At 72.4% G+C, this 57,671-nt stretch carries 43 protein-coding genes; 24 read left to right on the top strand and 19 right to left on the bottom strand.

The window, feature by feature from the left end:
• Positions 1 to 441: 441 nt before the first annotated feature.
• Entirely contained in the window at positions 442 to 933 is a 492-nt protein-coding gene (locus ACFC96_RS26500) for an Rv3235 family protein (protein WP_376256798.1), read from the bottom strand.
• Between the two features lie 289 nt (positions 934 to 1,222).
• On the opposite strand from ACFC96_RS26500, the gene ACFC96_RS26505 reads away from it, so the two are divergent.
• Positions 1,223 to 1,738 (top strand): DUF6912 family protein, encoded by a 516-nt coding sequence (locus ACFC96_RS26505; RefSeq protein ID WP_376256796.1) that lies wholly within the window; start codon positions 1,223 to 1,225, stop codon positions 1,736 to 1,738.
• A gap of 46 nt (positions 1,739 to 1,784) precedes the next feature.
• On the top strand, positions 1,785 to 2,459 hold the full coding sequence (locus ACFC96_RS26510) for an HAD family hydrolase (protein ID WP_376256794.1): 675 nt from the start codon (positions 1,785 to 1,787) through the stop codon (positions 2,457 to 2,459).
• 446 nt (positions 2,460 to 2,905) lie between these two features.
• On the opposite strand, the gene ACFC96_RS26515 is transcribed toward ACFC96_RS26510, so the two are convergent.
• Complete coding sequence (locus ACFC96_RS26515; RefSeq protein ID WP_376256793.1) at positions 2,906 to 3,472, bottom strand: DJ-1/PfpI family protein; 567 nt, start codon at positions 3,470 to 3,472, stop codon at positions 2,906 to 2,908.
• 479 nt (positions 3,473 to 3,951) lie between these two features.
• Here ACFC96_RS26515 and ACFC96_RS26520 point away from each other — a divergent pair, with 479 nt between their 5' ends.
• The 5 genes from ACFC96_RS26520 to ACFC96_RS26540 all read left to right on the top strand — a co-directional run bounded on the left by ACFC96_RS26520 (position 3,952) and on the right by ACFC96_RS26540 (position 13,013).
• Positions 3,952 to 8,886: an NAD-glutamate dehydrogenase gene (locus ACFC96_RS26520; RefSeq protein WP_376614448.1), complete on the top strand. Its 4,935-nt coding sequence runs from the start codon at positions 3,952 to 3,954 to the stop codon at positions 8,884 to 8,886.
• Between the two features lie 267 nt (positions 8,887 to 9,153).
• Positions 9,154 to 10,257, top strand: coding sequence for a sugar phosphate nucleotidyltransferase (locus ACFC96_RS26525; protein WP_376256789.1), 1,104 nt, complete (start codon positions 9,154 to 9,156; stop codon positions 10,255 to 10,257).
• Between the two features lie 86 nt (positions 10,258 to 10,343).
• A complete protein-coding gene (locus tag ACFC96_RS26530; RefSeq protein ID WP_376256864.1) occupies positions 10,344 to 11,048 on the top strand; it encodes a polyprenol monophosphomannose synthase in 705 nt (234 codons plus the stop codon).
• Positions 11,045 to 11,515, top strand: a complete 471-nt coding sequence (locus ACFC96_RS26535; RefSeq protein ID WP_376256787.1) for a GtrA family protein — start codon at positions 11,045 to 11,047, stop codon at positions 11,513 to 11,515. The genes ACFC96_RS26530 and ACFC96_RS26535 overlap by 4 nt, the downstream gene beginning before the upstream one ends.
• On the top strand, positions 11,499 to 13,013 hold the full coding sequence (locus ACFC96_RS26540) for a hypothetical protein (RefSeq protein ID WP_376614450.1): 1,515 nt from the start codon (positions 11,499 to 11,501) through the stop codon (positions 13,011 to 13,013). Before ACFC96_RS26535 ends, ACFC96_RS26540 begins: the two co-directional genes overlap by 17 nt.
• Here the strand turns inward: ACFC96_RS26540 and ACFC96_RS26545 are convergent.
• The 4 genes from ACFC96_RS26545 to ACFC96_RS26560 form a co-directional block, all read right to left on the bottom strand.
• Entirely contained in the window at positions 13,010 to 14,701 is a 1,692-nt protein-coding gene (locus ACFC96_RS26545) for a glycosyltransferase family 2 protein (RefSeq protein ID WP_376614451.1), read from the bottom strand. The two genes, ACFC96_RS26540 and ACFC96_RS26545, sit on opposite strands and share 4 nt — an antisense overlap.
• Positions 14,698 to 16,908 (bottom strand): CDP-glycerol glycerophosphotransferase family protein, encoded by a 2,211-nt coding sequence (locus tag ACFC96_RS26550; RefSeq protein WP_376614453.1) that lies wholly within the window; start codon positions 16,906 to 16,908, stop codon positions 14,698 to 14,700. The genes ACFC96_RS26545 and ACFC96_RS26550 overlap by 4 nt, the downstream gene beginning before the upstream one ends.
• An 81-nt stretch (positions 16,909 to 16,989) precedes the next feature.
• Positions 16,990 to 17,823: an ABC transporter ATP-binding protein gene (locus tag ACFC96_RS26555; protein ID WP_376614455.1), complete on the bottom strand. Its 834-nt coding sequence runs from the start codon at positions 17,821 to 17,823 to the stop codon at positions 16,990 to 16,992.
• Positions 17,816 to 18,733 (bottom strand): ABC transporter permease, encoded by a 918-nt coding sequence (locus tag ACFC96_RS26560; protein ID WP_376256778.1) that lies wholly within the window; start codon positions 18,731 to 18,733, stop codon positions 17,816 to 17,818. Before ACFC96_RS26560 ends, ACFC96_RS26555 begins: the two co-directional genes overlap by 8 nt.
• A 122-nt stretch (positions 18,734 to 18,855) precedes the next feature.
• Between ACFC96_RS26560 and ACFC96_RS26565 the strand changes: the two genes are divergently transcribed.
• The gene (locus tag ACFC96_RS26565; protein ID WP_376256776.1) at positions 18,856 to 19,476 is read left to right on the top strand and encodes a TetR/AcrR family transcriptional regulator; all 621 of its coding nucleotides are present in this window, start codon (positions 18,856 to 18,858) and stop codon (positions 19,474 to 19,476) included.
• Positions 19,477 to 19,540: 64 nt separating this feature from the next.
• A complete protein-coding gene (locus tag ACFC96_RS26570) occupies positions 19,541 to 19,723 on the top strand; it encodes an ATP-binding protein (RefSeq protein WP_376614457.1) in 183 nt (60 codons plus the stop codon).
• An 875-nt stretch (positions 19,724 to 20,598) separates the two neighbouring features.
• Here ACFC96_RS26570 and ACFC96_RS26575 read toward each other — a convergent pair.
• The 3 genes from ACFC96_RS26575 to ACFC96_RS26585 all read right to left on the bottom strand — a co-directional run bounded on the left by ACFC96_RS26575 (position 20,599) and on the right by ACFC96_RS26585 (position 22,348).
• On the bottom strand, positions 20,599 to 21,402 hold the full coding sequence (locus ACFC96_RS26575) for a maleylpyruvate isomerase N-terminal domain-containing protein (RefSeq protein WP_376614459.1): 804 nt from the start codon (positions 21,400 to 21,402) through the stop codon (positions 20,599 to 20,601).
• A 551-nt stretch (positions 21,403 to 21,953) separates the two neighbouring features.
• Positions 21,954 to 22,187, bottom strand: a complete 234-nt coding sequence (locus tag ACFC96_RS26580; protein WP_376614460.1) for a hypothetical protein — start codon at positions 22,185 to 22,187, stop codon at positions 21,954 to 21,956.
• The gene (locus tag ACFC96_RS26585) at positions 22,184 to 22,348 is read right to left on the bottom strand and encodes a hypothetical protein (RefSeq protein ID WP_376228301.1); all 165 of its coding nucleotides are present in this window, start codon (positions 22,346 to 22,348) and stop codon (positions 22,184 to 22,186) included. Before ACFC96_RS26585 ends, ACFC96_RS26580 begins: the two co-directional genes overlap by 4 nt.
• 178 nt (positions 22,349 to 22,526) lie before the next feature.
• Between ACFC96_RS26585 and ACFC96_RS26590 the strand changes: the two genes are divergently transcribed.
• Both ACFC96_RS26590 and ACFC96_RS26595 read left to right on the top strand, forming a co-directional pair.
• The gene (locus tag ACFC96_RS26590; protein WP_376227401.1) at positions 22,527 to 23,681 is read left to right on the top strand and encodes a sensor histidine kinase; all 1,155 of its coding nucleotides are present in this window, start codon (positions 22,527 to 22,529) and stop codon (positions 23,679 to 23,681) included.
• Positions 23,669 to 24,313: a response regulator gene (locus ACFC96_RS26595; RefSeq protein ID WP_376227400.1), complete on the top strand. Its 645-nt coding sequence runs from the start codon at positions 23,669 to 23,671 to the stop codon at positions 24,311 to 24,313. Before ACFC96_RS26590 ends, ACFC96_RS26595 begins: the two co-directional genes overlap by 13 nt.
• A 75-nt stretch (positions 24,314 to 24,388) precedes the next feature.
• Here the strand turns inward: ACFC96_RS26595 and galE are convergent, their stop codons facing one another.
• The 4 genes from galE to ACFC96_RS26615 form a co-directional block, all read right to left on the bottom strand.
• Entirely contained in the window at positions 24,389 to 25,369 is a 981-nt protein-coding gene (gene galE / locus ACFC96_RS26600) for a UDP-glucose 4-epimerase GalE (protein WP_376614461.1), read from the bottom strand.
• A 58-nt stretch (positions 25,370 to 25,427) separates the two neighbouring features.
• Entirely contained in the window at positions 25,428 to 27,050 is a 1,623-nt protein-coding gene (locus ACFC96_RS26605; RefSeq protein ID WP_376256766.1) for a glycosyltransferase family 2 protein, read from the bottom strand.
• Between the two features lie 48 nt (positions 27,051 to 27,098).
• Positions 27,099 to 28,337, bottom strand: coding sequence for a glycosyltransferase 87 family protein (locus ACFC96_RS26610; protein ID WP_376614463.1), 1,239 nt, complete (start codon positions 28,335 to 28,337; stop codon positions 27,099 to 27,101).
• A gap of 122 nt (positions 28,338 to 28,459) precedes the next feature.
• The gene (locus ACFC96_RS26615; protein WP_376256762.1) at positions 28,460 to 28,933 is read right to left on the bottom strand and encodes a MarR family winged helix-turn-helix transcriptional regulator; all 474 of its coding nucleotides are present in this window, start codon (positions 28,931 to 28,933) and stop codon (positions 28,460 to 28,462) included.
• A 138-nt stretch (positions 28,934 to 29,071) separates the two neighbouring features.
• Between ACFC96_RS26615 and ACFC96_RS26620 the strand changes: the two genes are divergently transcribed.
• From ACFC96_RS26620 to ACFC96_RS26660, 9 genes are all read left to right on the top strand, one after another.
• Entirely contained in the window at positions 29,072 to 29,485 is a 414-nt protein-coding gene (locus ACFC96_RS26620) for an organic hydroperoxide resistance protein (protein ID WP_116512677.1), read from the top strand.
• Positions 29,486 to 29,677: 192 nt separating this feature from the next.
• A complete protein-coding gene (locus ACFC96_RS26625; protein ID WP_376256760.1) occupies positions 29,678 to 31,279 on the top strand; it encodes a hypothetical protein in 1,602 nt (533 codons plus the stop codon).
• Positions 31,276 to 31,728, top strand: coding sequence for a hypothetical protein (locus ACFC96_RS26630; protein ID WP_376614465.1), 453 nt, complete (start codon positions 31,276 to 31,278; stop codon positions 31,726 to 31,728). The genes ACFC96_RS26625 and ACFC96_RS26630 overlap by 4 nt, the downstream gene beginning before the upstream one ends.
• Entirely contained in the window at positions 31,725 to 32,864 is a 1,140-nt protein-coding gene (locus ACFC96_RS26635) for an acyltransferase family protein (RefSeq protein WP_376614467.1), read from the top strand. Before ACFC96_RS26630 ends, ACFC96_RS26635 begins: the two co-directional genes overlap by 4 nt.
• Before the next feature lie 65 nt (positions 32,865 to 32,929).
• Positions 32,930 to 33,673 (top strand): methyltransferase domain-containing protein, encoded by a 744-nt coding sequence (locus ACFC96_RS26640; RefSeq protein ID WP_376256754.1) that lies wholly within the window; start codon positions 32,930 to 32,932, stop codon positions 33,671 to 33,673.
• A gap of 33 nt (positions 33,674 to 33,706) precedes the next feature.
• Positions 33,707 to 34,543, top strand: a complete 837-nt coding sequence (locus ACFC96_RS26645) for a TylF/MycF/NovP-related O-methyltransferase (RefSeq protein ID WP_376614469.1) — start codon at positions 33,707 to 33,709, stop codon at positions 34,541 to 34,543.
• Positions 34,544 to 34,754: 211 nt separating this feature from the next.
• The gene (locus ACFC96_RS26650) at positions 34,755 to 38,264 is read left to right on the top strand and encodes a CDP-glycerol glycerophosphotransferase family protein (RefSeq protein ID WP_376256750.1); all 3,510 of its coding nucleotides are present in this window, start codon (positions 34,755 to 34,757) and stop codon (positions 38,262 to 38,264) included.
• Positions 38,261 to 41,023: a CDP-glycerol glycerophosphotransferase family protein gene (locus tag ACFC96_RS26655; RefSeq protein ID WP_376614471.1), complete on the top strand. Its 2,763-nt coding sequence runs from the start codon at positions 38,261 to 38,263 to the stop codon at positions 41,021 to 41,023. The genes ACFC96_RS26650 and ACFC96_RS26655 overlap by 4 nt, the downstream gene beginning before the upstream one ends.
• A complete protein-coding gene (locus ACFC96_RS26660) occupies positions 41,020 to 42,183 on the top strand; it encodes a glycosyltransferase (RefSeq protein WP_376614473.1) in 1,164 nt (387 codons plus the stop codon). The genes ACFC96_RS26655 and ACFC96_RS26660 overlap by 4 nt, the downstream gene beginning before the upstream one ends.
• 21 nt (positions 42,184 to 42,204) lie before the next feature.
• On the opposite strand, the gene ACFC96_RS26665 is transcribed toward ACFC96_RS26660, so the two are convergent.
• The 5 genes from ACFC96_RS26665 to ACFC96_RS26685 all read right to left on the bottom strand — a co-directional run bounded on the left by ACFC96_RS26665 (position 42,205) and on the right by ACFC96_RS26685 (position 51,772).
• A complete protein-coding gene (locus tag ACFC96_RS26665; protein WP_376614475.1) occupies positions 42,205 to 44,418 on the bottom strand; it encodes a CDP-glycerol glycerophosphotransferase family protein in 2,214 nt (737 codons plus the stop codon).
• Positions 44,419 to 44,566: 148 nt separating this feature from the next.
• A complete protein-coding gene (locus tag ACFC96_RS26670) occupies positions 44,567 to 45,448 on the bottom strand; it encodes a carbohydrate ABC transporter permease (protein WP_376256742.1) in 882 nt (293 codons plus the stop codon).
• Complete coding sequence (locus tag ACFC96_RS26675; RefSeq protein ID WP_376614477.1) at positions 45,445 to 46,803, bottom strand: carbohydrate ABC transporter permease; 1,359 nt, start codon at positions 46,801 to 46,803, stop codon at positions 45,445 to 45,447. Before ACFC96_RS26675 ends, ACFC96_RS26670 begins: the two co-directional genes overlap by 4 nt.
• Before the next feature lie 9 nt (positions 46,804 to 46,812).
• The gene (locus ACFC96_RS26680; RefSeq protein ID WP_376256738.1) at positions 46,813 to 48,216 is read right to left on the bottom strand and encodes an ABC transporter substrate-binding protein; all 1,404 of its coding nucleotides are present in this window, start codon (positions 48,214 to 48,216) and stop codon (positions 46,813 to 46,815) included.
• Positions 48,217 to 48,427: 211 nt separating this feature from the next.
• Positions 48,428 to 51,772: an FHA domain-containing protein gene (locus ACFC96_RS26685; protein ID WP_376614479.1), complete on the bottom strand. Its 3,345-nt coding sequence runs from the start codon at positions 51,770 to 51,772 to the stop codon at positions 48,428 to 48,430.
• A gap of 404 nt (positions 51,773 to 52,176) precedes the next feature.
• Here ACFC96_RS26685 and ACFC96_RS26690 point away from each other — a divergent pair, with 404 nt between their 5' ends.
• The 4 genes from ACFC96_RS26690 to ACFC96_RS26705 all read left to right on the top strand — a co-directional run bounded on the left by ACFC96_RS26690 (position 52,177) and on the right by ACFC96_RS26705 (position 57,330).
• The gene (locus ACFC96_RS26690) at positions 52,177 to 53,829 is read left to right on the top strand and encodes a protein kinase (protein WP_376614481.1); all 1,653 of its coding nucleotides are present in this window, start codon (positions 52,177 to 52,179) and stop codon (positions 53,827 to 53,829) included.
• Positions 53,830 to 53,966: 137 nt separating this feature from the next.
• Positions 53,967 to 55,199: a serine/threonine-protein kinase gene (locus tag ACFC96_RS26695; protein WP_376614483.1), complete on the top strand. Its 1,233-nt coding sequence runs from the start codon at positions 53,967 to 53,969 to the stop codon at positions 55,197 to 55,199.
• A 77-nt stretch (positions 55,200 to 55,276) separates the two neighbouring features.
• On the top strand, positions 55,277 to 56,380 hold the full coding sequence (prfB, locus tag ACFC96_RS26700; protein ID WP_376256732.1) for a peptide chain release factor 2: 1,104 nt from the start codon (positions 55,277 to 55,279) through the stop codon (positions 56,378 to 56,380).
• 290 nt (positions 56,381 to 56,670) lie between these two features.
• Positions 56,671 to 57,330: a hypothetical protein gene (locus ACFC96_RS26705; protein WP_376614484.1), complete on the top strand. Its 660-nt coding sequence runs from the start codon at positions 56,671 to 56,673 to the stop codon at positions 57,328 to 57,330.
• A 74-nt stretch (positions 57,331 to 57,404) separates the two neighbouring features.
• On the opposite strand, the gene ACFC96_RS26710 is transcribed toward ACFC96_RS26705, so the two are convergent.
• Positions 57,405 to 57,596, bottom strand: coding sequence for a hypothetical protein (locus ACFC96_RS26710; RefSeq protein WP_266563623.1), 192 nt, complete (start codon positions 57,594 to 57,596; stop codon positions 57,405 to 57,407).
• Positions 57,597 to 57,671: the final 75 nt, after the last annotated feature.

Genomic DNA, 57,671 nt, shown 5'->3' on the forward strand with positions numbered 1-57,671 from the left:
GGGGTGGGCCGCGGCGGCGGTTGTTTCGCCGAGGTGGTCAAGGCCGGCGAGGGGGTGAAAATCGCCGACTTCGTGAACGGGCCGCTCCGCGGGCGCGCCCGAAGCGTCCGCGCTGCCGAGCCGCCACTCCGAGCCGCCCGTCACCCGCTACCGCGAGCCGCCCGCCATCCGTTACCGCGAGCCGGTGCAGGGCGTCGAAGCCGCGACGGTGCCCTGCCGGGCGGGGCGGCGGCCACCGCCCCGCGGAAGGCCGGCTCGGGCGCGTGGTCAGGGCGCCGCGGACACGACGGTGCCGGCCGTCACCTCGAATGAGGCAGCGGTGGCCCTGGCGCGGGCCGGGACCCGGGTGACGTACACGTCGTACGAGGGCGTCGACCACGCCTCGCCGCCGGTGACCGCGCTGGCGAGGTCGACGTCTGGCTCGACGCGCAGTCGGCGCGCTCACGCCCCGGTACCGCGGGTCGGGCGCCCGACCATCTCGACGGCCGTGCAGAGCCAGCGATGGTCGTCGCCCCGATGCAGGCGGAAGGCGAGGGCGTGCAGCCGGGGGCCGGCGCTGATCCGGGCGAAGACTTCGTAGACGCCGGGTTCGGGCTGGTAGTGGCCGATGCCGCGGACGACGGGCTGCCGTCCCCGGTCGTCGAGGGGCCGGTTCTCGGCGAGCCGGATCAGGGCGTCGTAGAGGGAGCCGGCGAAGTGGCGGGACGCCCAGTGGACGGGGCGCTGGCCGCTGAGCACCAGCAGGAGGCGCTCGGTGAACAGCTCGGCGGGGTGGGGCGGCAGCTGGGGCGGGACGCGCACGGGCCGCGCGCCGGGCCTCCTCGCGTCCTGCCTGCCGGGCGGGCGGCCGCCCGGGGGCCGGGTGGTTCCGGGGCGGCGGCGCGGCTGGTCCATGACCTTGCGCAGCGGCTCATGGGCGGTGGGCTCATGCATGTCTGGATCCCCGTTCGGCGTCCGACCGGTGGATACCGATCGGTAACTTCGCTTGGGGATCTTGTACGCGGACGGCGATGCCGCTCACAAGGCCCGAGGCGCCCGGCGAGGGCGGCCGGAAGGATCACCTATCCGGGTGATCGGACGGCGGACGAGCCATGGGGGGACAGGGCTCGGGAGGGTGACGGAGGGCTCCGACGTGGACGTGTGGACGGGTGGTGACCGGCACTCCGAAGGGGGACTCCCGCACGTATCCTGAAGGCCCTCTCGTCGACGAAAGTGGCCCGCCATGCGCGTGTACGTCCCCCTGTCCCTGCCCCGTCTCGCGGAGGCGCACAAGGCGGGCGAACTGGGACCCGGACCGCTCACCGCGTACGCCGTGACGCCCGCGCTGCGCGAGTGGTACGTCTCCGACGACATGGAGGAGCTGGAGTACGCCGCCCTCAACCGCGCGGCGGCGGCGTCGCTGCGGCTGATCGCCGGGCAGCCGGACGCGCCCCGTAAGCGGGTCGTGGTCGCGCTCGACGTGCCGGACGGCGCCGCGGTGGCCGACCCGGACCGCGGGCTCGACCCGGGAGCGCTCGGCGAGGTGCGGATCGCGAACGCGGTCCCCCTGGCCAAGGCCGCGGCCGTGCATGTGGACTCCGCCGACGCCGGGAAGGACGTGACGGCGGCGGCCGCGGCGCTCGGGGCGGCGGACCAGGGCGACGACGACGCGCAGTTCGTCGTCGACGGCGCCGAAGACCACGAGCTCCTCTGGTTCGCCACGCAGGAGATCCCGAACCTGCTCGGCCTGAGTGGCTGACCTGCGCGAACGTACGATTGTCGGTCTCTGCGGATAAGTTCTTGGCATGGGGAAGCACGCAGTCGGAGCACACATCGTCTGGGACTGGAACGGGACGCTGTTCCACGACAATGACGCGGTCATCAGCGCGACCAACGCCGCCTTCGAGGAGATCGGTCTCGAGCCGATCACCCTGGAGCGGTACAGAGAGCTGTACTGCGTGCCGATCCCCCGCTTCTACCAGCGGCTGATGGGCCGGCTGCCCACGGAGGCCGAGTGGGAGCGCATGGACGCCGCCTTCCAGCGGCACTACACGCTTCACCGCACGACCTGTGGGCTCGCCGACGGCGCGGAGCTCCTCCTCGCCGACTGGCGCTCCGCGGGCCGCAGCCAGTCGATCCTCAGCATGTACGGGCATGACGAACTCGTCCCGCTGGTGAGGGAGTTCGGGATCGAGTCGCATTTCCTGCGGATCGACGGGCGCACCGGCCCCTCCGGCGGCAGCAAGGCCGAGCACATGGTCCGCCACCTCGGCGCGCTGGCCGTTTCGGGGGTGGCGCCGGGGCGCACGGTCGTCATCGGGGACGCCGCCGACGACGCGGTGGCGGCGCTGCACGCGGGCGCCAGTGCCGTGCTCTACACCGGCGGATCGCACAGCCGGGCCAGCCTCGAAGGCGTGGGGGCGCCGGTCGTGGACACTCTCGCCGAGGCCGTGGGGGTGGCGCAGCGCCTGGCCGAGTGAGCGCATCCGCTCACGCTCCTCGGTCGGCCGCGTGCGCGGTGACGGTCGTCGGCGGGCCGGAACGCGGGGATTCGGCAGAGCGACCCCGCGCTGATCCGGCGCCCCTCGCCGCCGTTCTCGAACCGCACGGCGGACGCGCACGTGGAGCACATCCCGGCCAAGTCGGGCGTCACGTGCGCACGCCCGGCCGGGGGTGCCGTTTCGCGGGTGGTCGCCCGCGGCAGGGGCGCCGCGGGCGGCAATCCGGTCGGCTCCTCGGGCTGGCGGGGGGACTCCGTCGTGTCGCCCAGGAGCGTCATGCGTGGCGGCCGCCCGTAGACAGGGCAGCCGCCCACCATCCCCTCAGGCCTCAGGCCTCAGGCGACACACGTCAGGGGTCAGGTGTCGCGCGTCAGGGGTCAGGGGTCAGGCGACAGGCGTCGCGCGTCAGGCGTCGGGTTCAGGCCTCAGGTCACCGGTGCCTTGGCGCGCAGCACCGTGAGGAACTCCCGCATCCACGCGGAGTGGTCCGGCCAGGCGCGGGACGACACCAGCGTCCCGTCGACCACCACTTCCGCGTCGCGGAAAGCCGCGCCGGCCGCCTGCATGTCGGGCTCCAGCGCCGGATAGGCCGTGACGTTGCGCCCGCGCAGCCCGTCGACCGCCGCCGTGAGCAGTGGTCCGTGACAGATCTGGGCCACGGGCTTGTCGGCGTCGAAGAAAGACTTCAGAATCTTGCGCAGCTCCGGGTCGTTGCGCAGATACTCGGGGGCGCGGCCGCCCGGGATCACGACAGCGACGTACTGTTCCGGCTCGACCTCGGCGAACGCGAGATCGGCGGGCCAGGTGTAGCCGGGCTTCTCCGTGTACGTGTCGAACCCCGGCTCGAAGTCATGGACGACGAACCGCAGCTTCTTGCGCTCCGGGGCGGCGATGTGGACGTCGTAGCCCTCCTCGCGCAGGCGCTGGTAGGGGTACAGGACTTCCAGTGACTCGGCGGCGTCGCCGGTCAACAGGAGGATCTTGGGTGCCATGGCTGTGCGCTCCCCTCGGAGCCTTCGGGCCGGGGTGTCTTCCCCTCAACGTGGACCCGGCGGGACCGTTAGGCAACCCCTCGTTGCATCCATCCGTGTCGCTGTCCCTGTGCAGAGTGTCAAAGTTCGACCGCTGTATTTGTACACATACGGCTCATGACGACTCCCGGGGGAGGGGCGATAGCCTTGACCCGTGATCAGCGCGATATCTCGCGGGGGCATCGTCGCCCCCTGCCCGCGCCGGGAGCACACGGAGATCGACATCCGTGCCCGGTGCTCCGCTGACCATTCCCTTCGGGACGGAACATGGATGCCGTCCCGGCTCCGGGCAGGAAATACGCCAAAAATGGCGGATAAACGCCCGCTCATCTCTCATCCCGGCATACCGTCGACATCGACCGGAGACCCCGCGTCGTGGCGTTGTGCCGCATCAATTTCTTCAACGTCACGCAACGGCGCGCGACAGGAGCCAGAGGACAATGCAGACCAAGCTGGACGAAGCCAAGGCCGAGCTGCTCGCACGGGCCGCCCGGGTAGCTGAGAACAGCCCGGCAGGGGGGCATCTCCCGGCCGGGACGAATGGCGAGGGGGCTCCGGACCAGGAGTCCGTGCTCGCGTTCCTCCAGCGCTACTACCTGCACACCGCCCCCGAGGACCTGGCCGACCGTGACCCGGTCGACGTCTTCGGAGCAGCCGTCTCCCACTACCGGCTCGCGGAGGTCCGCCCGCAGGGCACCGCGAACGTCAGAGTCCACACGCCGACGGTCGAGGAGAACGGCTGGACCTGCAGCCACTCCGTCGTCGAGGTCGTCACCGACGACATGCCGTTCCTGGTCGACTCGGTCACCAACGAGCTCTCCCGCCAGGGCCGCGGCATCCACGTCGTGATCCACCCGCAGGTCACCGTGCGGCGCGACCTGACCGGCAAGCTCCAGGAGGTCCTGCCCGCGGGCAGCGCCGCCGACAGCCACGACACGCTCACCGAGTCGTGGATCCACGTGGAGATCGACCGGGAGACCGACCGCGCCGACCTGAAGCAGATCACCTCCGACCTGCTGCGTGTCCTGTCCGACGTCCGTGAGGCCGTCGAGGACTGGGAGAAGATGCGGGACTCGGCGCTGCGTATCGCCGACGACCTGCCCAGCGAGCCCACCGCCGACGACCTGCGCGCCCAGGACGTCGAGGAGGCCCGCGAGCTGCTGCGCTGGCTGTCCGCCGACCACTTCACGTTCCTCGGCTACCGCGAGTACGAGCTGCGCGAGGACGACTCGCTGTCCGCCGTGCCCGGCACCGGCCTCGGCATCCTGCGCTCCGACCCGCAGCACGGCGGTGACGACCACCACCCGGTGAGCCCGTCCTTCAGCCGACTGCCCGCCGACGCGCGCGCCAAGGCCCGTGAGCACAAGATCCTCGTGCTGACCAAGGCCAACAGCCGCGCCACCGTGCACCGCCCCTCGTACCTCGACTACGTCGGCGTGAAGAAGTTCGACGCCGAGGGCAACGTCATCGGCGAGCGCCGCTTCCTCGGCCTCTTCTCGAGCGCCGCGTACACGGAGAGCGTCCGGCGCGTGCCGGTCGTGCGCCGCAAGGTCCAGGAAGTGCTGCGGGGCGCCGGGTTCTCGCCGAACAGCCACGACGGCCGCGACCTGCTCCAGATCCTGGAGACGTACCCGCGCGACGAGCTGTTCCAGACCCCGGCCGACGAGCTGCGCGCCATCGTCACCAGCGTCCTCTACCTCCAGGAACGCCGCCGGCTGCGGCTCTACCTGCGCCAGGACGAGTACGGCCGCTACTACTCGGCCCTCGTCTACCTGCCGCGCGACCGCTACACCACCGGTGTCCGGCTGCGGATCATCGACATCCTCAAGGAAGAGCTCAACGGCACCAGCGTCGACTTCACGGCCTGGAACACCGAGTCGATCCTGTCCCGGCTGCACTTCGTCATCCGCGTCGAGCCGGGCACCGAGCTGCCCGTGCTGACCGAGGCCGACACCGAGCGCATCGAGGCGCGGCTCGTCGACGCCGCCCGCTCGTGGGCCGACGGCTTCGGCGAGGCGCTGAACGCGGAGTGCGGCGAGGAGCGCGCGGCCGAGCTGGCCCGCCGCTACTCCGGCGCCTTCCCCGAGGGCTACAAGGCCGACCACTCGCCGCGCGCGGCGGTCGCCGACCTCGTCCACCTGGAGGCCCTCAAGCGCGGCGAGAAGGACTTCGCGCTCTCGCTGTACGAGCCCGTGGGCGCCGCCCCCGGCGAGCGCCGCTTCAAGATCTACCGCACCGGAGCCCCGGTCTCCCTCTCGTCCGTCCTGCCGGTCCTCAACCGGCTCGGCGTCGAGGTCATCGACGAGCGCCCGTACGAGCTGCGCTGCTCGGACCGGACGACCGCGTGGATCTACGACTTCGGTCTGCGCATGCCGAAGTCGCCCAACGGCAACGGCGGCGACTACCTCGGTGACGACGGCCGCGAGCGCTTCCAGGAGGCCTTCACGGCGACCTGGACCGGTGCCGCCGAGAACGACGGCTTCAACTCCCTCGTCCTGAGCGCCGGGCTGACCTGGCGGCAGGCGATGGTGCTGCGCGCGTACGCCAAGTACCTGCGCCAGGCCGGTGCGACGTTCAGCCAGGACTACATGGAGGACACCCTCCGTAACAACGTCCACACCACGCGCCTTCTCGTGAGCCTCTTCGAGGCGCGCATGTCGCCGGAGCGCCAGCGGGCCGGGACCGAGCTGATCGACGGGCTCCTGGAGGAGCTCGACGGGGCCCTCGACCAGGTCGCGAGCCTGGACGAGGACCGGATCCTGCGGTCCTTCCTGACCGTCATCAAGGCGACGCTGCGGACGAACTTCTTCCAGAAGTCCGACGACGGCACGCCGCACGCGTACGTCTCCATGAAGTTCGACCCGCAGGCCATCCCCGACCTGCCCGCGCCGCGCCCCGCCTTCGAGATCTGGGTGTACTCGCCGCGGGTCGAGGGTGTGCACCTGCGCTTCGGCAAGGTCGCGCGCGGTGGTCTGCGCTGGTCCGACCGGCGTGAGGACTTCCGTACCGAGGTCCTCGGCCTGGTCAAGGCGCAGATGGTGAAGAACACCGTCATCGTGCCGGTCGGCGCCAAGGGCGGCTTCGTCGCGAAGAACCTGCCGGACCCGAGCGTCGACCGTGACGCCTGGCTGGCCGAGGGTGTCGCGTCGTACAAGACCTTCATCTCGGCGCTGCTCGACATCACCGACAACCTGGTGGCCGGCGAGGTCGTGCCCCCGGCGGACGTCGTGCGCCACGACGAGGACGACACGTACCTCGTGGTCGCGGCCGACAAGGGCACGGCGACGTTCTCCGACATCGCCAACGCGGTCGCCGAGTCGTACAACTTCTGGCTCGGTGACGCCTTCGCCTCCGGCGGCTCGGCGGGCTACGACCACAAGGGCATGGGCATCACCGCCCGCGGCGCCTGGGAGTCCGTGAAGCGGCACTTCCGGGAGCTGGGCACCGACACGCAGACCGAGGACTTCACGGTCGTCGGCGTCGGCGACATGTCCGGTGACGTGTTCGGCAACGGCATGCTGCTCTCCGAGCACATCCGCCTGGTCGCCGCGTTCGACCACCGGCACATCTTCATCGACCCGCGGCCCGACGCGGCCACCTCGTACGCCGAGCGCCGCCGCCTGTTCGACCTGCCGCGCTCCTCGTGGGCCGACTACAACAAGGAGCTGATCTCCGCGGGCGGCGGCATCTTCCCGCGCTCCGCCAAGGCGATCCAGCTCAACGCGCACATCCGCGAGGCACTCGGCATCGAGTCGGGCGCCGCGAAGATGACGCCGGCCGACCTGATGAAGACGATCCTGCACGCGCCGGTCGACCTGCTGTGGAACGGCGGCATCGGCACGTACGTGAAGTCGTCCGCCGAGTCGAACGCGGACGTCGGCGACAAGGCCAACGACGCGATCCGCGTGGACGGCCAGGACGTGCGGGCCAAGGTGATCGGCGAGGGCGGCAACCTCGGCGCGACCCAGCTGGGCCGTATCGAGTTCGCGCGCAAGGGCGGCAAGGTCAACACCGACGCCATCGACAACAGCGCGGGCGTGGACACCTCCGACCACGAGGTGAACATCAAGATCCTGCTCAACGCGCTCGTCACCGACGGGGACATGACCGTCAAGCAGCGCAACAAGCTGCTCGCCGAGATGACCGACGAGGTCGGCGCCCTGGTGCTGCGCAACAACTACGCGCAGAACACGGCCCTCGCCAACGCGGTCGCGCAGGCGCCCGACCTGCTCCACGCCCACCAGCGCTTCATGCGCCGCCTGGTCCGTGACGGGAACCTCGACCGGGCCCTGGAGTTCCTGCCGGCCGACCGGCAGGTCAAGGAACTGCTGAACTCCGGGCGCGGTCTGAGCCAGCCCGAGCTGGCCGTCCTCCTCGCGTACACGAAGATCACGGCCGCGCACGAGCTGATCCAGACGTCGCTGCCGGACGACCTGTACCTGCGCAGGCTCCTGCACGCCTACTTCCCGCAGGCGCTGCGCGAGCGGTTCTCCGACGCGGTCGACGGGCACGCGCTGCGCCGCGAGATCATCACCACGGTGCTGGTCAACGACACGGTGAACACGGGCGGTTCGACGTTCCTGCACCGGCTGCGCGAGGAGACCGGGGCGTCCCTGGAGGAGATCGTGCGGGCGCAGCTCGCCGCGCGCGAGATCTTCGGCCTCGGTGAGGTCTGGGACGCGGTCGAGGCGCTCGACAATGTCGTCGCCGCGGATGTCCAGACCCGGATCAGGCTGCACTCGCGCCGCCTGGTCGAGCGCGGCACGCGCTGGCTGCTCAACAACCGGCCGCAGCCGCTCCAGCTCGCCGAGACGATCGACTTCTTCCGTGAGGGCGTCGCCCAGGTCTGGTCGGCCATGCCGAAGATGCTGCGCGGCGCGGACGCCGAGTGGTACCAGTCGATCCTGGACGAGCTGAGTGCCGCGGGCGTGCCGGAGGAGCTGGCCGAGCGGGTCGCCGGGTTCTCCTCGGCCTTCCCGACGCTCGACATCGTGGCGATCGCCGACCGCACTGGCAAGGACCCCCTGGCCGTCGCCGAGGTGTACTACGACCTCGCGGACCGGCTGTCCATCACGCAGCTGATGGACCGGATCATCGAGCTGCCGCGGTCCGACCGCTGGCAGTCGATGGCCCGCGCCTCGATCCGTGAGGACCTGTACGCGGCGCACGCCGCCCTCACGGCCGATGTGCTGACCGTCGGGAACGGCGTGTCGACTCCGGAGCAGCGCTTCGACGCGTGGCAGGAGAAGAACGCGCCGATCCTGGGCCGCGCGCGGACGACCCTGGAGGAGATCCAGAGTTCGGACGCCTTCGACCTGGCGAACCTGTCGGTCGCGATGCGCACGATGAGGACGCTGCTGCGCACGCACTCGTAGGGTCCGCATCAGCGAACGGGGGCGCCCCGCACCGGAACTCCGGTGCGGGGCGCCCCCGTTTCACCTCCCGGACTCTTTCCGTTCTCTTCCCTTTCTCCGGCCCGCCTCTTGACCGGGTCTGGCCTGATGGACCGCGCACCCAATCGGTTGCTCCTGAAGGCGCGTCGGCCCCAAGGGGTTTGTCCTAGGCCGCTAAATCGGGCATAACGTCTAAAGTGGACCCGATTGTCGGATCGCCGGCGCGAGCGGAGAGGTCGGGAAGGGTCCATGACGGAAGCGATTGTGCTGGTCGGCGGGCTGGGCACCCGGCTGCGGCCGCTCACGGTCAACACGCCCAAGCCCATAGTGCCCGCGGCCGGAGTCCCCTTCCTGGCCCACCAGATCGCGCGGCTCGCTGCCGCGGGCGTCGACCACGTCGTCCTCGCCACCTGCTATCTCGCCGAAGTCTTCGAGCCGTACTTCGGCGACGGATCGGCGCACGGCGTCCACCTCGAATACTCCGTCGAGTACGAGCCGCTGGGCACCGGCGGCGCGATCCGGCACGCGGCCCGCCGCCTGATCTGCGCACCCGAGGACCCCGTCCTCGTCTGCAACGGCGACATCCTCACCGGCCTCGACACCCGCGCCCTCGTCGACCGGCACCGCGAACGCGAAGCCGATGTCACCCTCCACCTCTCCCGCGTCGACGACCCCAGAGACTTCGGGCTCGTCACCACCGACGACGACGGCTGCGTACTCGCCTTCACCGAGAAGCCGCAGACGCCCGAGGAGATCGTCACGGACCAGATCAACGCGGGCTCCTACGTGTTCCGCAGGTCCGTCATCGACAGCATCCCCGCAGGGCGGGCCGTCTCCGTCGAGCACGAGACGTTCCCCGGCCTGCTCGCCTCGGGCGCCTATCTGCACGGCATGGTCGACGACTCGTACTGGCTCGACCTCGGTCGGCCCGAAACCTTTGTGCAGGCCTCCGCCGACCTCGTGCGCGGGGTCGTCCACTCACCCGCCGTGCCCGGAGTGCGCGGCGAGTCCCTCGTACTGCCCGGCGCCAAGGTCGCCGCCGACGCCTGGCTCGCCGACGGAACCGTCGTCGGGGCGGGCGCCCGGGTAGGTTCAGGGGCCGTCGTCCATGGTTCCGTGCTGCACGACGGCGCGACCGTGGGCGCCGGTGCCTACGTAAGGAAGAGCCTGGTCGGCGCGGGTGCGCGGATCGGGCGGCGCTCCGTCCTGCACGGCAGCGTCATCGGTGACGGCGCCCGCGTCGGCGCCCACAACGACCTGCGGAACGGAACCCGGGTGTGGTGCGAGGCCGTACTGCCCGACCGGGCCGTCCGCTTCGCCTCCCTCGCCGGAGAAGGGCTGACCGAACAGTGAACACGAACTCTCCCGACACCGGGGCCACAGCGACCGCCGCGAAACCGCTGCCCGACGACTGGGCCCGCACCCCCCTCACCGTCGTCATGCCGACGTACAACGAGGCGGGCAACCTGCCCGGCATGGCCGACGCCCTCATGGCGCTCCCGCTCCCGGGCCTGCGCCTCCTCGTCGTCGACGACTCCAGCCCCGACGGCACCGGCGACATCGCCGAGCGGTACGCCGAACGGCACGGTCGCGACCGGATGAGCGTCCTGCACCGAGCCGGGAAGGAGGGCCTCGGCCGGGCCTACGCGGCCGGCATGGCACAGGCCGTCGCCGACGGAGCGCGCTACGTCCTCCAGATGGACGCCGACGGCAGTCACCCCGTCGACAAGGTCCCCGCGCTCCTCGGCACCGCCCTCTCCACCGGCGCCGCCGTCACCATCGGCAGCCGCTACGTCCAGGGCGGCACGCTCTCCGACGCGTGGGGCGCGCACCGCAGGCTCCTGTCCCGCTGGGCCAACGCCTACGCGGGCACCATCCTCGGCACCCGCGTCCGCGACATCACCGGCGGCTTCAACCTGTGGCGCGAGGACGCCCTGCGCGCCATCGACCTGGCGTCCGTGGACAGCGCGGGCTACAGCTTCCAGGTCGAGATGAAGTTCCGCGCCGTGCGCCGTGGCTTCGGCGTCATGGAGGTCCCCATCCACTTCGAGGACCGCACGGTCGGCGAGTCCAAGATGAACCTGATGGTGCAGCTCGAATCGGTCGGCATGCCGTGGAAGCTGCGGGCGAGGGCGCGCCGATGACGGTCCCGACCGCGGTGCGCGAGGCGCCGCCCGTCGTCGTACCCGTCCGGGCCCGCGTGCGGCGCCTGTCCGTGGAGGTCGCCAAGTTCGGCGTCGTCGGCGGCAGCGGCGTCGGCGTCAACTTCCTCGTCTTCAACCTCCTTCTGCACGGCATCGGCCGGGCCCCGATGACGGCGACGGTCCTGGCCAGCTGCGTCGCCATGGGCACCAACTACCTGGGCTTCCGCTTCTTCGCCTACCGGGACCGCGCCTCGCGCACCCGTCGCCAGATCGCGCTGTTCTTCGGCTTCAGCGCGCTCGGTGTCCTCATGGAGAGCGTCCTGTTCTACGCCGGGTACCACGGCGCCTCGATGACCGGGCCCATCGCGTCGAACGTCGCCAAGGCGCTGTCCATCGTCCTGGCCTCGGCGTTCCGCTTCCTCGTCTACCGGACGTGGGTCTTCCAGCACGATGCGCGCCGCGAGTGACGCGGCCCGCAGGGCCGCCGCCCCGCTGGTCCTCCTGCTGCTCCTCGCCCTGCTCGTGGCAGTCGCCGTCCGGCTCCCCTGGGCGGGTGACCTCGGCATCCACGCGGCCACCGTCGAGCGCCTGCGCCACGACCTCCTCGACCCCGGCAACCCGCTGGTCGAGGAGAACACGCCGAGCCCGTACTACTCGCCCTGGACGGTGTTCCTCGGCGCCCTCGCCGACGTCACCGGCCTCGGCACCTTCACCGTCCTGCGCATCGCCGCACTGATCTCGCTGACGCTGCTCGTGACCGGCGTACGGCGGTTCACCGGCACCTTCGCCGACGCGCCCACGGACCGCACCAGGCGCACGGCGGTCACCGTGCTCGTCCTCCTGTGCCTGCTCCTCCTGTGGGGCACGAGCCCGTTCAACTGGAGCGGGTTCCTCGGCCTCAACTCCCTCGCCCTGACCGTCTCCTACCCCAGCACGTTCGCGCTCGGGGTGTCCTTCCACCTCTGGGCGCTGCTGCGCGGGGCGCTCGCACGCGGCGCGGGCCTGCTCGTGTTCCTCGGCCTCGGGCTGCTCTGGTCCGTGATCCTGCTGAGCCATCAGTTCTCGGGCGTCGTCGCGTCGTTCGGCGCGCTGGCGATGGTGGCCGGGGCGCGGCCCTGGCCGGTGCGCGCGGTGTGGGCGCGGCTCGCGGCCGGGCTCGCCGTCGGCGCGGTCGTGCTCGCCGCGTGGCCGTACTACTCGTTCTTCTCGCTCTTCCACGCGCGGGGCCTGGAGGAGATCCACCAGGCCCTGTACGGGAACCTGCTCGGCCGGTACTGGCTCCTGCTGCCCGGCGTCTTCGCCCTCGCCCTGCGCCGGCGCAGGGACCCCCGCGATCCGCTGGTGGTCTTCTTCGTGCTCGGGGCGCTGATGTTCGTGGCGGGCGGGGTGAGCGGCCACTACTCGTGGGGCCGGGTCCTGCCGGCGGCCGTGATCCCCGCGCAGGTCGCGGCGGGCCTCGAGGTGTTCGGGGCGGGGCGCAGGGCGGTACGTACGGCGTTCGCCGCGGTGCTCGGCGCGGCGCTCCTCGCGGGCGCGTGGACCCAGTCGGGCACCCTCGGCTATGTCCTGCCCCGCGACGTCCTGCCCCCGCCGATCGCCGACCGCTACCACCCGCCGTGGCGCGGCTACCAGTGGGTGACGCCCTGGACGAGATACGGGGACGTGGTCCTCGCCTCGATGTTCCCGGCGCGGCAGATCCCCGCGTACGGGCCCTACACCGTCGCCCCCGGCTACCCGGACTTCTTCCTGCCGGACGAGAGGGCCCGCACGCGCGCCGTGGACACCTACTTCGCACCCGGCGCCACGCGGGCCGAACGCCTCGACGTCCTGCGCCGCTACGAGGTGCGGTGGATCGTGAGCCACCGCGACGAGGCCGGCCTCGCCGCCACCGACCCGGCGCTGCACAAGGTCACGACGGGCCCGGGAGGCCAGACCCTCTACGAGGTCGTCGGCGACCCCGGCTAACGCAGCGCGCTCTTCACCAGGCGTACCGCGTTGCGTACGCGCCCGTCCGACGCCGTGGCCAGCCTGCGCGCCACCGGGTGCGTCACCCGGGCCGTGAGCCCCGCGGGCCGCCAGCGGATCTGGAGGCGGCCCGCGCCCCGCCCCTCCGGCTCCAGCGTCACCTGGTGCGTGGCCGCCCCCGAGTGGTAGCCGACGCGGGCGGTGAGCGTGGGGAAGTCCAGCGGCGCGAGCAGGACCGCCGTGTTGCGCAGGCTTCGTTCCTGGAGCTGGAGCATCGGATGCCGTACGCCGTCGAAGCCGTGCACCGGGAGCGGGGCCGCCGCCAGATCGAGGCGCACCCGCCCCTCGAAGACGCCGGGCCGCACCGGGTCGAGCCGCAGTCGTGTCGTCATGCGGTGCCGCCCCGGCGCCACGACCAGAGCGGCGACGTGCGGGCCGACGGCGAGGCGCAGACCGGGGTCGTACGTGCGCACCGACAGGTCGACGGTGGCGCCGGGGCCCCGCTCGATCCGCGTGATCTCGTGCCGGAACTGGGCGCCGGGGAACGGGCGCGAGTACAACTCCTGGTCGGTCAGGTCGAGTTCGCCGCGAGCCTGTTCCGACGACGGGACCACTGACCCCCAGTACACGGCGCCTGACGCGTCCGTGGCCGTCTCGCGCGGGGCCACCACGTGGCCGAGCCCGCGCGCGGCGAGCCGGGCGTCGGCCAGGCGCCCGTCGCGCACCAGCTGGAGGACGACCCGCTCCGGGCGCGGCAGCCGGGCGTACGCGCCCGGGGACAGCGTCGCCAGATACGGGTTCACGATCTCGGCGAAGCCGGCCAGCCACGCGTCGTCCCGCGAGGGCAGGTCACCCGCGTACATGCGGAAGTCGTGCTTGAGGAACTTGTAGTCCTTGTCCTCGCGCACGCCGGCGTGGCCGCCCGCCGCGAGGAACTCGTCGATGAGCTCCTGCACGTGGACGCGGTCGCGGACGTTGCTCAGTTTGTGCCGCTGGTTGGAGATCGACGCGTCGTCCGCGGCGACGAACGGCGCGATGTACCAGCGGTAGACCGGCTCGGGGATGACGGTGAAGGACTTCGCGAGGCAGTACGCCTGCGCCGAGAACAGCTGGTCCTCGTAGTGGATGCCCTCGGGGAAACGCAGCGCGTTGCGATCGAGGAACTCCCGCTTGTACATCTTGCTCGTCGACAAGTGCTCGAAGAACAGGCCGGGTTCGGCGTCGATCCCGTCGACGGTGCGGCGCTCCGCGACCAGGTGCGGCATCCACGTCGACGTGCGGCCCGTGTCGACGCGGACCCGCTCGACCGCGCCCATCGCGAAGTCGATCTCCCGCTCGCGGTGCGCCGCGAGCAGCAGTTCCACCGAGTCCCGGGGGAGTTCGTCGTCGCTGTCGAGGAACATCAGATACGGGGCGCGGGCGATGTCGAGCGCGCGGTTGCGGGGCGCGCTGCACCCTCCGCTGTTCTCCGGCAGGCGCAGGTGGCGCACCCGCGGGTCCGAGGCGGCGAGACGGCGCGCCACCTCGGGGGTGGCGTCCGTCGAGTGGTCGTCGCTGATGACGACCTCGATGTTGCCGTGCGTCTGGTCCAGGACCGAGGCGACGGCGCGCGGCAGCCGCCCGGCGTCGTTGTAGACGATGACGGTGACCGTGACGTCGGGGGTGATCGTCTTCGTGGGCGTGGTCATCGCTGGGCCGCCTCCTCGGGCGTGGGCGCGGGGATGCGCTCGTCGACGGGGATCACCGGGGGCAGCGACGCGTCGCTCTCGCCGAGGAAGACCCGGCGCACGACCCGCTCGGCGGCGTGGCCGTCGTCGAACTCGCAGAACCGGCGCCGGAACGCGGCCCGCGCCTTCACCGACGCCTCGTCGCGCCACGCGCCCGCCGCGAGGATCTCCGTCAGCTCGTCCTGTGTACGGGCGACGTGCCCGGGCGCCTCGGCGATCAGGTCGAAGTAGACCCCGCGGGTCTTCGCGTACATCTCCCAGTCGTCCGCGTAGATCACGATCGGGCGGTCCAGATTGGCGTAGTCGAACATGATCGACGAGTAGTCCGTGACCAGGACGTCCGCGGCGAGGCAGAGGTCCTCGACCGGGTCGTACGTGGACACGTCGATGACCCGGCCGCTGCGGCGCAGCTCCGCGAGCGGTGAGGCCGCCCCGCCGTAGAAGTAGTGGCCGCGCACGAGGAGGACCGTGTCCTCGCCCAGGCGGTCGGCGAGCGTGGCCAGGTCGAGGCGCGGGGTCCAGGAGGCCTCGTAGTCGCGGTGGGTGGGCGCGTACAGGACGGCCCGCCGGCCCGGCGCGATGCCGAGGCGGTCGCGGACAGCCCGGATGTCGGCGGCCGTCGCGCGGTAGAAGACGTCGTTGCGGGGATAGCCGTACTCCAGCGGGACGTAGTGCGCGGGATAGGCGCGCTCCCACATCCGGGTGGAGTGGCTGTTCGACGTGACGCTGTAGTCCCACTTGTCGACGCGGGCCAGGAGCTGGCGGAAGTTGAGGCCCTTGGACGCGGTCGGGTAGTCGATCTGGTCGAGGCCCATGCGTTTGAGGGGTGTGCCGTGGTGCGTCATGACGTGGACGGCTTCGGGGCGCTTGACCACGCCGTTGGGGAAGTTGACGTTGTTGACGAAGTACGCGGCGCGCGCCATCACCTCCCAGTAGCGGCGGGAGCCGGGCACGACGTGGTCGGTGCCGGGCGGCAGGAGCGGCGCGTGGGCCGCCGAGACGACCCACACCTGGTGGATGCGCGGGGCGAGTTCGGTGACCTTCGCGGCGATCGCGGCCGGATTGCAGGACATCCCCCGGTCCCAGTACGCGGAGAACACCGCCAGGTCCGGGTCCACGGGCCGGCGCAGTTCCCGCCGGTAGCGGTGGCCGCGGACCTTCGCGCCGACCCGCCGCTTGTGCTTCCTGACCGCGGACTTCAGGCCGCGCCGCTTGTGGTTGACGCTCTGGAAGGCGCGGTAGCGGGAGTACGCGTCCTCTTCGAGCAGCCGGCGCCGGATGCCTTCGAGCCCCGGGGGCCTGCGGTAGCCCTCCGGCCGCCACGCGACGGCCGCGCGGGAGGCCCGGCGGAAGAACTCGCGGCCCACCGGATCGGGCATCCCGGCGCGGGCCACGATCCGCATGCACTCGGTCGCCATCACGTCGTACAGCACCGCGCGGGGGCCGGTCGGCGTGCCGCGGCCGGCCATCAGCCGCTGGAGGTCCTCGTACTCGCCGACGGGCGCGTAGTACTCCTGCGGGGTGGGCGGCGGCAGGCTCGCGGCGCGCAGCCTGCGCTCGTCGAGCACCACCTGCTGCAGCGCGGTGACGCGGTCGGCGAGGACGAGGGCGGCGCGTGCCGCGAAGCGCTCCTCGGTGGCGGCCAGTTGGTCGCGGTGGTCCCGCCAGAACGCGGCGCGCACGGCGCGGTTGCCGAGCAGCGGGGTGACCCGCAGGAGGTCGGGGCAGTCCGCGAGGGCCAGCTCGCGGTCCCCCGCCCTGGCCAGCAGACGGGTGTCGGGGCCCGGGATGCCGGAGGCGTGCCAGGTCGAGCGGACCTGGTCGGCGAGTACGACATCGACGCGCTCGGCGCCGTCCGGCAGGCCCGCGACCCGGTCCCGCAGCGCCCGCAGGGCGCCGGGGGGCACCCGGTCCTTGGCGTGCACGAACAGCAGCCACGCGCCCGAGGCCCGCTCGCCGCCGGCCGCGCGGGCCTCCTCGTCGGAGAGGGCGCCGGGCAGGGCCAGAACGGTGACGCGGCCCGGCACGTCGGCGGTCGGTGCAGGATCGTCCACGGCGGCGACGACGAGCTCCGCCCCCTCGGGCAGCTGGCCGGTCACGCTGTCCAGACAGTCGGCGAGATGTCCCTGCACGTCCCGGCCGTACACGATGACGCTGAGTTCCTGCACGGTCGCCGTCCCTTCTTCTCCTGGCGCACCATAGTGTCACCAATCGGATAAAAGGGATAAGGGAGTGCGTCCGAATCGGCCTCAGGCGGAAACGGCGACCTTGGCCTTCTTGGGTTCCGTCCTGCCGCCCGGATTGGTGAACGCCTCGTACGCCTCGAGGACCTCGTCCGTCGGCCCGTCCATGCGCAGCTCGCCGCGCTCCAGCCACAGGACCCGGTCGCAGGTGTCGCGGATCGACTTGTTGTTGTGACTGACGAGGAAGACCGAACCGGCCTCCTTGCGCAGCTCGCGGATCCGGGACTCCGAGCGCTTCTGGAAGGACCGGTCGCCGGTGGCCAGGGCCTCGTCGATCAGCAGCACGTCATGGTCCTTGGCGGCGGCGATGGAGAACCGGAGCCGGGCGGCCATGCCCGAGGAGTACGTCCGCATGGGCAGCGTGATGAAGTCGCCCTTCTCGTTGATGCCGGAGAAGCCGACGATGTCTTCGTAACGCTCGCGGACCTCCTCGCGGCTCATGCCCATGGCGAGGCCGCCGAGGTGGACGTTGCGCTCGCCCGTGAGGTCGTTCATCAGCGCCGCGTTCACGCCGAGCAGCGACGGCTGGCCATGCGTGAAGATCCGGCCGTTCTCCGTCGGCAGCAGCCCCGCGATCGCCTTGAGCAGCGTCGACTTGCCCGACCCGTTCGTGCCGATCAGGCCGATCGCCTCGCCCTTGTACGCGGTGAACGAGACCTTCTTCACCGCGTGCACCGTGCGCACGCCGGCCCGGGCCTCGGCCTTCCTCCGGCCGCCGATGATGCGGTTGAGCGCGGCGGTCGCGGTGCCGCGGCCCGCCCCGGTGCCGTTCACGCGGTAGACGATGTCGACGTCGTCGACGATGACGGTGGGGATCCGCTCCCCGGAGGTGTCAGCCACGGCCGTAGGTCTCCTCTGCCTTCCAGAAGTAGATGAACCCGCCGACGCCCGCGAGCAGCGCCCACCCGGCCGCGATCGCCCACACGTGGGGCGGCAGCTGGCTGTGGTGGAAGCTGTCGATCAGGGCGAAACGCATCAGGTCGATGTAGACGGCGGCCGGGTTCGCGGACAGCAGCAGGTGCACGACGTGCGGCAGGTGCTGGTTCTTGAGCACCTTGTCGATGCTCCACATCACGCCGGACGTGTACATCCACGTGCGCAGCAGGAACGGCATCAGCTGCGCGATGTCCGGTGTCCGCGCGCCCATCCTCGCCATGACGAGGGCCACGCCGGTGTTGAAGACGAACTGGAGCAGCAGAACCGGCAGGACCAGGAGCCAGGAGAGGGCCGGCGGAACGCCGAAGCAGAGCAGGATCACCACCAGTGCGCACATCGAGAACAGCAGCTGCTGGAGCTGCTGGAGCGCGAACGACACCGGCAGTGCGGCGCGCGGGAAGTGCAGCGCCCGTACGAGCCCGAGGTTGCCGGAGATCGCACGGGTGCCCGCCATGATCGAGCTCTGCGTGAACGTCCACACGAACACGCCGGTGACCAGGAACGGCACATAGTCCGGCACGTTGTGCTTGGTGTTCATCAGCACGCCGAAGATGAAGTAGTAGACCGCCGCGTTCAGGAGCGGGGTCGCCACCTGCCACACCTGGCCCAGCTTCGCCTGGCTGTACTGCGCCGTGAGCTTGGCCGTCGCGAACGCGGTGATGAAGTGGCGCCGCTGCCAGAGCTGGCCCACGTACGCCACGAGGGTCGGCCGCGCGCCGCTGACCGACAGGCCGTACCGCGCGGCCAGCTCCGCGGGATCTTCCACCGGCGCGGTGGCCGCCGGCGGGGGAGGTGTGTCGAGTGCCTGACTCACATCCGCTGCTTTCGCTCAAGGGGTCGGAGACGTCGGAACGGGTCCGTATCGTCGTGACGCGAGCGTAGGGCGTCATTACGTCGGAACGCAACCGTTTCGTCGTGCCGCCTTATGCTGTACGGATGACCAACGCCGACTCCGCCAAGCCGACGCCACGTCGAAGAGCCCCCGCAGGCGCGGCAGTGCTCCGCGAGGATGTGACGGAAGCCATTCGCTCCGCCGTCTTCGAAGAACTCGCCGCCGTGGGCTACGCCCGTATGTCCATCGAGGGGATCGCGCGCCGCGCGGGCGTCGGCAAGACCGCCGTCTACCGCCGCTGGCGCTCCAAGCTGCACCTGGTCCTGGACCTGGTCTCCGCCATAGCGGTACAGGGCCTGCCGGCCCCGGACACGGGTTCCCTGGAAGGCGACCTGCGCCTCCTCTACGAGGTCACGTCCCGCGCGCTGAAGCACCCCGTCGCGGGCCAGATCATCCCCGACCTCCAGGCCGAGGCGGCCCGCAACCCGGAGATCGCGGAGGCCATGCAGAAGGCGCTGCGCGAAGGGCAGCACGGCGTGGCGAACGGCATCGTGCGCAGCGCCGCCGCACGCGGAGAGGTCAGGGCGGACCTCGACGAGGACCTCGCCCTCGACCTGATCTCGGGCCCGCTGTACTGGCGCGCCGTCGTGGTGCGGACGCCGTTGCCCAAGGGGTACCTGGGGAGACTGGCGTCGGCTACGGCGGCGGGGTTGAAGGCGTTGTGACTGGCTCTAGCGCTGGGCTGCGTAAGCGATGAACGCGGCCCAGGTGGTCCTGGCGACTCGCGAGGTGATCCGAATCGAGGTCACGGATGCGCGCGGGGAGCGCGTCCCGGAGGTGCGTCACCCCGGCGACGAGGAGGAGGCGGGGCGGGGCCTGCAACTGGTGGAGGCGCTGGCGGCGCGCTGGGGCGTGACGCCCGGCCCCGCGCCGAGGAAGACGACGTGGGCGGAGTTGCCCGTGCCCCGGTGAACTGATCAAAAGCGGATTGCGTGGCTGGTGTGGGTGGGTGGTTGCGGGAGCCTCCATCAGTTTCCCGTTCGTCCGCGGCCTGGTGGGGGCTGGCTTTCCCCGATCGAGGTGCGTACGGGGTCCGGATTCGCAGCTGTTGTTCGAGGAACTGCGGGTGGGGCGGGGGCGGAGGCCGTGGACAGGGAGCGCCCGCTCGGGCTGCGGGAAGGGAAAGCGGCAGCAAGGGGGAGGGAGGGAGGGAGGGGGAGGGGAGGGGAGGGGAGGGGAGGGGAAGAGTCGAGGGGCCAGGGCAGGAGGTGGGCATGGGGTGGCTGCTCGTGGCGCTGCTTGGCGGGGGAGCCGGCTGACCGCGACGCCGCCTTGGCTCTTGAGTTGGCTGACCGCGACGCGGCCTTGGCTGATGAGTTGGCCGGCACTGACGGGTCTTGGTTCGGTGGGGTCGTTCTGGCGCGGATCTGCCAATGGGTCCCGGTGTCGGCGGGCTTCGGCCTGGTGAGGCCCGTCCTGACTGGAGGCGGCGTCGCGCTAGCCGGGGGATTGGCAGATCGAGGCCACTCGGCCGGGTCCTGGCTGCCGCAGCTGCCGTATTTACCCGCAATCACCCGTCTCGCCCTCCTGGTCAAGGCTGGCGAGATCAGTCAGGGGGCGGGGTGGGCGAGGCGAGTAGCAGTCATTCTCGGCCCCGCCCCGCCCGCGCTTCCCGTCCCGCGCCCTCTCGGGTCGCCGGCGCGCCAGGAGCCGTGGATCACGGGTGGCCTGGTCTGGCTTCTCAAGCAGCCGTCCGTGCCGAGGAGTTGGCCTGCAGGGCGGGGCGTCCATGGGTCCCCGGACGGAGGACGTGGTCAGCTGACTGCGGTGGGCGCTTCGTCGGTGTCCTACTCATCCGGGTCCCAGGCGCTGAGCTGCTCGAAGGCACGTCGGTCGCCGTCGATCTTCAGGGAGTCGACCGGAATGCGGTCGTACATGATGAGGACCAGCTCGCTGGCCGTGCCCCGAGCGGAGAAGAAGGCGGCGGCCGCGTCCGGGTCGTGGCCGGCGGCGGTGGCCGGCATGGCGCCGGGCCCGGGGAGACGGGCGCTCCGTGCGCCGTCGGCGGAGAGCGAGAGGCGCCAGGAGCGTCCTTCGGAGGCGTGGAAGTCGATGGCAGCGGGCTTGTGCGGCCAGGCACTTGTCGTTGCGACGCAGGTGGACAGGAACTCGTCGACACCGTCGAGCGCCACCTCGTCCGGCAGCGGCTGCGGGGCACCTACCGTGATCTGGGCGTCGTACGTGTGCACCGCCATCTGCTGGAGCTGGTGCCGGGCTACGGCACCGGTGGTGTGCGGCGACTGCAACGTCTCCCACCACGCCCAGCAACCGCGATCCGGGCCTGCCTTCCGCAAGGCGTCCAGCAGTTGCTCCGTGGACTGTGCCAACCAGGCCAGCAGGGCCTCGCGCTCCCGAGGCGCAGCCGGGGCGCCCTCCGCTGCGGACTTGGCCGGAGCAGGCCCTGCGGCGACGGTCGCGGCCCAGTCGCGGCGCCCCTCGCCGATGTGCTGCGCCAGATCGAACAGCGTCCACTCGGGGCAGGTCGGCACCTGTACGTCGAGGCTGGGCGCGGAGGCGACCGCGGCGCGGAAGGCAGTCGACCGTTCGTCGATCAGTCGCAGCAGGACGGGGAACTCGAGTGTCATCGTCACCCCGAATCTCTATCACCGCGTTCCGACAATCGGACAGCGATTTTCACAGCCTCTGCGCCGGCCGCCCGAAGCGCCGGACCGGCCGGCCGGCGGATGTATAGCTCGGCCCTGCCGTGGAGAGCGAGCCCGTGGCTCAAATCTGCCAGAGTCCGCCCTCAACAGCCTTACGCAGCAAGGCAGATACGGCCCCGCCTCCGCTCGACCCCTCCCGCACTAGGTGGATAGGCAGATCTGAGTCATTTGATCATTCGGCCATGCGTCATTCGGCCATGCGCCCTGCGCCAGGCGTTACGCACCACGACGACGACGCGACGGACGCCGCCCACCCAACCCTCGTCCCCCGAGCCCCGACCACCCGAGCCCTCCGGCAGCCGCCGCCCCCCACCTCCAGCAGCCGCCCCACCACCCCTCCCCCTCCCAACCTCCCGCTGCTGCCATGTCTTTGTCCTTGTCTTCGTCTTTGCCTCTGACCTTGGCAGTGGCTTGTCCGCAGTGGCCTGTCAGGGAGGTTGATCAATTCGTGCCCGCTCACTGACCGGTATCGGGGAAAGTCAGCCCCCGCCGGTCCGCAGGCGAACGGGAAACTGATGGAGGCTTCCGCAACCACCCACCCCCATCAGCCACGCAATCCGTTCTTGAGCCTGCAGGCGAAAGAGCAGGCGAGCGAGGAAGGGGCCGAAGAAGGGGCCGAAGAAGGGGCCGAAGTAGCGGCCGAGGAGGTGGCCGAAGAAGCGGCCGAAGTAGCGGCCGAAGAAGCCGCCGAAGAAGGGTGCAGAGGCCCTCACGCGTCGCGGCGGCGCAGGAGGAACAGGGTCACGCCGGTGGCCAGTGCGGCGAGGCCGGTTCCGATGCTGATCAGGACCTGCTCGACGCCGTCGAAGACGATGCTGGTCGAGACGTTGACGGCGAGGGCTGCGACGAGGACGAGCCAGAGCAGGGCCTTCATGACCGGGTTCCCTTCGGGTGTGGCGGATGGTGTTGCGGCCAAGTCTGGCGTGGTGGGGGCGCCCGGGCGAGGGTGCCCGCCACCGGACTCGTGGTGTAGCGCGCTACACCATCGCCGGGGAGCCGGCTCGACCGCGTGACTGTGCGGGGTCGCCTAGCCTGTGGCCATGGTCAGGGCCATGCGGGAGACGGTGCGGGGGGCGGCGCGTGCCACAGGGCAGTTGGGTGTGGCGGCCGGGCTGGCGCTCGTCTCGTACCTCTTCATCGGGCTGCTGCTCTTCACGGCCGTGGTGACCCTGCTCGTGGTCGGCGCCGGGGTGCTGCCCGAGACCGTGCTGCTGTTGCGGCGCATGGCCGGTTTCGAGCGGCGGCGCGTGGCGGCCTGGACGGGGCGGGAGATCGCGGAGGCGTACGTCCCGCTCACGGGGACGCTGACCGAGCGTGTGCGTGCGGCGGTCGCGGACCCCTGCACATGGCGTGACCTGCGCTGGCTCGCCGCGCACTTCCTGTACGGGTGGGTGCTGCTGTACGTGTCGTTGGCGCTGTGGCCGTTCGGGCTGCTCGTGGACGGCGTGTGGTGCGGGCTGCTCGGGCGGCGTGCCCTGGTGCTGCCGCTCGTCGCGCGGCTCGCCGGCCTGGACGCGTCGTGGTCCGGCGCGCTCCTCGCGCCCCCGGCGAGTGCGCGGCTCACGGACCGGATCGAGCAGCTGACGGCGACCCGGGCGGGAGCGGTTGCCGCGCACGGGGCCGAACTGCGGCGTATCGAAAGGGACTTGCATGACGGGACGCAGGCGCGTCTCGTGTCCCTGTCGATGCGGATCGGGCTGGCCAAGCGGGCGTACGACCGTGATCCGGCGGCTGCCCGCAAGCTCATGGACGATGCCCAGGACCAGGCCGAGGAGGCGCTGGCGGAGCTGCGGCATGTGGTGCGCGGCATCCATCCGCCGATCCTCACCGACCGGGGCCTGGCCGGCGCCGTGCGGGCGCTGGCCGCCGGGAGCGGGCTCGATGTGACGGTGCGCGAGGACGGTGTGGCGGACGGGCCGCGCGCACCGGCGGCTGTCGAGGCGGCGGCGTACTTCGTGGTCGCGGAGGCGCTGACGAACGCGGCGAAGCACAGCGGCGCGGACCGGGCGACCGTGGAACTGGCTTGGTCGCAGGGCGGGTTGAGGGTTTCCGTGCGGGACGAAGGGCGGGGCGGCGCACGGCAGTCGGGCGGCTCGGGCCTGCTCGGCATACGGCGCAGGGTCGCCGCGCTCGACGGGACGGCGGAGGTGTCGAGCCCCGTCGGGGGGCCGACCGTGATCGAGGTGGAGCTGCCGTGCGTGTGGTGATCGCTGAGGACAACGCGCTGCTGCGCGAGGGGCTCGTCCTGTTGCTCGGTTCGGCGGGGCACGAGGTCGTGGCTGTCGCCGAGAGCGGGCCCGAGGTGCTGCCCGCCCTGCTGGAGCACCGGCCCGACGTGGCGGTGCTCGACGTGCGGATGCCACCGGGGTTCCGGGACGAGGGGTTGCGGGCGGCGCTGGAGGCACGGAAGTCCTTGCCCGGACTGCCTGTTCTGGTCCTGTCGCAGTACGTCGAGGAGTCGTACGCCGCCGAGCTCCTGGGTGGGGGCGCGAGCGGTGTCGGCTATCTGCTGAAGGACCGTGTCGGCCGGGTCGACGAGTTCCTCGATGCGCTCGACCGGGTGGCCGGGGGCGGCACCGCCCTCGACCCCGAGGTCGTCACGGAACTGCTCAGCCGGCGCCGGGACGACCCGGTGGACGCGCTCACCCCGCGCGAGCGCCAGGTGCTGGAGCTGATGGCGGAGGGCCGGGACAACACGACGATCGCAAAGACGCTGGTCGTGTCCGAGCGTGCCGTCAGCAAGCACATCGGCAATGTCTTCGCGAAGCTCGGGCTGCCCCCGAGCGACAGCGGGCATCGCCGTGTGCTCGCCGTGCTCGCATATCTCAACAGGACGTAGGGCCCGGACACAGGTCCCGGACCGGTCGAGCGCCCGGGGGAACCGCTCGCGCGTCGGCCCGAGTCGAGCGGGGACTCACCTCACGGCCGTCCCGTGGACCCGGACCCAGCCCTGCCATGCCGACTCGACCATGTCGCGCACGTCGCGCTTCGCCGTCCAGCCGAGCTCCGTCGCGATGCGGTCCGCGGAGGCGACGACGCGGGCCGGGTCGCCGGGGCGGCGCGGGGTGACGACGGGGTCGGTGCCGTGGCCGGTCCTCGCGTTGATCAGCTCGACCATCTCCAGGACCGAGACGCCCTCGCCGCGGCCGATGTTGAGGGTGAGGTCCGTGCCGGGGGCGGCGGCGGAGAGGCGGCGCGCGGCGGCCACGTGGGCCTCGGCGAGGTCGGCGACGTGGATGTAGTCGCGTACGCAGGTCCCGTCGGGTGTCGGGTAGTCGGCGCCGAAGATCCGCGGGGCCTCGCCGTCGCTGAGCTTCTCGAAGACCATCGGTACGAGGTTGAAGACACCGGTGTCGGCCAGTTCGGGGGTGGCCGCGCCCGCCACGTTGAAGTAGCGCAGGGAGGCCGTGGCCAGGCGGTGGGCCCGGCCCGTCGCGCGGACCAGCCACTCGCCGGCGAGTTTCGTCTCGCCGTAGGGGCTCATGGGCAGGCAGGGGGTGTCCTCGGTGACGAGGTCGACGTCGGGCATGCCGTACACGGCGGCGGACGAGGAGAAGACGAACGACGGGACGCCGTTCGCGGTGACCGCCTCCAGGAGGACGCGCAGGCCCTCGACGTTCTCGCGGTAGTAGTGCAGCGGCAGCTCCACCGACTCGGCGACCTGCTTCTTCGCGGCGAGGTGGACGACGCCGGTGATGCCGTGCCCGGCGATGGTGCGTGCCACGGCGTCGGCGTCCAGGGTCGAGGCGACGACGAGGGGTACGCCGTCCGGGACGCGCCCGGCGATGCCGGTGGACAGGTCGTCGTAGACCACGGTCCGCTCGCCCGCCTCCTGCATGGCGCGGACGACGTGCGCCCCGATGTATCCGGCACCGCCGGTGATCAGCCAGGTCATGTCGGTCAGGGTCCCCTCGGGTCGTGTCGTGCCTCGTCGTGCGCGTGCGGTCGGCGTTCTAGTGAACCAGGCGGTTGAGGCGGCCGCGTGCCACCGCCAGGGCTCCGCGTACGCCGGGCGCGAGGCGTACGGCGAGGGCGCCGGAGTGGGTCGCGTACGGATGGGCGAGCAGCAGGCCGTGGCGCAGGCTCGGCAGGGCGGTGCGGCGCAGGAGGCCGGGGCCGGCGGCGGCGTGGGCGCTGGCGTCGCGGCTGGTGCCGTCGGCGAAGTTCACATGGAGGCGCAGGTCCCAGGTGCCGGTGGCGAGCGCCGAGAGGCCGAGGGACGCCGAGGCCTCCCAGGTCCCGGCGTCGGACCCGGGCACGAAGGTCACCGTGCGGCGTCTGGTGGGTCGGTGGCGCAGGCGGTCGATGACCTCGATGTCGACGGTGGCGGGGCCCGCCTCGGCGACGCGTCCGTACAGGTCGTGCAGGCGCAGCCGCAGCCGTGAGCCACGCGCGCGTGGCCGCAGTTCCGCCTCTATGGCGATGGGGAGCAGGCCCATGGGGCGTACGAGGAGGTGCTCAAGGGTCACCTGGGGGAGGTCGTCGGACCAGATGGGCATGCCGTCGGCGGCGCGCGCGTAGGGCGGGCGCAGGCGGGAGGGGCGGGCCGCGACCTCCTTGAGGCGGGCCAGGTCGCGCGGGTGGCCGGAGGCGAGGATCACCCGCGCGACGACGCGGCCGGGGGCGGGCGCCGCGTCGATGTCGGCCGTGTCGAACGTGGTGAGGTAGGCGCGGGTGCGGTCCCACCACTCGGCGCGGTACTCGGGGCTGCGCAGGTCGAGCTCGCGGGCGTACATGCGCAGGCTGTGGTCGAGGAACCGGGTGCGGGCCGCGCGTGCGAGGCGCTTGTGCGAGGCGGTCAGGAGGATGTCGACGGACTGGCGGTGTGCCTCGACGCGGGCGGTCCAGTTGTCGAGTCCGGCCCGGTCGAGGGAGAGCGACAGGCGGTCGGCGTCGCGGCGCACGTTCCAGATGTAGACCGTGTCGGGGACGAGCGCGAGGCGCGGCCCGGCGGCGAGCACGCGCGCGGTGAAGACGAAGTCCTCGTAGACGAAGTGGCCGTCGGGGAAGCGGATCCCGTGCTCGCGCAGGAAGTCCGCGCGGTAGAGCTTGTTGACGCAGAGCGTGTCGTGGACGAGGCGGGGGCGGCGCTCCGGGTGGGGGATCACGGCGGCGTCGGTGTACAGCTCGGGCTGCCACGGGATGTCGCGGCCCGAGGGGAGCTCACGGCGCACGCACAGGCCGGCGGCGACCTCGGTGCCGTGTGTGAGCGCCGCGTCGAGCAGGGCGTCGACGGCGCCGGGCGGCAGCACGTCGTCGCTGTCCAGGAACATGACGTAGGGGGCCGAGGCGCTGTCGATGCCGTCGTTGCGCGGGGTGCCGCAGCCGCCGCTGTTCGTGGCGCGGCGCACCACCTTCAGGCGTGGCTCGTCGTCCGTCATGCGCTGGAGGAGCTCGCCGCTGCCGTCCGTCGAACAGTCGTCGACGGCGATCACCTCGCGGACGGCGGGGCCTTGCGAGAGGGCGGAGCGTACGGCGTCGGTGACCCGTGCGGCGTCGTTGTAGCCGATGACGACGACCGAGACCTGTGAGCGCTGTTGCGATGGCTGCTGGGGCTGGGACTGCGTGGCTTCCACAGAAGGAAATCCTAGGTCTTTGCGGTAATTGTCCGGTAAGTAAAATTCCTACGCCTTCGTTCCTTTCCAGAGGGAACGGAACGAGAGGACGGCGCCTCCGAGGAGCAGGCCGTTGCGTGCCAGCATCAGCAGCGAGCCCGTCCATGTGGCCGCCTCGACGTCGCGGTACAGCACCGGGTACGCGAGCGCGCTCAGGCCGGCCGCCGCCACGACGAGCAGGGCGACGGGGCGCTGGGTGGTGTGGCGCGAGGTGAGGCAGACCGCGGCGAGCCCGAGCAGCCAGATCAGGTACTGCGGGCTGATCACACGGCTGGTGACGGTGAAGAGCAGGACGGCGCAGAGCGCGGCGTCGTACGGCGTCGCAGGGTTCCACTCCGCCGCCCGCAGCCGCCAGAGCAGCAGCAGGGCCGCCGCGACGGCGGTTAGCACCAGGGAGGCCGCGGTCACCGTGCCGACGTGCGGGCCGACGTACTCCATCGCCCCGAACCGGTAGCGGATGTGCCCCGACCAGCCCGCCCGCCGCGCGAAGGCCAGCACCGTGCCGCCCAGCGACTCGATCTGCACGCCCCGCTCGCCCTGATGGCGCAGGAACGAGAACGGTGAGCGGAACGCGACCGTGAGGACCAGCAGGATCGCGGCGGCGGACGTGAGCGCCGCCGTCCACGCCTCCCGGCTCGTGCGCCCCCGGGGTGTGCCGAGCAGGGCGAGCGCGGGCCACACCTTGACCAGCGCGCCGCACGCCGCGAGGGCGCCGCCCGCGCGCGGGAACCGCCCCATGAGCAGCAGCGCGAACACGGCGAGCGCGGTGACCTCGATGTCGTAGCGGGCCAGCGGGATGTGGAGCAGGAGCGGCAGCCCGCCCACCCACAGCCAGGCGCCCGCCGTGCTGCGCCGCGGACGCGCGCCGGTCCGGGCGAGGGCGAGCGTGACCAGGGCGTCCGTGACGAGGGTGAGCGTGACGAAGGCCTGGAAGTAGGTGAGATCGGGGACCAGGCCGGGCGCCAGGAGGACGGGGCCCGCGCCCGGCGGGTACTGCCACATCGGGTCGCCGGCCGGGAAGGCGCCGCCGGCGAGGGTGGCGTACCAGTCGGCGTACAGCGTGTGCACCTCGTGTGCGACGCCGCCGACGCCGAGCGGGGCGCGCCCGTCCGTGAGGAGCAGGGCGAGCATCGCGGCGCGGGTGGCCAGCCAGGTGAGGGGGAGCGCCGCCCGCGCGAGGGGGCCGGGGTGGACCCAGGTCGCGTGGACGGGTGCTGCGGCGGTGGGTGGCTGAGTGTCGAGCGTCACCTGTGCGAGCGTACGAGCGTATGGCCGCAAATGCGGTGATAATCAGCCGAATGCGGCTTTCGTGTCGGACGGGGGGCGGCTCTGCCGGGCGGGCACGTCACGCCTGCGGCGCGGGGGGCCGCTCACGCGTCGAGCGCCGCCCCGTCCAGTGCCGTCGTCAGACGGTCGAGGCGGGCGCGCAGGTCCTCGATCTCCGCCAGGTCGAAGCCCGTGGCCGCCGCGATCCGGCGGGGCACCAGCGCCGCGCGTTCCCGCAGCTCGGTGCCCTCGCGAGTCGGCCGGACGTTCACCGAGCGCTCGTCGCGCGCGCTGCGCTCCCGCTGGACGAGGCCGGCCGCCTCCAGCCGCTTGAGCAGCGGGGACAGCGTGCCCGAGTCCAGTCGCAGCCGCTCCCCGAGCCGCTTCACGGGCAGCTCGCCGTCCTCCCAGAGCACGAGCATGACCAGGTACTGGGGGTAGGTCAGGCCCAGGTCCTTGAGGAGCGAGCGGTAGACGCCGCCGAACGCGCGCGACGCGGCGTTCAGGGAGAAGCAGATCTGCCGGTCGAGTCGCAGGAATTCCTCGTCGCCGGGTGTCTCGGTCGTCTCGGTGGTCATGGGTCCAGGGTAACCGGGACCTCTGGCGAGTCATTTAATTGCGCACAATTGAATTGCGTGCTCTACTTGTATCCGTCAGCGCAGCACGTACTCCACCGCGGACGTCACCGCGGCCCTCATCGCAGGAGGATGTTTTTCATGGAAGCGATCTACACCGCCGTAGCCACCGCCACCCACGGCCGTGACGGCCGCGCCGTCAGCTCCGACGGCCGCCTCGACCTCCAGCTGGGCATCCCCACGGAGATGGGCGGCAACGGCCAGGGCACCAACCCCGAGCAGCTCTTCGCCGCCGGATACTCCGCCTGTTTCGCCAGCGCGCTCGGCCTGGTCGGCCGTGCCGCGAAGGTCGACATCAGCGACGCCGCGGTGACCGCCGAGGTCGGCATCGGCAAGCAGGGCGAGGGCTTCGGGCTCGCGGTGACGCTGCGGGTGGAGCTGCCGGAGACGGTCGACGCCGAGACCGGCCGCAAGCTGGTCGAGCAGGCCCACCAGGTCTGCCCGTACTCGAACGCGACCCGCGGCAACATCGACGTCGAGCTCGTCGTCGAGTAGTCGCCGCGCCCGCGGGGTGCTCGTTCTGCTCCCGGGGTGTCAACGCTCCCCGGAGGCGACCCCGTTGACCCGCGCGAGCACCTCGCCCGTGCGCGCGCGGCGCCCGTGACGGCCGGGCGCCGCCGTTCGCTCCCTGCGCCCGCGACGGCAAGGCTGCGTCACAAATCCGATCAATTGGGACAGGATCGGCGCGTGCGCATCTCTTCGGACGGTCCGCGCGGCCGCACCCCCAGGGCCCTTCCCGCCGCCGCGCCCGCCGTGACCGCGGTCCTGCTGCCGGGCGCGGTGATACTGAGCCTCGGGCTCTGGGGGCTCGACCGCGGCACGATCTGGCGCGACGAGGCCGCGACGATACTCGTCGCCACCCGCTCCCTTCCCCAGATCCTCCATCTCCTCGGCAACATCGACGCGGTGCACGGTCTCTACTACGTGCTGATCCACTTCGTGCTCGGCGGGCAGACGGACGCCTACCTGATGCGGCTGCCGTCCGTGCTCGGCGCGACCGCGGCGGCCTGTCTCGTCGCCGCGCTCGGCATCCGGCTCGCCCGGCCCCGCGTCGGCCTGTGGGCCGGACTCCTGTACGCCGCCTCGCCGTTCACCGGCTACTACGCGCAGGAGGGCCGCTCGTACGCGATCGTCGCGGCGGGCGCGGCCGCGGCGACGCTCGTGTTCGTCCACTGTGTACGGCGTCCGTCCTGGCCCGCGTGGGCCGGGTACGCCGCGCTCGTGACAGTGACCGCGTGGCTCCACGAGTTCGCCGTGCTCGTCCTCGCCGCGCACGCCGTCACCCTCCTCGTCTCGCGCGCGGCCCCCGTGCTGTGGCGGGGCTGGGCGGCCGCCGCCGCTGCCGCCGTCCTGCTGGTGCTGCCGCTCGCCCACGAGGCGCGGGAGCAGAGCTTCCAGGTGGCGTGGATCCGCAGGCCGGGCTGGGAGGACGCCGAGGCGCTGCTGCGGCTCGCCGCCGGGCACCCCGGCGCCGTCTTCGACACCACGCTCCTGCTCGCCGTGGCCGCCGTGCTCGCGCCCGCGGTCCGCCGGGGGAGGTGCGGGCTCGCCGCGGTCGCGCTGCCGCTCGCCGTGGTCCCGCCCGCGCTGCTGCTCACCGTGTCGCAGTGGCAGCCGCTGTACGCGCCGCGCTACACGTTCTTCGCGTTCGCCGGGCTGCCGCTGCTGGCCGCGGCCGGCGCGGACACGGTCCTGCGGCGCCTGCCGGAACGCGTGCGGCCCTCCGCGTACATCCAGGTGACCGCCGGGGCCGCCCTGGTCGCGCTGGCGTTCTGGGCGCAGTTCCCGGCGCAGCTGCGCGAGCGCTCGCCCGAGAGCCGCAGGGACGACTTCGGGGCGGTCGCGCGGATGGCGGAGCGGGATCTGCGGCCCGGCGACGCGCTGCTCTACCTGCCGAAGACCGGCCGGCGCCTCACGGAGACGTACCCGCGCGCGGTGGCGGGCGTGCGCGACGTGGCGCTGAAGTCGACGGGCGCCCGCTCCGGAACCCTGTACGGCGTGGACGCGAGCCCCACCGAACTCCGCGCCCGGATGGCGTGCCTGAGCCGCGTCTGGGTCCTCTTCGACGCGGAGGCCGGCCGCCCCGGCTGGCGCACCCGCAACCCCGCCGAACTCACCAAACTCCAGCTCCTGGAAAGGGACTTCACCCCCCTCGCCGAATCGAGACGCCGCAGCGGGCTGCTGCGCCTGTACGAGCGGGTGGGCGGCCCCGCCCCCGCGTGCGCGGCCGGCGCGGGGCCTGCCCCGGCGACCGTCACCCCCACCGAGCAGACGCCGGAGTCCCCATGAACACCACGGTCCCCGCCCTCCTCGACCAGCGTCGTCCCGACCGGCCGCGGCCCGTGCCCGCCGTCCACGCCCCGCACGCCGGACCCGCCTCCCGCGACCTGGCGGGCCTGACCGACCGCCGCATCGCGGACGCGTACGCCTCCGGCGACCTGCGCGCCCTGCGCGACCGCGTCCTGCGCGTCGAGCGTCCCGAACTCCTGCACGTCCACGCGGTCTGGGTGGACAAGGCGGGTCTGACCGTCGCCCGCCTGGCGGACGCCGGCTACGTCCCGCTGTACCGGCAGCACAACGGCGGTGACTTCGTCCGGGCCGACGCCGTCCACGATCCGGCCCGCATCGCCGCCGTACGCGCCTGGGCCACGCCGCGCCTCGACCGCCTGATCGCGGACCAGGACCACACCGGCGGCTGCGGTGCCACTCTCACGCCGGGTCAGGGAGCCGCCCTGTGACAGCCACCCTCCTTCCCGCGCCCGACCGCTCCCGCGGCGCGCAGGCGCGGACGCCGCGGCTCGATTCGCTCACCGGGATGCGTTTCGTGGCGGCGCTCGCCGTCTTCGTGCACCACACCACCGGGCTCGCCCCGGGCAGCGGCCTCGCTCAGGCCCCTCTCCTGTTCCCGTACTCGACCATGGGCGTCAACGGCGTCGGGTTCTTCTTCGTGCTGTCCGGATTCCTGCTGGCCTGGGGGTACCGCCCCGGCACGCGTCGCGGTCTCTTCTACTGGCGCCGCGCCGGCCGCATCTGGCCCGCGCATCTCGCCGCCACGATCCCGTGCGTCTGGGTGTTCTACCTCTGGGGCGGCGTGCCCACGGACGCGTTCAGCTTCGTCACGTCGCTGCTGCTCGTGCAGACCTGGTTCCCCGGCGTCGTGCCGATGTTCCCGGGCAACGGCGTGGCCTGGACGCTCAGTGTCGAGGTGTTCTTCTATCTGCTGTTCCCCTGGGTGATCGGCCCGGCCCTGCGTCTGCGCACCCGTACCCTCGCGCTGCTCGCGGCGTCCGGTCTCGCCGCCATGTGGGCCGTCAACTGGTGGGCCGCCGCGCACCTTTCCCCCTTCGCGCGTGAGTGGGTCATGCGTCACCCGGTGACGCGCCTGCCCGAGTTCGCGGCCGGCCTCGTCTGCGCGATCGCCCTGCGCCGCGGTCACCGGATCGCCCTGCGCCCGGCCGTGCTGCTCGCCTCCTTGGCTGCGTACACGGCCGTGTACTGCCACCGGACCGAGTGGTTCTCGCCGGGCGCGGTGGGTCAACTGGAGTGGACGGTGAGACCGTTCGTCGCCGTGTTCTCGGCGCTCTTGATCGTCGCGTACGCCCAGCGCGAGCTGTCCGGGCGCCGCGGAGCGCTCTGTTCGCGCCCCATGGTGCTGCTCGGCGCGTGGTCGTACGCGTTCTATCTGCTGCACCAGACGCTGAACCGGTACGTGCAGGACACCTGGGGCCGGATGCGGCCCGACAACTCCGCTGTGTTCGCGCTGTGCGGACTCGCCGTCGCGGTGATCGCGCTGTCGTGGGCGCTGTTCACGTACGTCGAGGAACCGGCCAGGAAGTGGTGGTCCCGGCACACACCGCGTCACCTCGCACGGTGACCCCAGGCGGACCCGCGCGTTGAAAGGCCATCACGTCACCCCGAACCCCCTTGATGGAGGCCGTCATGCACCAGTCCGCCTACGAACAGATGGAGCTCTGCGTACAGAGCTACCTGCCGCGCGGGCGGCGGCTGCGGGTGGTCGACCTCGGGGCGCGGGTGTCGGACGGGCAGGTGCGCACACACAAGTCGCTCCTGGAGGGGTACGACACCGAGTACGTCGGCGTCGACGTGCTGGAGGGGCGCAACGTGGACGCGGTGATGGCGAAGCCGTACCGCATCCCGGTCCGCTCGAACAGCGCCGACTTCCTCATCTCCGGCCAGGCCTTCGAGCACATCCCGTTCTTCTGGGCGTCGATGCTGGAGATCGCCCGCGTCCTCAAGCCGGAGGGTACGGCGTTCATCACGGCCCCTTCGCGCGGCCATGTGCACGACGCGCAGGACTGCTGGCGCTACTACCCGGACGGGATGCGCGCCCTGGCCGCGTACACGCGTCTCGAACTGCGCGAGGCGTACACCGACTTCCCGCCCATGAAGGGCATCCGGCACGCCTACGGCAGCATCGACGCCAAGCACGCCTACTGGGGTGACACCGTCGGCGTCTTCCGCAAGCCGGCCAAGTACCCGCGTCTGACCATGGCGTTCGTGCGCTCGACCACGCGCTGGTGGGCCAACCGCGTCGGCGGTGTCGACGGGGTGCCGCTGCCCGCGCCGCTCGCCGGACGGGAGCAGTGCGGCCGTCCGAAGGCGATTCCCCGGCCCGCGGGCGTATCAAATGGTGAGAAAATTCTGCAGGTTGACGAAAAGTGACATGCGGAATATCGCGGACGTAAGGTGCCGCGCATGGCATGGCGAAGCGTCGTGAACGGCGTCATCAAGCAGCTCACCGGGTATCAGCTGACCCGCGTACAGGTGCCCGCTCCCCGGCAGGCCGCCCGCGCGAACGAGTCGGCGCCACCGGCCTCGGCGCCCAAGCCGAAGCCGACGCCGAAACCCAAGGCCCTGGTCCTCCCCGAGGACTACGACGACGAGGCGAAGGACACCATCCGCGCGGTCAAGCCGTACACGATGACGTCCCCGGAGCGCCTCAACGCCTTCATCCTCGCCACCCGCCACATCGTCAGGCACGACATCCCCGGCGACATCGTCGAGTGCGGTGTGTGGCGCGGCGGTTCGATGCAGGCCTGCGCCAAGGCCCTCCTCTCACAGGGCGACACGGGACGCGACCTCTACCTCTTCGACACGTACGAGGGCATGACGCCGCCCACCGAGGAGGACCTCAGGCGCGACGGGAAGTCCGCCGAGGAACTGCTCGCCGCCCAGGGCAAGGACCGCCCGATCTGGGCCGTCGCCACCCTGGACGACGTCAAGTCGGGCTTCCGGTCCGTGCCTTACCCCGAGGAGCGCCTCCACTTCGTGCAGGGCAAGGTCGAGGACACCGTCCCCGAGCAGGCTCCGGAGCAGATCTCGATCCTGCGCCTCGACACCGACTGGTACGCCTCCACCAAGCACGAACTCGACCATCTCTACGACCGGTTGGTGCCCGGCGGCATCCTCCTCATCGACGACTACGGCTACTGGCAGGGCTCCCGGCAGGCCGTCGACGAGTTCCTGGAGAGGACCGGCGAGCGGCTGCTGCTCCTGCGCATGGACGAGGGGCGCATCGCCGTCAAGCCCTGACCCGATTCGCGCCCCCGACCCGTCCGATCCCGCGCAGCGCGGCCGCCCGCCGGCCCGCCGCGCGGGATCGCTCTGCGTGATCACCCGAATGGCTCAGGCGTGGTGACCCGGATCCACAGCGCGGGTTGTTAACCAGTAGGTCCCTCGCGTAGGTCCCTCGCGGGTCGCGCAGCCGTGCCCGTCAGTTCTCCGGAAGGAATGTGCGCAGCGCATGACACCACGACTCACGGTCGTCGTCCCCATCTACAACGTCGAGGCGTACCTCGAGGCCTGCCTGGAGTCGCTGGCCGCACAGACCATGCCCGACCTCGAAGTCGTGCTGGTCGACGACGGCTCCACCGACGGGAGTCCGGTGATCGCCCGCGCCATGGCCGGGCGCGACCCGCGCTTCAGTTACGTCCGGCAGGAGAACGCGGGCCTCGGAGCGGCGCGCAACGCGGGTGCGGCGCGGGCCACGGGCGCGCATCTCACCTTCGTGGACAGCGACGACGTGGTGCCGCACGACGCGTACGAGCGCATGCTCGACGCCCTGGAGGAGTCGGGCTCCGACTTCGCCACCGGCAATGTGCACCGGCTGCGCGTCGACGGGACGACCGAGCAGTCCGCCATGTTCCGCAAGGTGATGGGCAAGGACCGCGCCGCCACCCACGTCACCCGGCACTGGGACCTGCTCGGGGACCGCATCGCCTGCAACAAGGTGTTCCGCAAGGACTTCTGGGACCGCCACGCTTTCACGTTCCCCGTGGGCGTGCTCTTCGAGGACACCCCGGTCGTGGTGCCCGCGCACTTCCTCGCCCGCAGTGTCGACGTCCTGTCCGGGCCCGTCTATCTGTGGCGCGACCGGGACGGCTCGATCACCAACCGGCGGGCCAGGCCGCGCGCCGTCGCCGACCGCACCGCCGCCGTCCGCTCGGCCAGCGGCTTCCTCGGGGACAAGGCGCGCGAGACGGCCGGCACCCCGGAGGGAGAGGGCTGGGCGGAGGGCAAGCGGCGTTACGACGCGACGGTGCTCGCCGGGGACCTGTGGCTGTTCATGGAGGCGCTGCCGCTCGGCGACGCCGAGTACCACGAGGCCTTCCTCGACCACGCCAACTCCTTCGCGGACACGGTCGACCCGGCCGTCCTCACCGGTCTTCCGCTGGCCCTGCGCGTCAAGTGGCAGCTCATCCGGGAGCGCCGCCTGACCGAGCTGCTCGCGTTCATGGCGTACGAGAAGAGCAACGGCACGACGTTCCTGGCGCGCGGGCCGCGCAGGAGCCGGGCACAGTTCCCGCCCGTGACCGGGCGCCTGCCGCGTGACGTGACCGCGCTCCGGCGGGCCGATCTGCCGCTGAAGTCGCACATCACCGAGGCGTCCTGGGACAAGGACGGACGGCTGCGGCTCAAGGGATTCGCCTATGTACGGAACCTGCCGGCGGGCCGGGTCGGGGCGCGCGCCAAGTTCGCGTGGCTGCGGGCGGGCAAGCGGCGCGCGGTACCGCTGAAGGTCCGTACCGTCCGCTCCCGCGAGGCCACCTACCGCTCCAGGCAGGGGCTGCACAGCTACGACCGGTCCGGGTTCGAGACGGTCGTCGATCCGGCCCGGCTCGTCACCAAGCGGCCGAGCACCACGTGGAACGTCGAGATGGCCGCCTTCGGAGGCGGCCTGCTGCGCACCGGGCCCGTGCGGATGGGCGGGCTCGCCGAGCTGCCCGTGCGCTATCTGGACGACTTCCTGCGCGTCGCGCCCCGGCTCAGCGCGGGCCGGCTGCGGCTGCGGGTCGAGCGGGTGAAGGCCCGCCTGGTGCGGCACGAGGAGTCCGGCGGCACCCTCAGGCTGGAGGGTGAGCTCGCTCCCGGGACGCCCGCCGACCTCAAGGCGCTGCGCGTCGAGAACTGGCACACCAAGGAGGCGTACGACCTCCCTGTCGAACGCTCGGGGCGCGCCTTCGCCGCCGAGCTGCGCCTGGAACTGATCGCGGGCGCCGGGACCGACGCCTGCGGGGCGCCCCGCAAGACGGACCCGTGGGGTGTCGGCCTCGTGCGCGGGGACGACCAGTGGTCGGCCCTCGCGGTGCGCCCCGACACCCCCGCGGGCCGCCATCCCCTCGGCGCCGGACGCGAACTGCTCGTCCTCGCCAACGCCGCCGGGAACGTGGAGCTGCGCAACCAGACCGTACGGCCCCTCGTCGACACCCTGACCTGGGACGAGGACGGGCGGCTCGCCGTCGAGGGCAGCTTCCCCGACGAGTCCGACAGCGCGTGGGAACTGCTGCTCCGGCACAGCGGCCACGACGAGGTGGCCGTCCTTCCGGTCGAGGTGACCGACGGGCGGTTCGGCGCGGCGCTGTGTCCGGACGCGGTCGCGGGTCCCGCCGGAGTCCTGCCGCTCGCCGAGGGCCGCTGGTACCTGTTCCTGCGCGAGCCCGGCGAGAGCGACCCCGGCAGGTACCGCCAGGTCCATGTCGCGCCCGCCCGGCACGAGCACCTGCCCCTCGTACGCGCCCTGAGCGGCCGGGACTTCACCGTCGGGCGCCGCTACTACGACCGGCTCGTCATCGAGTCGGGATCCGTCCTCGCCGTCACGGAGCGCGGCGGCGCCCAGCAGGGCGCGCTGCGCACCCGCTACGCGTCCCTGCGCGTCGAGCCCCGCACCGACACGGTCCTGTACTCCAGCTTCGACGGCCGCCAGTGCTCGGACTCGCCGCGCGCCGTGCACGAGGAGCTCGTCGCCCGCGGCGAACCCCTGGAGCACCTGTGGGTCGTGCGCGACCAGCAGGTCACGGTGCCCGCGAGCGCCCGGCCCGTGGCCCTGTGGAGCACCGAGTGGTACGAGGCGCTGGCCCGCAGCCGCTACATCGTCACCAACACGCAGCTGCCCGACTGGTTCGAGCGCGCCGAGGACCAGTACGTCGTGCAGACCTGGCACGGCACCCCGCTCAAGCGCATCGGCCGCGATCTGGCGGACAGCCCGTCCGGCGACCAGCGTTACATCGCGACGCTGCCGGAGCGTGCCGCGCAGTGGAACCTGCTCGTCTCCCCGAACCGTTTCTCCACCCCCGTCCTACGGGGCGCGTTCGGCTACCACGGCGAGGTCCTGGAGTCCGGCTATCCGCGCAACGACCTGCTGCACGCGGTGGACCGCGCCAAGGTCGCCGCCGCGGTCCGCGAACGCCTCGGCATCCCCGAGGACAGGCGCGTCGTCCTCTACGCCCCCACCTGGCGCGAGAACCAGCCGCGCAAGGGCGGCCGTTACGGGCTCGACCTGCGCCTCGACCTGGCGGCGGCCCAGCGCGCGCTCGGTGAGGACCACGTCCTGCTCGTGCGCCGCCACTACCTGGTCGGCGGGACCGTCCCGGGCACCACGTCCGGCTTCGTGCGCGACGTCACCCGCCACCCGGACGTGAGTGAACTCCTCCTGATCAGCGATGTGCTGGTCACCGACTACTCGTCGCTGATGTTCGACTTCGCGCAGACCGGCCGCCCGATGCTGTTCCACACCTACGACCTCGACCACTACCGGGACACGCTCAGGGGCTTCTACTTCGACTTCGCCGCGCAGGCGCCGGGGCCGCTGCTCGCCACCGGCGAGGAGGTCGTCGAGGCGCTGCGCGACCCGGTCGCCGCGACCGCCGGGCACGAGGAGGCGTACCGCCGCTTCCGCGAGGTGTTCTGCGACCTGGACGACGGGCGCGCCGCCGCCCACGTCGCCGACGCCATGCTGCCGGGAGGTCGCCGATGACCACCCCGGAGGCGTACGACATCAGCTGTGTCGTCGTGTGCGGCACGGACGCCGCCGCCCTGCGTGCCACCGTGCGTTCCGTGCTCGACCAGACGCTGGCCGGCACCGAGGCGGTCCTCGTCACGGCCGGGGCGGACGACACGGCCGCGTCGCTCGCGGCCGCCGATCCGCAGCGGATCCGGCTCGTCCACGCGGGAGCGGAGAGCCCCGCGTGCGTCCTGCGCGACCTGGGCCTGGCCGCCGCCCGCGGCCGGTACGTCATGGTCGCCGCCCCGGGGGAGCGGCTCGAACGGCACGCCTGCCGCAACCTCTTCGAGGCGGGCCGCCGCACGGACGCCGACCTGGTCGCGGGCCGCCGGGACAAGGCGCCCGCCTGGCACCGGGAGCTGCACGCCAGGTCCCGCGTCGTCGAGAACCTCGCGGACGCGCCCGAGCTCGTCGCACGGGACAGCCTGAGCGGCGGCTTCTGCGTGCGGCGCGGCGTACTCGGCGCGCTGTCCGACGGCGGGCGGGCCCTCTTCGGCGTGCGGGCCGCGCTCGCGGCCCGGCGCATCGCTCTCGTCCCGAACCTGATCACCACCGGATGCGCCCCGGCCGACCCGGTACGGGACCTGCCCCGTGCCGCCGAAGCCCAGCGCGACACGCTGGCACTGCTGGGGGGCGACGACGCCCTGCGCGCGGCCCGAGAGAGCGCCTTCCTCACCGACCACGTCGTCCCGTGCGTCCGCGCCTTCCTGCCGCTCGGCCCCGACGACCGCCGGGAGGCGGCGGGCATGCTCGCCGAGGCCCTGGACGGCCTCGTCACCCCAAAGGCGCTGGGCGCGCTGCCGCCCGTCGAGCGCGTCGGTGTACGGCTCCTCACCGACGGCGACGCGGACGGCGTGCAGGCGGCCGCGTACGCACTGGCCCGGCCCGGCACCGTCGTCTCCCCGCTCGTCAGGACGGGGAACGGCCGGGTCCGCTGGAGCGCGGAGCACGCCGACGACGACACGTTCGACGTCACCGAACTCGGCCACCAGTACCGGCGGTTCACGGACCTCCGCCTCCTGAACCGCGTCACGCACTGCCTGCGCCACGGGGCGGCGCTCGCCGTCGAGGGGCGGCTCGTCGTGCCGCTCGGACTTCTCGACGACCGGCCCGCGCTCACCGCCCGGCTCGACCTCTCGGTGCGCGGTGGCCGCGCGCACACGCTCTCCGTGCCGGTGCGCGACGTACGCCAGGAGGACGGGGGCGTCGTGTGGCGGGCGGAACTGCCCCTCACCGGCGCGCTGCGCCCGCGCGGCATCGGCGACCGCGTGTGGGACCCGCGGCTCGTCCTCACCGTCGACGGCGTCCCCGTCACCACGGACCTTTTCGCCGACAAGGCGGCCGTCCCCACCCGCGCCACCGCCCTGCCGGCCCGCCCCCTCCTGACCCGCCTCACCGCCGACACCTGGCAGCCCTACGTCACGGCCAAGCACCACCTGGCCGTCTGCCTGCTGCCTCGCCGCCGCGCGGCCCGCGCCGCACAGGCCGTGGCGCACTACGTCACCCACTTCAGGCCCGCCCGCAAGCTGAAGCCCGTACTCCGCACCCTGCGCCAGAAGCGCGAGGCCCTGCACTCCCAGCGCGTCAAGGTCCGTGTGTACCGGCGGATCCTGTCCCGACTGCCCGTCAGCAAGGGGCTCGTCGTCTTCGAGAGCCACATGGGCAAGTGCTACGGGGACAGCCCGCGCGCCGTGCACGAGGAACTCCTCGCCCGCGGGGCCGGGGCGCGCTGCGTGTGGTCGTACGCCACGTCGCCCGCCGGGTTCCCCGACGGGGCGCGGCTCGTGCGCCGCTGGTCCTGGCCGTATCTGTGGGCGCTGGCCCGCGCCGAGTGGTGGGTCGACAACCAGGGGTTCCCGCACGCCCTCGACAAGCCGCGCCACACCACGTATCTCCAGACGTGGCACGGATCCGCGTACAAGCGCATGGGGTTCGACGAGGCGCGGCACAGGACGCGGAACGCGCCGGAGCGCGAGCGGCTCCGGCGCGCGGTCGGCCGGTTCGACCACTTCATGGTCCGCTCGGAACACGACGTGCGGACCCTCGCCCGCGCCTATCGCATCCCGGAGGAGCGGCTGCTGCGCGCCGGCTACCCGCGCAACGACCGCCTCGTCGAGGCCCGCGGGCGCGACGAGCGCGAGGGCCGCTTCCCGCGCCCGCCGCTCGCCACGGAACTCGGCATCCCGGACCACCGCACGGTCGTGCTGTACGCCCCCACGTTCCGCGGCGTCCCGAAGAAGGGGCAGGTCGTACAACTGCCGCTCGATGTGGCGGAGTTCGCCCGGCGATTCGGTGACACGCACGTCCTGCTCGTGCGCGCCCACTACATGGAGGCGGCGAGCCTGCCGGTCACCCCTCCCGGCACCGTCGTCGACGTCTGCGGACACCACGACGTGAGCGAACTCCTCGTTCTCGCCGACGTGTTGATCACCGACTACTCGTCGATCATGTTCGACTACGCCCTCCTCGACCGGCCCCTCGTCCATTTCGCGCCGGACCTCGACGCCTACGCGGCGGACCGCGGCACCTATTTCGACCTGCGCGAGCGCGCCGGCGGGCCCGTCATCGAGACGCAGGAGGAACTGCTGCGCGCCCTCGTCGGGCTCAAGAAGGCGGACGGGGAGTGGCAGGAGGCGCGCCGCGCGTTCGCCGCCGAGTTCGGCTCGTACGACGACGGCGGCGCTGCCCGCGCGGCCGCCGACCTCATCCTCGGGAAGAAGGCCCGCGCATGACCTCCACGAGCGCCCCGCGCACCGGCCGCGACCTCTTCCTCGTCGCCAACACCGTCGACGAACTGGGCGGCGTCACCGCCTGGACCCATCAGATGGCCCGCCTCTTCCAGAGCGCGGGCCACCGCGTGCACGTCATCGGCGTGCACGAGGCGGAGCTCAAACTGACTCTCCCCGCCGATCTCGGCTACGAGGTGACCAGTCTCTACCCGGCCCACCCCCCGACCCCGCGCCCCGTGCGCGGCCTGGGCCGCCTGAGCCCCGCCGCGCACCGCCGCGAAGCCCGGCGCCTCGCGGAGCGCGGGCGCGCCGTCGCCCGCCTCTCGGAGCTCTTCCGGGCAGCCCGCCCCGGCGCCGTCGCCGTCGTCACCCAGGTGTGGCCCATGGAGTGGCTGCGCGAGGCGGACACCGCGGGCCTGCGGATCATCGGCATGAGCCACGAGTCGTACGCCTACACACGGGCCTGCCACCGCTACCGCTCCGTCAAGCGCAACTACCCGTCCGCCGACCGCTGGCTCACCCTCACCCAGGAGGACGCCGACGACTGGATCGCCGACGGCATGCACAACGTCGGCGCCATGCCGAACGCCCTCGCCCACCTCCCGGAGATCCCCTCGCCGCGCTCCGCGAAGGTCGCGTGCAGCATCGGCCGCCTCGCCGACCAGAAGGGCATCGACATGCTCGTCGACACCTGGGCCGAGGTCGCCCCGCGCCGGCCCGACTGGACCCTGCGGATCTATGGCGCCGGATCCGACGAGCCGGACCTGCGGCGCCAGTGCACCGAGCTGGGACTCGACCGATCCGTGCGGTGGATGGGCCGCACGGACGACGTGGCGGGCGCGCTCGCCGAGAGCGCCGTGTTCGTCCAGTCGTCGCGCGGCGAGGGCTTCCCCCTCGCGCTGATGGAGGCCATGGCGAGCGCCGTGCCGTGCGCCGCGTTCGACTGCGCGCCCGGTGTGCGGGAGATCGTGCGCGACGGCGAGGACGGGCTCCTCGCACCCCCCGGCGACACCGCTGCGCTCGCCGACCGACTCCTGCGCCTCACCGGGAACCCGCGGCTGCGGGACGCCATGGGGGAGCGGGCCAGGGTCAATGTGCAGCGGTTCTCCGAGGAGCGTGTCCTGGAACGCTGGGAGGAGCTGTTCGCCCTGCTGGAGCGGTGAGGCCCGGGCCCGCCCCGGGGCTCAGGAGCGTGGGCCGACCGGCTCACCCGCGGGCACCCGGCGCGGCCCGGCGAGCGACACCTCGGGCAGGGACCGCGGCTCCTCGCCGAGCACGATGTGCCGCACGACCCGCTCGGCCGCCCGCCCGTCGTCGTACGGGCAGAACCGCCGGCGGAACGCGGCCCGCAGCTGCGCCGAGCGCGAGCCGCGCCAGTGCCCGGTCGCGAAGATGTCGATCAGCTCGTCCTCGCTGCGGGCGACGGCGCCGGGCGGGGACGCGCGCAGGTCGAAGTACGTGCCCCGCGAGGCCTCGTACGCCTCCCAGTCGTCGGCGTGGATCACGATGGGCCGGTCGAGGTGGGCGTAGTCGAACATCAGGGACGAGTAGTCGGTGACAAGGGCGTCCGATGCCAGACAGAGCGACTCGACGCTCGCGTGACCGGAGACGTCGATGAGGCGCCCGGCGCTCTGCGCGAGGGGCGCCGGGTGAAGCGGGTGGGCGCGGGTCAGGAGGAAGAAGTCCCTGCCGAGCCGGCGCAGCACCCGCTCCAGGTCGAGGGCGCAGGACTGGGTGCGCCGGTAGTCGCGGTGGGTCGGCGCGTACAGGATCGCCGTCGCGCCCTGCGGGATGCCGAGGCTCTCGCGGACGCGGGCCACGTCCCGTGAAGTCGCCCGGTGGAACGCGTCGTTGCGCGGGTAGCCGTACTCCAGCGTCGTGTACGCGGACGGGTAGACGCGCTCCCACACGAGGGTGGAGTGCCGGTTGGCGGACAGGACGTAGTCCCAGGTGTCGGCGGAGCGCAGGAGCCGGCCGAAGTCCCGGCCGCGGGCCGCCGCCGGATGGTCCTGGAGGTCGAGGCCCATCTTCTTCAGGGGCGTGCCGTGCTGGGTCTGGATCACGACCTGCCCGGCGCGCTTGACCAGCCTGTGGTCGAAGTCGACGTTGTTGACCAGGTACTTGGAACGGGCCAGCGCCGTCCAGTAGGCGGCGGTCCCGGGACTCAGGGCGCGGGTGCCGGACGGCAGGGTGTGGTGGTGCTCGGGCTCGGCGATCCACGCGGTGGCGACGTGCGGCGCGTACGTGCGGAAAGCGGATTCCAGCGCACCCGGGTTGCAGCCGTGGCCGCGCCCCCCGTAGCTGGAGAACACGGCACGGTCCGCACGCACCGGGAGGCGCAGCTGGACGCGGTAGTGCGCCTGGAGGGCGGCCGCCCGGACCGCGCGCCGCAGCCGGCCCGCGAGCCCCCGGACCCGCCGCACGCAGCGCATCGCCGCGGCCAGCGACCGGTACGTGCGATGCGAGCCGAGCCGCACCAGGCCGTGCCGGAGCCGGTCGCGGGCGGCGACGGGCGCGCCGGGGACGCGGTGGCGCCGGTAGTGCGCGCGGGCCCTGCGCAGGAAGTCGGGGCGGGAGCCGCGCGGCAGCCGGTCCGGGTGCGTGAACACCGTGGCGAAGTGCTCGACCATCCGCCGGAACAGCAACGGGCCCCAGGCCTGAGCGAGTTCGGGATGTGTGTCGAGGAAGGCGAAGACGCGGTCGTACTGGTCGAAGACGTCGAAGTGCTCGTGGGACGTGGTGCCCAGGATGTTGCCCCGGCGGCGCTGGCGGTAGTGGACGCAGACCCGGTCGAGGGTGGCGATCGTCCGCGCCGACATCAGGACCGGGTAGGTCCAGGGGGTGTCCTCGTAGTAGCCGGGCGGGAAGACGAAGCCCTGCTCCTCGATGAAGGCGCGCCGGTACGCCTTGTTCCAGGCGACCATGAGGAGCTGGAGGATCTCGGGCCGGTCGGCGAGCGTGAACGGTGCCGGTCCGTCCTGCGTGAGACGGTCCGCGTACTGATTGCGCACGGCCTCGCCCGTCCAGTACGTGCGGGCGTAGTCGTAGACCAGGACGTCGGGGCCGCCGGTCGCCTCGATGCGGTCCGCGATCGCCTGGAGCGCGCCCGGTGTGAGGGTGTCGTCGCTGTCGAGGAAGAGGACGTAGTCGCCGGTGGCGTGTTCGAGACCGGCGTTGCGGGCCCGGCCCAGCCCCACGTTCTCCCGCAGGCGCACCGTCCGCACCCGCTTGTCCCGCGCCGCGAACTCGTCGGCGATCGCCCCGCTCGCGTCCGGCGAGCAGTCGTCGACCGCGATCACCTCAAGATCGGAACACGACTGTTCCAGGACGGATTCGAGGCACGCGTGCAGGTAGGCCTGCACCTTGTACACGGGGACGATGACACTGAACCGGGGCAAGGCGAATCCATGGGTCGGCGCGGGCAGACTGCCCGGCAACGGCCGATGGAGTGATCCGGTTACGCCAGTTGTGGCATACGGGGGACCTCGTCAACCGAAGAGGGGCGAACCGTGACCGGTCCGCCCCCCAATTCGCCTGCGGATGAGGCTATTTCACCGCTCCCGCCATCACACCGGACACGAACTGCCGCTGGAAGGCGAAGAACACGGCCAGCGGGATCACCATGGAGATGAAGGCGCCGGGCGCCAGGATCTCGATGTTCCCGCTGAACTGCCGCACCTGCTGCTGGAGCGCGACCGTCAGCGGCTGCGAGCCGGAGTCGGAGAAGATCAGCGCGACCAGCATGTCGTTCCACACCCACAGGAACTGGAAGATGCCGAGCGACGCGATGGCCGGTCCGCCGAGCGGCAGGACCACCGTCGCGAAGAGCCGTGCCTCGCCCGCGCCGTCGAGCCGTGCCGCCTCCAGGAGTTCACGGGGTATCTCCGCGAAGAAGTTGCGCAACAGGAAGATCGCGAACGGCAGCCCGAAGCCGACGTGGAACAGGATGACGCCGATGATGCTGCCGAAGATGCCGATCTTCCCGAAGAGTTCGGAGAGCGGGATCAGCGCGACCTGCACCGGCACCACCAGCAGCCCGACGACCGCCATGAACCAGCCGTCGCGGCCCTTGAAGTCCATGCAGGCGAAGGCGTATCCGGCCATCGACCCGATGATCACGACGAGGAGCGTCGCCGGGACCGTGATCCAGATCGTGTTGAACAGGGCGTGGGTGATCTCGTCCTTCTCCAGGAGCGACTGATAGCTCTTGGTCGTCAGCTGCGCCGGGGCGGTGAAGACCTTCCACCAGCCCGACGCGGCGATGTCCGTCGGATCGCGGAACGAGGAGACCAGCAGCCCGAAGGTCGGCACCAGCCAGAACAGGCCGACCACGAGCAGGAAGACGCGCAGCGCGCCCCCCGCCGCGCCGCTCGCGATCCGGGCGGCGAGCGAACGCTTGGCGCGCACGGACGTGTCGAGTGCGGTCACCGCTGACGCTCCTTCCGCAGCCGGCGGATGTTGACCCACATCACCGGGAGGACGAGCAGCAGGAGCAGCACGCCGATGGCGCTGCCCGCGCCGAAGTTCCCCTGGCCGCCGAACGCGGACAGGAACAGCTGGAGGGCCAGGACGTTGGCGTCGTCCTGGGACGGCTGCGGGGCGATGATGTAGATCAGGTCGAAGATCTTCATCACGTTGATCATCAGCGTGACCAGGACGACGGTCAGCACCGGGGCGAGCAGCGGCACGGTGACCTTGCGGAACACCTGCCACTCGTTCGCCCCGTCGACGCGCGCCGCCTCCAGGAGGTTGCGGTCGATGCCCGCGAGCCCGGCCGCGATCAGGACCATCGCGAAGCCCGCCCACATCCAGGCGTACGCGCCGATGATCGACGGTGTCACCAGGGCCGGGCCGAGCCAGTCGACGCCGCCGTAGGCGGTCGCGAAGTTCGATCCCGGCAGCCGGAGTCGGGCGCCGTCCGCCGTGCCGGGCAGGGTGAAGGTGCCGTCGGCTCCGCTGGTGGTGGACGCGACGACCTTGCCGCCTCGCACCGCCTCCACCTTGACGCCCTTCAGGGCCTTCTCGCCCGCGTCGACGACGCCCTTCTCGCCGCCACCGCCGAGCTTGAAGTCCAGCCAGACCGTGCCCGTGACCTTGTCGCCCCCGGCGCGCGCCGCCTTGGCGTTCTGCGGGTTTCCGGGCACCTTGCCGGGCGCGATGCCCACCAGCGGCAGGAACGCCGGGGTGCCGGCCCGCGCGGTCTGCTTCGTGGTGAACGACCCGCCGCCGGACGCCTTCAGATCACTGCCGATGGCGGGACGCGCCTTCGGGTAGACGGAGGCGTCCGTGAACGCGTCGTGCACGGACGTGACGATCGCGTTGGCCGCGCCCTGGTTCGGGTCCTGCTCGTAGACCAGGCGGAAGATGATGCCCGCCGCCAGCATCGAGATCGCCATCGGCATGAAGACGATCAGCTTGAACGCCGTGCCCCAGCGCACCCGTTCGGTCAGCACGGCGAAGATCAGGCCGAGCGCCGTGCACAGGGCGGGCGCCACGGCCACCCAGATCGCCGTGTTCCTGACCGCGATCAGCGTCTGGTCGTCGCGGAAGATGTCGACGTAGTTGTCGACGCCGACGAAATGGGAGCCGCCGGAGTCGTAGAGGCTGCGCCAGACCGAGTACCCGATCGGGTAGACCACGAGCGCGCCGAGCAGGACGAGCGCGGGCAGCAGAAACAGCGCCGCCACCCACGGCCGGGTCCCGATCACGCTCTTGCGCGGTGTCGCGGACGACGCCGGCGGCAGTGCGCCGGCGCCCCCCGCCTTCGCCACGGAGGACGACATACCGCGCCGTCAGCCGTTCTTGTACGCCTTGGCGGCGTCGGCCTCGAGTCGGCGCTGGGTCCCCGCGACGTCCTTCGGGTTCTTCAGGAAGTCCTGGAGGCCCTTCCACTCACCGACGCCCTGCGTGCCGCCGAACGCCGCGGGCGCCTGGTCGGACATGTCGAAGCGGAAGTCGTCGCCCGCGGCGAGCAGCGCCTTCGCGATGTCCCGGGTCACCGCGTCCTTGTACTTGGAGGTGTCCATCTCCTTGTTCGGGGAGATGTAGCCGCCCTGCGCCGCCCAGATCTCGGCCGCGTCGGTCGAGGAGAGGAACGTGACGAGGGCCTGGGCGCCCTTGCCGCCCTTGAGGGCCACGGCCACGTCACCGCCGCTGACCACGGGGGGCTTGTCGCCGACCGCGGGGAACGGGAAGACCTTGGCGTCCTTGCCGACCTTGGCCTTGGTGTCCGCGTTGATGTTGGCGGTCACGAAGTCGCCCTCGTAGACCATCGCGGCGGGGGTGTCACCGGAGAACGTCTGCGTGACGGACTTCGGGAACTCCGTGCCGAGCGCGCCCTTGCGGCCGCCCGCGATGAGGTCGTCCTTGCCCCACAGCTGGGCCAGCGTGGTCAGCGCCTCCTTCACGGAGGGGTCCGTCCACTTGATCTTGTGGGCGGCGAGCTGGTCGTACTTCTCGGGGCCCGCCTGGGAGAGGTAGACGTTCTCGAACCAGTCGGTGAGCGTCCAGCCGTCCGCGCCGCCGATGGAGACCGCGGGGGAGCCCGCGTCGGACAGGGTCTGCGCGGTGGACAGGAAGTCGTCCCACGTCGCCGGGGTCTTGGAGATCCCGGCCGCCTCGAACGCGGCCGTGTTGTACCAGACCAGCGACTTGTTGGCGGCCTTCACATAGACGCCGTACTGCTTACCCTTGTACGCCCCGAGGTTCTTCCACCCGGCCGAGAAGTTCTTGTCGACCTGGGCCTGCGCCTCGCTGCCCAGCGGCTTGATCCAGCCCTTGTCGGCGAACTGGTGCAGCACGCCGACCTGCGGCAGGAACGCCACGTCCGGCGGCTTGCCGCCCTCGATCTTCGTACTGAGGAACGTGGCGGTGTTGTTGCCCGTCGGCACGAAGTTGACCTTGGCGCCGGTGCGCTTCTCGAACTCCTTGAGGACCTTGGTGAAGTTGTCCTGCTCCGGCCCGGTCCAGACGGCCGCGACCTCCAGGGTCTGCCCGTCGAGCTTGGGGAGCTGGACGGAGGCGCTGCTGCTCTCGCCGCCGCCGCTCTTGTCCTTGCCGCCCTTGGCCTTGCCGTCCCCGCCACCACAGGCGGTCAGCGTCAGCGCGAGGGCGCCCGCGGTCAGAGCCGCCGCGGCCTTCGCCGCCCCGGACGTCCTGGACGCCCTTGATGTCGTGCGTGTACGAATGCTGCGCATCGCTGCCCCGTTCTCGTCCCGAACGCTGAACGTACGTCCCGAACGCTGAACGTACGTATGCGCGCTGTCTCGTGGCGTCTGGTTCTACGCCCGGCCGGGGACACCCGGCAAGGGCGCCTGCCGGGTCAGCTCGAAGATCGTGACGGGGTCGTGATGTCGGCCTTGAACATGGGGAGTTGAGAATTTCCGGGCCGTCCCGCCGGGCGTGCCGTCACAGGAGCGACGGCACCTCCCGGGCCGCGACGGAACGGGCGGCCCGCTCCAACGCGCTCGCCAGCAGGGCCAGATCGGTCGGCCCGTTCCCGAGCTCCCTCACCGGACGACGGGTCGGCGGGTCACCCATCCGCGTCCAGTCGAGCGGCACCACCGTGGGCCGCTGCGTGGCCGTACGGGGGATGCGCCCCGTGACCCGGCCCGCCTGGAACGCCAGCTCGCGGCCGTCGGCGCCGGAGAGCCTGCCGCGGCCGGGCGCCGGATCGTCGGGACCGCCCGACGGGGCGTCGAGCACGACCCGAAGCGCCACACCCCACGCCGGCTCGGAACCGGACGCGCGGGCCGCGACCAGATGCACCCCGAGCCGCTCGCCGTCCCGGACGACGGCCTCCAGGGCCCGCACGACGGATCCCGCGGCGGGCCGCCCCGGCGAGCCGAGCGGCGGCGAGAGCAGCGCGTCCAGGTCGTCCACCAGGACGACGAGCCGGGGCAGGGGCGGCGCCGGGTCGGCCTCCTTGCGGGCGGCGGCGGGCCGCAGGCGCATGGTCGAGCTGGGCGGCGCCTCCAGGTCCGCGGCGCCTTGGTCGGACGTGCGGGGCGGCGCGGGGCGCTGGGCTACCAGACGGCCCGACACCTCACGCTGGGTGTGCCACTCGGCGAAGTGCACCCGCCCGAGGATCTCGGCGCGGCGCTTCAGCTCGGCGGCGAGCGACTGGGCGAACTCCCGCATGCGCACCGGGTCGTTGGCCGTCAGATGGGTCGTGACGTGCGGCAGGTCCGTACAGACGCGCAGCCCGTCGCCCCGGTCGGCGCCCGTGCCGTCCCGGCCGTCGACGAGGACGAGCCCGAGCCGGTCAGGGCGCTCGGCCGCCGCGAGGGAGGCGGCGATCGAGCGCAGCAGCTCCGTACGGCCGCTGCCCGCCGGGCCCTCGATCAGGAGATGGGGGCCCTCCGCGGCCAGGTCCACGACGACCGGGCCGCGCGGCCCGGCGCCGAGCACGGCCCAGACGCGCCCGCCGAGCGCCTCCGTGTCGTCCCCGGCGGCGGCCCAGCGGGCCATCAGGGATGCGGGTGTGGCCCGCGCGAGCCCCAACTCGTCCAGGAGGCGGGCGATGTGGGGCAGGGGAGCCGAGACCCGGGGGTGCGGCTCGCTCGGGCCGCTGTCGGGACGCAACGGGGCGAGGGCCCGCGCGAAGCGTTCGGCCCAGGCCGCCGACACCGCGTCGATCGCGGCGACCGTGCCGTGCCCGACGACCTGGCCGTGGGACGTCCGCATCAGCCGCAGTGCCGTCGCCACGTCCCCGCTGAGCAGCGCGACGGCGCCGCACGACTTGAACGCGGGCGACACGGCGCACGCCATCTCATAGGTCTGGGTGACCGGCGACGCGGGCGAGGACGCGGGGGCCTCGGCGAGACAGATGACGTGTATCCCGGCCCGGCCCCCTTCCGTCGCGAGCCGCACGGTGGCCTCGCGCAGCCCGGCCGACCCCGGGTCCCCGTCGACGACGAGGACGGTCAGCGGGCCGGTCCAGCGGTGCCCGGCGCCGGGTCCCTGCGCCGTCGCGGGCGGCCGGGTCTCCTCCGCGGCGGGGTGCCCTGCGGCGTACTCCGACGGGCGCCCGTCCCGGTCCGTGGGGGGCCTGAAATCCCCGTGGCCGTCCGCCACGGCGTCGGGCCGGCCGCCCGCACCCTCGTGCCCGTACGGCCCGGACGCGGTCATCCGGCCACCGCGCTCCCCGGCGTCGGCGGCTTCACCCGAACGGGACCTCGGCACCATGGGCCCGAAGCCGGCCTGCTGCCGCCCTGCGCGGGCCGCCGCCGTCCCGGCGTCCGGGAGGCGTGACGCATCGGCGATGTGGTCGTCGAGGCGGCGCAGGAGCTCGCCCGTGCGGGCCACGGCCTGCTCGCGGTCGTACGCGAGGAGGAGCCGGCAGTCCTGGCCGTGCGCGGGACGCAGATGGGGGAGCCAGCCGAGCCAGGACCACTCGGCCGCGCGGTCCTGCACGCCGCGTGACCGGTCGGTGCTGACCAGGACGATCTCCAGCACGTCCGGCGAGTGCAGCGCCGCGAGCTGCGCGACGACGGAGCGTGCCACGCCCGACAGCCGCGCCCGCGGCCCGGCGATACCGAGCGCGCCCGCCTCCCGCAGTCCCACCGTCACCGGCACGCCGGGCAGCAGCCCCGTGCGGTCCGGGGACGTCCGGTCGTCCGTGCCCAGCCGCACCGCGAGCGCCTCGGGGTGCTCGGGTCCGCGCTCCCAGAGCCGGGGCCCCGGGCCGAGCGCGGTGAGCAGCAGCGCGGCGGCGTCGGGCCACGCCTCGGCGGATCCCCTGGCGGACGGCGAGGCGGGCGCGAAGGTCTCGGGGACGTGCGGTGCGCCGTCGTGGGCGCCGGTGTCGTACGGAGACACGTCCTCGCCGGTGCGCCCGCCGGCCAGGCGCCGCGCCCAGGCGCCGAGCCCGCCGCGCCTGCGCTGCTCACGCGGCAGGGACGTCCCGCGCGCGGGGGTGACGGTCGGTGTGCTCTCGACGGCCGGCGGCCCGCCCTGCTCGGGCACGACGGGGCCGGAACCGGCGGAGAGCGCGGCGGGCCCGTACGCGTGCCGGGTCTCGCCCGCGAGAGCGGGATCGGCGGACGGGTCCTCGGAGGCGCCGGCGTCCGGGGCCGTCACGCGCACGTGGCCCTCGCCGTCGGGCGCCGTCCGCAGGACGGGCCCCGGGGAACCTGAGAATCCGGTGAAAGCCGGGGAACCCCCGGCGCCCTCGGCGGCCAGCCGCAAAGTGGACTCGCCGAGGCGCAGGAGGGCGCCGGGGGCGAGCCGGGCAGGGCGGTCGCCGACGGGGCCGCCGTCGACCGTCGTCCCGTTCGTCGAGCCCAGATCCGTGACCGTCACGCGGCCGTCGGTGCCGAGTGTCACGGCGCAGTGCATCCGGGACACGTCGGGGTCGTCGAGCGCGACATCGGCGTCCGCGGAGCGGCCCACGCGGATCTCGCCGCCGTGCAGCAGATGCACACCGCCCGCGTCGGGCCCCGCCACCACGTGGAGCTGCGCCGCGGCGCCCTCGATCTCGGGACCCGGCTCGGCGGGAACGCCCAGGGACAGCACGGCCCCGTCGGTCAGCGGCGGCTCGCCCAGCGTGCACCGCTGTCCGTCGAGCCGCTCGGGTCCCGCGTAGAGAATCGCCGTGCCCTCACCGCCCGCGACGGCCGCCACCAGGGCGGAGGCCACCGCGGCGAGCGCGGTGCCCGCCGGGGCGGTGACCAGCACGTCGCACGACGCCGCGCGGGCTTGCGGGTCGGGGCGCGTCCCCAGGGGGTCTACGACGGTCAGCCGGATCTGCATCGCGTCAGCGGTCCCTTCTGCGCGGGCGCCCGGGAAGGGGCTGCACCGCGGTCACCCCACCGCAGATCCCCCACCGCACAACGGGCACGTAGGCCAGTACGAGAGGCATCCTCGCACTTGCCACCGACAACACGCCCGTCGGCCACCCGTAAGTGATCTTGATTGGTCGGCTCTGCCCGCAAAAGTGCCTGCATGATGCCGCTTGGGACCGCTCACGCCCTTGCCGGCGGCAACCGACAGCCCGCCCCGAGCGTCTTTCCGTCGAACGCGGCTCCGGCGGGCGAGGGAGTCGCGGAAGATCAACAGACAGTGGGTTGTTCGACGGCACTACAGTGGGTCGGAACACCCGAGAACGAGCAAGACCAAGCAGTACGCCAGTACGCAGCAAGCAGGGAGCGCATGACGTGCGGCCGGTAGGCAGTAAATACCTGCTCGAGGAGCCGCTCGGACGCGGCGCCACGGGCACCGTCTGGCGGGCCCGCCAGCGGGAGACCGCGGGAGCCGAGGCGGCCGTCGCCGGGCAGCCCGGCGAGACCGTGGCGATCAAGGTCCTCAAGGAGGAGCTCGCCAACGACGCGGATGTCGTGATGCGCTTCCTGCGCGAGCGCTCCGTGCTGCTCCGCCTGACGCACCCGAACATCGTGCGCACCCGCGACCTGGTCGTCGAGGGAGAGCTCCTCGCCCTCGTCATGGACCTGGTCGACGGACCGGACCTGCACCGCTATCTCCGCGAGAACGGCCCCTTCTCCCCGGTGGCCGCGTCCCTGCTGACCGCCCAGGTCGCGGACGCGCTCGCGGCGAGCCACGCGGACGGCGTCGTGCACCGCGACCTGAAGCCGGCGAACGTCCTGCTGAAGCAGGACGGCGGTGAGATGCACCCGATGCTCACCGACTTCGGCATCGCCCGCCTCGCCGACTCCCCGGGCCTGACCCGCACGCACGAGTTCGTCGGCACGCCCGCGTACGTCGCGCCGGAGTCCGCGGAGGGCCGCCCCCAGACGAGCGCGGTGGACATCTACGGCGCCGGAATCCTGCTGTACGAGCTGGTCACGGGCCGGCCCCCGTTCTCCGGTGGCTCCGCGCTCGAGGTCCTGCACCAGCACCTGAGCGCCGAACCGCGCCGCCCGTCCACGGTGCCCGACCCGCTGTGGACGGTCATAGAGCGCTGCCTGCGCAAGAACCCCGAGGAGCGCCCCAGCGCCGAGAACCTCGCCCGCGGCCTGCGCGCCGTCGCCGAGGGCATCGGCGTGCACGCGAACTCCGCGCAGATCGCGGCCGCCGAGGGCGTCGGCGCCCTCCTCATGCCGGACCCGGCGCCCGCCCAGGTGCCCGGCGCGCCCGGCGCGGCAGACCCGACGCAGGTCCTGCCCAACAACGCGGGCTCGTACGACCCGAACGCGGCGACGAGCGTCATGCAGTCCACCGGCACGGGTGACGCCGATCCCACCTCCGTCCTGCCGAACCGGGGCGCGGCCGACCCGACGGCCGTCATGCCGCCGGTCCCGTCTCACCAGCCGGGCGCGAACCCGGACGACCCGCACCCCTGGCAGAACCAGATGCGGGCGGCCCGCGACCGCAACGAGCAGACGCAGGTCCAGTACCTGGACCCGAACGACGACCCGCTGCGCCGCCGGCCGCAGCGCCAGCAGGGGCGCCCGCAGCAGCAGCCCCAGCAGCCGCCTCAGCAGCAGTACGCGCCCCAGCAGCCCCGTCGGCAGCAGCAGCCCCAGCGGTACGCGCCGCAGCCCCAGCAGCAGCAGTACGCGCCGCCGCAGCAGCCCCAGCAGCCCCAGCGGCCGCAGCCGCAGGCGCCGCAGCGTGAGCCGCGGCAGCGCAGCGCGAACCGGATGAAGATCCCGGGGCTCGGCTGCCTCAAGGGCTGCCTCTTCATGATCGTCATGCTGTTCGTGGTGAGCTGGCTCGTCTGGGAGTTCACCCCGCTCCAGGACTGGATCGGCACGGGCAAGGGGTACTGGGCCCAGCTGTCGGACTGGTACGACACGGTCACCGGCTGGATCGGCGACCTGGGCAGCGGCAGCGGGGGTTCGGGCAGCTGAAGTGAGCCACGCGCGCCCGGCGTTGGGCGTGATGTTGGAGATTTGTCGACTTCCAGAGGGTGATTTCCCCCGCGGATGTGATGGTTGGCGCCCGAGCCGCGTAGCTTGGGCGCCAACACGCGTCTGTAGGAGCAGTCTTGGCACGGAAGATCGGCAGCCGGTACACCGCGAACCAGATCCTGGGACGCGGCAGCGCCGGCACGGTGTGGCTGGGCGAGGGACCCGAGGGGCCCGTCGCCATCAAGCTGTTGCGTGAGGACCTGGCCTCCGACCAGGAGCTCGTGGGCCGCTTCGTCCAGGAGCGCACGGCCCTGCTCAGCCTCGACCACCCGCGCGTGGTCGGCGTCCGTGACCTGGTGGTCGACGGCAACGACCTGGCCCTGGTCATGGACCTCGTACGGGGCACGGACCTGCGCACCCGGCTCGACCGCGAGCGGCGCCTGGCCCCCGAGGCCGCGGTCGCCATCGTCGCGGACATCGCGGACGGGCTCGCGGCCGCGCACGCCGCCGGGATCGTGCACCGCGACGTGAAGCCGGAGAACGTCCTCCTGGACATGCAGGGCTCCCTCGGCCCCGGCGGCTCCCACCCGGCGCTCCTGACCGACTTCGGTGTCGCCAAGCTCATCGACTCCCCGCGCCGCACCCGCGCCACAAAGATCATCGGCACCCCGGACTACCTCGCCCCCGAACTCATCGAGGGCCTCCCGCCGCGCGCCGCCGTCGACATCTACGCCCTGGCGACGGTCCTGTACGAGCTGCTCGCCGGCTTCACGCCCTTCGGCGGCGGCCATCCCGGCGCGATCCTGCGCCGGCACGTCACGGAGACGGTAGTCCCGCTCCCGGGCATCCCCGACGAGCTGTGGCAGCTCGTCGTCCAGTGCCTGGCGAAGGCGCCCGCGTCCCGTCTGCGCGCCTCCGAGCTGGCGGCCCGTCTGCGCGAGCAGCTGCCCCAGCTCGCCGGGATGGCCCCCCTCGACGTGGACGAGCCGGACACCGAGCCCGACCCGGAGCCGGAGGCCGCCCCGGCCGCACCCCAGGCGCCCGCCGCCCGCCGCGGCGCCGTCCCGCTGGTCCCCGGCGCGACCCCGGCCGACTCGAACAGGGACACGCACACGTCGATGCGTGTTCCGGCCCCCGACGAGCTGGCGGGCGGCGCCCGAGGCACTGCCCGCGCCCCGCGCGCGGCCGGAGCGCCCCGCCCGGGTTCGGCCCGCCACCGCGCCTCCGCCCGGCGCCGGAGGATCACGCTCGGCGTGGCCGGAGCCGTCCTGGTCGTGGCGGCCGGTATCGGCACGTGGGCGGCCGTGGGCGACGACGCGGACGCGACGCCGGGCAAGAACCCCGGGCAGTCGGCTCCCGCCGCTCCCTGAGGCGGCCCGGCAGGCCCCCGACCCCTCCCCGCGGCCACCAGGACCGGAGCACTTGCCTCAGCCGTTACGCTGGTGTCGTGGCAGTCGTCGACGTTTCCGAAGAGCTCAAGTCCCTCTCCTCGACCATGGAGTCGATCGAGGCCGTCCTGGACCTCGACAAGCTGAGGGCAGATATCGCCGTGCTCGAGGAGCAGGCGGCCGCGCCGTCCCTGTGGGACGACCCCGAAGCGGCGCAGAAGATCACCAGCAAGCTGAGCCACCTCCAGGCCGAGGTGCGCAAGGCGGAGAGCCTGCGCGGCAGGATCGACGACCTGAGCGTGCTCTTCGAGATGGCCGAGGAGGAGGACGACCCGGACACCCGCGCCGAGGCCGAGTCCGAGCTGGCCTCCGTCAAGAAGGCGCTGGACGAGATGGAGGTCCGCACCCTCCTGTCCGGTGAGTACGACTCCCGCGAGGCGCTGGTCAACATCCGCGCCGAGGCGGGCGGCGTCGACGCCGCGGACTTCGCCGAGCAGCTGCAGCGCATGTACCTGCGCTGGGCCGAGCGCCACGGCTACAAGACAGAGGTCTACGAGACGTCGTACGCGGAAGAGGCCGGCATCAAGTCGACCACCTTCGCCGTGCAGATCCCGTACGCGTACGGGACGCTCTCGGTCGAGCAGGGCACGCACCGCCTGGTCCGTATCTCCCCCTTCGACAACCAGGGCCGCCGCCAGACGTCCTTCGCGGGTGTCGAGGTCCTCCCGGTCGTCGAGACGACCGACCACATCGACATCGACGAGTCCGAGCTGCGCGTCGACGTGTACCGCTCCTCGGGCCCCGGCGGCCAGGGCGTGAACACGACGGACTCCGCGGTCCGTCTGACCCACCTGCCGACCGGCATCGTCGTCTCCTGCCAGAACGAGCGCTCGCAGATCCAGAACAAGGCGACCGCGATGAACGTCCTCCAGGCCAAGCTCCTCGAGCGGCAGCGTCAGGAGGAGCGGGCCAAGATGGACGCCCTCAAGGACGGCGGCAGCTCGTGGGGCAACCAGATGCGTTCGTACGTCCTGCACCCCTACCAGATGGTCAAGGACCTCCGGACGGAATTCGAGGTCGGTAATCCGCAGTCGGTTCTCGACGGCGAGATCGACGGATTCCTCGAAGCGGGAATTCGCTGGCGCAAGCAGCAGGAGAAGTAGCCTTCGGCCTTTTCCAGCTTTGTCGACAAGGCAACTGCCGCCCACCGGGCGGCAGTTGCCTTTTACGTCACAGTCACATGTCCGTACGTCGGCCAACTCCCCTGATTTCGGGCATCACGTACGCAACGACCTTGACGCTGACATGAAAACTGGGAAGGCTGACGCGTGGCATGCGTATCAGTGGGACGCGTGTGAACCGGGGGGCGGGCAGGCAGTCGCCGACCACCCCCGGGCGGCCCCCGTCCCGCGCGCTGCTCCATCAACGATTAGCTACTGGGGGTAGCAGGCAGATGACCAAGAAGACGCGCATCCGTGTCGCGCGGATAGCAGCCGGTGCGGTGATCGCGGCCGGTGCGTCACTGACCGCCGCGGGCGCCGCTTCGGCCCTCGACATCGGCGTCGACCTTCCGGGTGTCGGTGCGAAGGTGCACGCGGGCGGCGACGGTGTCGCAGCCGGTGTGAGCATCGGCGATGACGAGGACCCCACGCCGCCCGCCCCGACGGATGAGCCGCCCACCGGCCTCCCGTCGGAGCCGCCGACGGAGCAGCCTCCCACCGAGGAGCCTCCGACCGAGCCCACCCAGGAGCCCACCGAGCCCACCGAGGAGCCGACCACGCCGGGCAACGGCGGCGGTAACGGTGGCGGCAACCACGGCGGCGGCGGCAACCACGGCGGTGGCGGCGGCAACCACGGCGGCGGGAACGGCAACACCGACCCCGACGGCGGCAACAACCCGGTCGAGCAGGGCCAGGGCAAGGACAGCCTGCAGGACACCGGCTCCGTGCCGGCCGCCCAGCCCGCCCAGAACGGCAAGTCCGGCGGTGAGCTGGCCGAGACCGGCGCCGCCGAGACCACGTTCCTGCTGATCGGCGCCGCGACGATGATCGCCGGCGGCATCGGCTTCCGCCTGCTGCCCCGCCTCGTCGGCGGCGGCCGCACGGTTGCCTAGGCAGCCGTAGGCGCGCACGTCCGCACATGACGCGAGAAGGGCCCGGAGCATCGCTCCGGGCCCTTCTTCGTGTCTCAGACGGTCTGGTGGGCGAGGAGTGCCACCGCCGCGATGAGGACGGCCACCAGGACGATCAGGGCCATCGGGTGAAGACCCGCGAACGGGCTCTCCTGCTGAAGTCGCTCACGGTTCGCCCGGCACACGGGGCAGCGGCCCTCGCTCACGGGCGCCGCGCAGTTCGCGCACACCAGTCGGTCATAGGTCATGCGCTCTTCCTCCTCCCGCGCGGCGGAGCCGCCACAGCACAATTCTCTCCGCACAACGCTCCGGGGAACGCAACC

The organism is Streptomyces sp. NPDC055955 (genome assembly GCF_042270245.1).
In the GTDB taxonomy this organism is placed as follows: domain Bacteria; phylum Actinomycetota; class Actinomycetes; order Streptomycetales; family Streptomycetaceae; genus Streptomyces.

Excerpts from the sequence above, each read along its gene's own strand:
- ACFC96_RS26645 (WP_376614469.1), top strand. The coding sequence starts at position 33,707 with ATGGCATGGCGAAGCGTCGTGAACGGCGTCATCAAGCAGCTCACCGGG.
- ACFC96_RS26585 (WP_376228301.1), bottom strand. The coding sequence starts at position 22,348 with ATGAAGGCCCTGCTCTGGCTCGTCCTCGTCGCAGCCCTCGCCGTCAAC.
- ACFC96_RS26565 (WP_376256776.1), top strand. The coding sequence starts at position 18,856 with ATGACCAACGCCGACTCCGCCAAGCCGACGCCACGTCGAAGAGCCCCC.
- ACFC96_RS26660 (WP_376614473.1), top strand. The coding sequence starts at position 41,020 with ATGACCTCCACGAGCGCCCCGCGCACCGGCCGCGACCTCTTCCTCGTC.
- ACFC96_RS26685 (WP_376614479.1), bottom strand. The coding sequence starts at position 51,772 with ATGCAGATCCGGCTGACCGTCGTAGACCCCCTGGGGACGCGCCCCGAC.
- ACFC96_RS26675 (WP_376614477.1), bottom strand. The coding sequence starts at position 46,803 with ATGTCGTCCTCCGTGGCGAAGGCGGGGGGCGCCGGCGCACTGCCGCCG.
- ACFC96_RS26650 (WP_376256750.1), top strand. The coding sequence starts at position 34,755 with ATGACACCACGACTCACGGTCGTCGTCCCCATCTACAACGTCGAGGCG.
- ACFC96_RS26510 (WP_376256794.1), top strand. The coding sequence starts at position 1,785 with ATGGGGAAGCACGCAGTCGGAGCACACATCGTCTGGGACTGGAACGGG.
- ACFC96_RS26525 (WP_376256789.1), top strand. The coding sequence starts at position 9,154 with ATGACGGAAGCGATTGTGCTGGTCGGCGGGCTGGGCACCCGGCTGCGG.
- galE (WP_376614461.1), bottom strand. The coding sequence starts at position 25,369 with ATGACCTGGCTGATCACCGGCGGTGCCGGATACATCGGGGCGCACGTC.
- ACFC96_RS26710 (WP_266563623.1), bottom strand. The coding sequence starts at position 57,596 with ATGACCTATGACCGACTGGTGTGCGCGAACTGCGCGGCGCCCGTGAGC.
- ACFC96_RS26680 (WP_376256738.1), bottom strand. The coding sequence starts at position 48,216 with ATGCGCAGCATTCGTACACGCACGACATCAAGGGCGTCCAGGACGTCC.
- ACFC96_RS26500 (WP_376256798.1), bottom strand. The coding sequence starts at position 933 with ATGCATGAGCCCACCGCCCATGAGCCGCTGCGCAAGGTCATGGACCAG.
- ACFC96_RS26615 (WP_376256762.1), bottom strand. The coding sequence starts at position 28,933 with ATGACCACCGAGACGACCGAGACACCCGGCGACGAGGAATTCCTGCGA.
- ACFC96_RS26545 (WP_376614451.1), bottom strand. The coding sequence starts at position 14,701 with ATGACCACGCCCACGAAGACGATCACCCCCGACGTCACGGTCACCGTC.
- ACFC96_RS26505 (WP_376256796.1), top strand. The coding sequence starts at position 1,223 with ATGCGCGTGTACGTCCCCCTGTCCCTGCCCCGTCTCGCGGAGGCGCAC.
- ACFC96_RS26705 (WP_376614484.1), top strand. The coding sequence starts at position 56,671 with ATGACCAAGAAGACGCGCATCCGTGTCGCGCGGATAGCAGCCGGTGCG.
- ACFC96_RS26590 (WP_376227401.1), top strand. The coding sequence starts at position 22,527 with ATGCGGGAGACGGTGCGGGGGGCGGCGCGTGCCACAGGGCAGTTGGGT.
- ACFC96_RS26630 (WP_376614465.1), top strand. The coding sequence starts at position 31,276 with ATGAACACCACGGTCCCCGCCCTCCTCGACCAGCGTCGTCCCGACCGG.
- ACFC96_RS26655 (WP_376614471.1), top strand. The coding sequence starts at position 38,261 with ATGACCACCCCGGAGGCGTACGACATCAGCTGTGTCGTCGTGTGCGGC.
- ACFC96_RS26540 (WP_376614450.1), top strand. The coding sequence starts at position 11,499 with ATGCGCGCCGCGAGTGACGCGGCCCGCAGGGCCGCCGCCCCGCTGGTC.
- ACFC96_RS26640 (WP_376256754.1), top strand. The coding sequence starts at position 32,930 with ATGCACCAGTCCGCCTACGAACAGATGGAGCTCTGCGTACAGAGCTAC.
- ACFC96_RS26535 (WP_376256787.1), top strand. The coding sequence starts at position 11,045 with ATGACGGTCCCGACCGCGGTGCGCGAGGCGCCGCCCGTCGTCGTACCC.
- ACFC96_RS26620 (WP_116512677.1), top strand. The coding sequence starts at position 29,072 with ATGGAAGCGATCTACACCGCCGTAGCCACCGCCACCCACGGCCGTGAC.
- ACFC96_RS26520 (WP_376614448.1), top strand. The coding sequence starts at position 3,952 with ATGCAGACCAAGCTGGACGAAGCCAAGGCCGAGCTGCTCGCACGGGCC.
- ACFC96_RS26530 (WP_376256864.1), top strand. The coding sequence starts at position 10,344 with ATGCCGACGTACAACGAGGCGGGCAACCTGCCCGGCATGGCCGACGCC.
- ACFC96_RS26515 (WP_376256793.1), bottom strand. The coding sequence starts at position 3,472 with ATGGCACCCAAGATCCTCCTGTTGACCGGCGACGCCGCCGAGTCACTG.